Here is a 57671-nt window from a genome sequence, read left to right on the forward strand (position 1 = left end):
TTCCTGGCTTGGAAAGAAGACGAGCTGGTTGGCTTTGTCACCTTCCACACCACGGGCCACGAATGGGCTCTGGACCTGATGCGCATCGCACCGGGTGCACCAGATGGCACAATGCATTTGATGGTGAATGAGGCGATACTAATGGCCCGCGAAGAAGAGGTTCCCAACGTCTCCCTCGCCGCGGCCCCTGTCCTGCCAAAGGACAACACCTCTATCGAAGGTCGTCTGCGCACGAAATACTTCGAGAAAGCCGGTGGCAAAGGTCTGCGTCAGTTCAAAGACTGCTTCAACCCAACATGGCAGCCGCTTTATATGGCAGCCCCGGGTCCAGCCCAGCTGGTGATCGCAGCGTTCGACCTGATCCGCTCGATCAAAAACGCAAAACCTGTGGCCAAACCTCGTGTTCAGGCCTTGCGTGTAGCTGCTTGATTTGACAGCGTTTCGATCCCCTTCCTTCGCCTAAAATCGAAACGCTTTCATAATCATATTGAAGAAAATGAAATTGCCGCTTCTGACGCCCTATGGCATCAGGAGCGGTACATCTTTTTCAAGGACTCATCTGATGACTAATGCCCTCTCTAAACTCCTAGAGACCCGCGACTGGCTTTTGACCGACGGCGCGACTGGCACGAACCTGTTTAACATGGGTTTGACCTCTGGCGACGCGCCAGAGATTTGGAACGATGAAAAGCCTGAAAACATTAAGAAACTCTATAAGCTGGCAGTGGACGCGGGGTCAGATATCTTTCTGACCAATTCCTTTGGCGGCAATGCGTCCCGCCTCAAGCTGCATGATTCAGCCCACCGCGTACGCGAGTTGAACCGCAAGGCAGCCGAAATCGGCCGCGAGGTAGCAGATAGCGCGGGCCGCCCAGTGATCGTTGCGGGATCTGTCGGGCCAACTGGCGACATCATGGAACCGGTCGGAGAGTTGACCCATGCCAATGCGGTCGAAATGTTCCACGAGCAAGCCGAGGGCCTAAAAGAAGGCGGCGCGGATATTTTGTGGGTCGAAACCATTTCTGCCCCCGAGGAATTCAAAGCCGCCGCCGAAGCTTTCGCACTGGCTGACATGCCATGGTGTGGCACCATGAGTTTTGACACCGCAGGTCGCACCATGATGGGCGTGACCTCTACCGACTTGGTAAACCTTGTCGAAGGCCTGCCAAATGCGCCGGTGGCCTTTGGGGCCAACTGCGGCACAGGCTCGCCTGACATGCTCCGCACGGTTCTCGGCTGTACAGCGCAGGGGTCCGATCGTCCAGTGATTGCCAAGGGCAACGCAGGAATTCCACGCTATAGCGACGGTGAGATCATCTATGACGGCACGCCCGAATTGATGGCGCGCTATGCCGAAATGGCGCTGGACGCAGGCGCGCGGATCATTGGCGGCTGCTGTGGCACAATGCCAGAACACCTGACGGCGATGCGCAACGCCTTGGAAAACTATGAAAAATCAGCGCGCCCGACGCTTGAGCTGATCGTCGACAAAATCGGTCCGTTCTCCTCCGAAAGCGATGGTACTGAGCAGAAAAGCTGCTGTGCAGACGGCACCTGCGGGGCTTCTGATAGCAGTGGCCGCCGGTCCCGCCGCCGTCGCCGCGCTTAAAACAAACTCAGCTGATCCCCCGCAACGATAGGCCGTTCAAACAGGTCGCATCGCAGCGGGGGCAAATCCTTGGGCAATCCCGTGCGCCGCATGGCAATCGCAACACGATGCGCGATCATTTGGGCGTAAGTGCCCTCGCCACGCATCCGCTTGCCCCACTCTGCGGAATAGTCTTGCCCGCCGTGCATCTCGCGGATCAAGGACATGACCTTGGCTTTGCGGTCCGGAAAATGCGTCGCAAGCCATTCCTGAAACAGCTCTGACACCTCAAGCGGCAGGCGCAGCATGGTCCAGCTGACCGCCTTCGCCCCAGCCGCAGCCCCCGCGCCGATGATCCGCTCCACCTCGTGATCCGTCAGCCCCGGCACCACTGGCGAGACCATCAACCGCACCGGAATGCCCTCAGACGCCAGCTTTTCAATCATCCGCAAACGCCGGTCCGGCGTCGGTGCGCGGGGTTCCATTAAACGGCTGACCTTCACATCCAAAGACGTCACAGAGATCCCAACCTTCACCAGCCCCTCGCTGGCCATACCTCTCAGAATATCCAGATCCCGCTCAATCAACGTGCCCTTGGTGACAATCCCAACCGGATGCTTGAAGTCCCGCAGAACCTCAAGGCAGTCCCGCATAATGCGCTGGCTTTTCTCAACGGGTTGATAAGGATCCGTGTTGGTCCCAATCGCAATCGGGGCCACCGCATAGCGGCGATTGCGCAGCTCTTTCTCCAGCAACTCCGCCGCGTTCGGTTTGGCGATCAAACGCGTCTCAAAATCGAGCCCCGGCGAATAGCCCGCATACGCATGCGTAGGGCGCGCGAAGCAATAGACACAGCCATGCTCACAGCCCCTATAAGGATTGATAGACCGATCAAATCCAAGATCCGGCGAGGCGTTGCGGGTGATGATCGTCTTGGCCGTCTCAAAGGACAAGTGCGTGCGGAAATCACCACGTTCTTCGTCAATGTCCCAACCGTCATGTATCTCTGATCGTTCAAGTTTTTCAAACCGCCCGGAGCTGTTGCTAACAGCACCGCGAGCGCGGCGTCGGGATGGGTCTATCAAGAGATCTGGATCATGGGGCATGCCTCAAATTAGAACACAACAAGAACACTTGCAATTCATAATCATGCTGCAAGAATTTCGATTGAAAACAGGCGTTTTCGGCGGCACAAGTCGCACTCAGCGCGGTCAGTGTCGCATATTTGACAGCCGATTCATGCGAAACACACGAAAGCTGACGGAAAGAAAACGGGCGCCAACGCCAAATCTTAAGGAAGAGCCAATGTCCGACGAAGAAGATATCATCCTCTCTGAACTCGACGACGAAGAACTTGTCGAACAGATGTTTGATGACCTCTACGATGGCCTGAAAGAGGAAATCGAAGAGGGAACCAACATTCTGCTGGAGCGCGGATGGGAACCCTATGACATCCTGACCAAAGCCTTGGTCGGTGGCATGACCATCGTTGGCGCGGACTTCCGCGATGGCATCCTGTTTGTGCCTGAGGTTCTTCTGGCCGCAAACGCGATGAAGGGCGGCATGGCGATCCTGAAGCCTTTGTTGGCTGAAACCGGCGCGCCGCGTGTTGGTAAAATGGTCATCGGCACCGTAAAAGGTGACATCCACGACATCGGCAAAAACCTTGTCGGCATGATGATGGAAGGCGCAGGCTTTGAGGTTGTTGATCTGGGCATCAACAACGCGGTTGAAAGCTATCTCGAAGCGCTTGAAGCTGAAAAACCAGACATCCTGGGCATGTCCGCCCTGCTGACAACTACCATGCCTTACATGAAAGTCGTGATCGACACGATGGTCGAGCAAGGCATCCGCGAGGACTATGTGGTTCTGGTCGGTGGCGCGCCGCTGAACGAAGAGTTCGGCAAAGCGATCGGTGCAGACGCCTATTGCCGTGACGCGGCGGTTGCGGTTGAGACCGCCAAAGAGATGATGGGTCGCAAGCACAACGCGCTGAACGCGTAAGCGAGCGATACATTCCAAATTGATCGGGCTCGCTTTTTCGTGAAAAAAGCGGGCCTGTTTTTTTGTAAAAACCAGGTGCGCCGGATGGACCTAAGTGACGAAGACCTGACCCGTGATGGCCTGAAAGCTGAGGCCGCCAAGGGCCGCATTCTGCTCATTGCTTGCGGGGCTTTGGCGCGCGAGATTCTTGATCTGCAAAAGGCCAATGGCTGGGACCACATGGTGCTGACCTGCCTGCCCGCGATCTATCACCTGCATCCCGAAAAAATCCCCACCGAGGTGCGCAAGATCGTCGAAGAAAAACGCGACGATTTCGCCCAGATCTTTGTCGTCTATGCGGATTGTGGCACCGGCGGGATCCTCAAAAACACCTGCGACGAATTGGGGGTCGAAATGGTGCAAGGCCCTCATTGTTATAGCTTTTATGAGGGCAACGACCGTTTTGCAGAACTTTCAGAAAACGAGTTCACCTCCTTTTACCTCACCGATTTCCTTGTCCGTCAGTTTGACGCTTTTATCATGAAACCCATGGGGCTGGATAAACACCCAGAGCTGCGGGACATGATCTTTGGCAACTACGAAAAGCTGGTCTATCAGGCGCAGATCGAAGACCCTGCGCTAAAGGCCAAGGCCGCCGAATGTGCGGAGCGTCTGGGGCTAGAATTTGAATACCGGTTTACCGGCTATGGCGATCTGAAATCGGCGCTGAAAGCACTAAACTAGCGATGTCACCCAAAGGATTTCCGCATCCTCTTGGCTGACCGACACCACATTATGCCCCATGGTCGCGTCATAATAGGCGCTGTCCCCGCGACGCATTTCAATCGGTTCGTAGAACTCTGTGTAAAGCTTCACGACTCCGGTCAGCACATAGAGAAATTCTTCGCCATCATGGCGCACCCAGCCGTCAAATTCCTCGACCGACCGCGCCCGAACCCGCGCCTTATAGGGCAGCATCTGCTTCTTTGAGAGCTGCTCGGCCAGCAATTCATGCTCATAGGTGGTCGTGGCACGTTTCGCACCCTGCCCGTTCTTATTCACAGACATGCGCCCATTGATCTGATCACGCTCTGGAGGTGTGAACAACTGCGGCACCGAGATCTGCAGACCTTCAGCCAGCTTGCGCAACGCGTCATAGGTCGGCGACATCTGACCGTTTTCGATCTTGGACAAGGTAGATCGCGCCAAACCGGCCTGATTTGCCGCCCGCTCGAGCGTCCAATCCCGCGCCTTGCGCAGCTCGCGCACGCGCGCGCCCAGATCTAATGGCTCTGGTTCGTCTTGAACGCCATTTTCGCGGGCCACTTGGATCAGGCTTTTGGGGTCTTTGTCACTCATGACGGTGCTTCTAGGCCTCACTTCGCGAAACTGCAAGGCTGAGAACCTTGTGTCGCTGGGGTGCCATGGCCTAGCAGAGCATATGACCTCTGTTTTCCATCAAGGCGATCCCGCGCCCTGCCCTGTGCCGTTCAACTACGCAGCACATGTCCTACAGCACGTAAACGAACTAAATTCAAAAACCGCGCTTATTATCGCGAATAGGACTAGGTATGAAAATTGGACCTATGGAGAATTATCCAACCTAATTCAGTCTATCCTAGTAGAGTTTAAAACAGCGTTCATCGCACCCGGAGACATCCTGCTCATGCGAATGGGCAATACTTTGGAGTTTCCAGCCACTTATTTGGCCGCCTTGGCCATGGGCGCGGTGCCTGTGCCGACATCTCCGATGCTGACAGAAGCCGAAATCGCGAAAATCATCGCAGAATTGCGTCCCAAGGCGATCGTCAGAGACCCAAAGCTCGATTTGCCTAACGTGGAAACGCCCGTCATCACTTTGCCGGAAACATTGACAGCACAAGATCCGATCCAGTTTCACATGGGCGATCCAAACCGGCTTGGCTATATCGTCTACACCTCTGGAACCTCTGGAAAACCCATGGCTGTCGCACATGCCCATCGCGCAATTTGGGCGCGGCAGATGATGATTTCCGACTGGTATGATCTGCGCCCAAGCGACCGGGTGTTTCACGCAGGCGCCTTCAATTGGACCTTCACCATGGGCACCGGATTGATGGATCCCTGGTCTGTCGGCGCGACAAGCCTGATCCCCGCGCCAGAGACCAAAATCGACGATATTCCAGATTTATTGCGAAACCACAAGGCGACTATATTCGCAGCAGCTCCAGGCGTTTACAGAAAGCTTTTAAAGCAAAAGACGAACCTATCTGACCTTGCCCTGCGCCATGGCCTCTGCGCCGGAGAAAAGCTGTCTGAAGACCTTCGCAAAGCATGGCAGGACGCCACGGGGTGCGATGTGCATGAGGCTTTTGGCATGTCGGAATGCTCGACCTTTATTTCCGGATCTCCCGCAAACCCTTGTAAACCCGGCACGCTCGGACGTCCCCAAAAAGGCCGCCACATCGCAATTCTAAACGGCAACACACCAGCCCAAATCAACTCCCCCGGCGAAATCGCCGTGCATCGCGGCGATCCGGGCCTCATGCTGGGCTATCACAATGCCTCTGACGCCACCGCCGCCAAATTCCGCGGCGATTGGTTTGTGACCGGCGACCTTGGATCAATGGACCAGGACGGCAATGTTACTTACTTAGGCCGCGCGGATGACATGATGAACGCAGGCGGCTATCGCGTCTCACCGCTCGAGGTAGAGGACGCTCTGCGCCAGCATCCGGACATCGAACAAATCGCAGTCACAGACGTCGAAGTCGCCGAAGACGCCCGCGTCATCGCCGCCTTTTACACATCTGCGTCAGAGATCGCAGAAGAAGATTTAAAGCGTTTTGCCAATTCCTTTTTAGCCAGCTACAAACAGCCCCGCATCTATCAACGCGTTGACGTACTGCCGACCAATCCAAACGGCAAATTGTCTCGCAAACTGATGCGCCAAACCTTTGAGGCCCAAAATGACCGCACCGATAAAACTTGATGTCCTGTCTGATCCGATCTGCCCCTGGTGCTATATCGGGAAAACCCATTTGGATCGGGCACTTGCGGCCGAAGAAGACCATCCTTTCGTGATCGAATGGCACCCGTTTCAGCTGAATCCTGACATGCCAGAGGATGGCATGGATCGTCGCGAGTATCTCGAACGTAAATTTGGTGGTAAGGATGGCGCGATCCGTGTTTACGGCCAGATCGCGCAACATGCCGAGGACGCGGGGATCGAGATCGACTTTGCTGCAATCCAGAAAACGCCAAACACAGTCAATGCGCATCGTTTGATCCATTGGGCGGGCATTGAAGGCAAACAAAACGAGATCGTGGACGCTCTGTTTTCTGCATATTTCAAAGAAGGCCGCGATATCGGGGATATCGAAACTCTCGCAGACATCGCAGACAATGCCGGAATGGACGCAGCTGTCGTAACACGGCTTCTGAAAAGCGACGAAGACAAGCAAAGCATCCGCGATCGAGACGTTCACAGTCGCGAAATGGGTGTGAATTCCGTGCCTACCTTCATTGTTGGCAGCCGCCATGCGGTCCCGGGTGCTCAGCCACCGGAACTGTGGCAGAAGGTGATCAAAGAACTGCGCGAGCAGGCCGAGGGTGCTGAATAAACAGATCGCACGAGTGGGTTGCATCGACGCATCTTTAGGGTAGTCTAGCCCTATCGACGCGTCGAGTTGCACGATTTTGCAAGGGCGCGGTCGTCAACCAAAGGATCGCCCCGTGACTGACCAACGCCGCTTGTCGGAATTGGAATTCATTGCGTTGACCGCAATGCTTTTCGCCACCATCGCCTTTTCCATCGACGCCATGCTGCCCGCATTGACCGTCATGGGAGAGGAACTCAGCCCTGCTGACCCAGAGCGCGCCACTTTGGTGGTCGGCATCTTTGTTTTGGGCATGGGCATCGGCACGTTCTTTGCAGGTCCATTGTCGGATGCCTTTGGCAGAAAGCCTGTGATCTTAGGGGGTTACGTCCTTTATACCATTGGCGCAGTGATGGCGGCGACGGCGAGCAGCCTTGAGTCCGTTCTTGCGGGACGTCTGATCCAGGGTCTCGCGGTCGCAGGCCCGCGCATTGCCGCCTTGGCCATGGTCCGAGACCTCTATAGCGGGGAACGCATGGCCTCGATTAGCTCTTACTCGATGATGATCTTTGTACTCGTCCCCGCCGTCGCGCCTTTGATCGGCCAACAGATCATGATTGCTTTCGGCTGGCGCGCGATTTTCGTTTCTTTCGTTCTGTTTGCCATTGTCATCGGCACATGGCTGGCCACGCGGCAACCCGAAACCTTGCAGCGCGAAAATCGAGTCCCCATTTCCGCGCGCGCCATGGGCAACGCGGTTGTCGAATGCCTCTCAAACCGCGTCTTTCGATTTTCGGTCACCGTTCTAACGCTGACCTTCGCGGGACTTTTTGCGCTGATTTCATCCGTGCAACCGATCTACGCCGAGAGCTTTGGCGCCGCAGAGACCTTCCCCTATTGGTTCGCAGGTTCCGCCCTTTTGGCCATTCCCGGCAATTTCCTGAACGGAAGGCTAGTGCTGCGCTACGGAATGCGATTGCTGGTGAAATCCGCAGTTTTAGGCCATCTGGTCATGACAATCCTGATGCTCGGCTTACTGCTGAGCGGGAACATGACAATCTTGACGTTCTTTATCTACTCCACATCTTTCATGTTCTCGATGAGCTTCGTTTTCCCAAATCTCACGGCCCTGTCGATGGAACCCATGGGCCATATCGCAGGCCTCGCGGCCTCGGTGAACGGGGCCATTTCCACGATCCTCGCAGCGGCCCTCGCGATCCCAATTGGGCTGGCCTTTGACGGCACACCGCGCGCGGTTCTGATCGGGACTTTCATTGGCTTGGCAATCAGTTACGCCTTGATGCTTAAGTTAGGTCCTAGGCCTGCGAATGAGGCCTAGGCCTTTTTCTTAGGCTTCGCCTTCACTGCCAAATCCCGCGCAATTTCAAAGGCACCACGGATCTTGTCGCGGTTGTTTTTCCAGTCACGCCGCACGACGATCTTATTGTCCTTGATCTTTGCCAAGCCGCGCTGATCCTGAATAAAGGCCACCAGACCTTCAGGCGAGGCGAACTTGTCATTGTGGAACTGAATGGTCGCGCCCTTCGGCCCGCCGTCCAGTTTCGCGATCCCTGCCCGTTTACACATCGCTTTGATGCGCACGACCAGCAAGAGCGTGTTCACCTCATTCGGCAGCTTGCCAAAGCGGTCGATGAGTTCGGCCGCAAAGCCTTCTAGCTCGACTTTGTTGGTGAGGCTCGACAGACGACGATAGAGCCCCAGACGCACGTCCAGATCCGGCACGTAATCTTCAGGAATCAGAACCGGCACGCCCAGATTGATCTGCGGGGCCCATTGATCGTCGACCTCAGACAGGCCTTCCATCTCGCCCGCACGGATCTTGGCGATCGCCTCTTCGAGCATGCTTTGGTAAAGCTCATAGCCCACATCACGCATCTGACCAGATTGCTCTTCGCCCAAAAGGTTCCCTGCCCCACGGATATCAAGGTCTTGAGAAGCCAGCGTAAATCCGGCCCCAAGTGTATCGAGCGAGCCAAGAACGCGCAGACGCTTTTCGGCCGCTGGCGTCAAAGGTTTGCGCGGTTTCGTCGTCAGATAGGCATAGGCGCGGGTCTTGGAGCGCCCCACGCGGCCACGGATCTGATACAACTGGCTCAGGCCAAACATATCGGCGCGATGGACGACCATTGTATTGGCCGTCGGGATATCGAGGCCCGATTCCACAATCGTTGTCGCCAAAAGCACATCGTATTTGCCATCATAGAAAGCGTTCATCCGGTCATCCAGCTCTCCTGCGGCCATTTGGCCATGGGCGACCACATAGGTCAGCTCAGGGAGCTGTTCCTTCAGGAACTCTTCGATTTCAGGCAGATCAGAGATGCGTGGGACCACGTAGAAGGACTGGCCGCCGCGATAATGTTCGCGCAAGAGCGCCTCACGGATGGTCACTCCGTCAAACTCGCTGACGTAAGTGCGGATCGCCAGGCGATCCACAGGCGGCGTGCCGATGATCGACAGATCTCGCACGCCAGAGAGGCTGAGTTGCAGCGTCCGAGGGATCGGCGTCGCGGTCAGGGTCAAAACATGGACGTCGGACCGCAGTTGTTTCAGGCGTTCTTTATGGGCCACCCCAAAGTGCTGTTCTTCATCAACAATCAGCAGGCCAAGATTCTGGAATTTAATGTTTTTAGCCAGCAACGCATGGGTGCCAACCACGATATCAACCGTTCCACGCGACATGCCATCGCGGGTTTTCTCTGCCTCTTTCGCGGACACAAAACGAGACAGCCCGCGCACTTCCAATGGGAAACCCCGGAAGCGTTCTGAGAAGCTCTTGAGGTGCTGTCGGGCCAGCAATGTCGTCGGCGCAATCACCGCGACCTGCACGCCTGACATCGCCGCCGCAAAGGCCGCGCGCATGGCGACTTCGGTTTTGCCAAAGCCCACATCGCCACAGACCAAACGATCCATCGGCAGACCCGACGCCAGATCCTCCATCACATCACCAATGGCGCTGAGCTGATCTTCGGTTTCGCTATAGGGGAAACGCGCGGAAAAAGCCTCCCAGGCGTGATGCGGTGCCTCGAGCATAGGCGCTTTGCGCAAGGCACGCTCGGCGGCCACGCGAATGAGCTTATCCGCCATTTCGCGGATGCGCTCTTTCAGTTTGGCCTTCTTCGCTTGCCAGGCCCCGCCACCAAGACGGTCCAGCAGCCCTTCGTCATGGCCGTATTTCGACAAGAGCTCGATGTTTTCGACCGGTAGATACAGCTTGGCCTTCTCGGCATATTCAAGGCTGATGCATTCATGCGCCGCGCCCGCCGCCGTGATGACCTCTAGCCCGTGATAGCGGCCGATCCCGTGATCCACATGCACGACCAAATCACCGGGACTAAGCGATTGCGTTTCGGTCAGGAAATTCTCGGCCTTGCGCCGTTTTTTCGGCGCGCGGATCAGGCGGTCGCCCAGCACGTCCTGCTCGGAAATCACCGTCAGACCGGGAGCCTCAAAGCCGCTTTCCAGCGCCCAAACGGCCAGATAGAGCCCGGATTTACCGATGGCTTTGGCGTCTTTGATGGCGATGGTCTCGGCAAGGCCTTCATCTTCGATAAGGCCACTCAGACGTTCCCGCGCACCTTCGGAATAGGACGCAACGACCACCGGCCCATTGTAAAGTTTCGCATTAATATGATCTGCAAGAGCACTGAAAAGGCTCACGTTTTCCAACTGTCGCTCTGGCGAGAAATTCCGGCCAATCCGCGCCATCTTGTCAATCGCGCCAGGCCCTGACGCCTGTGGGAGCGGCTTGAAATTCAGCACTCGACGCGAGCCAACGGCCTCACTCCATGCCGCATCGTCCATATACAGCAACTCTGCAGGCACAGGTTTATAGACCGTGTCCAACCGGTTCTTTTGAGTCAACGCATGGGCGCGGGTTTCGTATTGATCCTTGACCGAGTCCCAGCGGGCCAAACGCGACGGCTCGCACTGATCATCCACGCTGATCGACGCCTCTGGCAGATAGTCGAACAGTGTCTCCAGCCGCTCATGAAAGAACGGCAACCAATGCTCAATCCCCTGATGTTTGCGCCCTGCTGACACCGCCTCATACAAAGGGTCATCCGTGCCAGCCGCCCCAAACTCGATGCGATAATTCTGCCGGAACCGCGTGATCGCCGCCTCATCCAGAATGACCTCCGACACAGGGGCAAGTTCCACCAAGTCCAGCGTTTCCGTCGTGCGCTGCGACACAGGATCAAAGCGGCGCGCGCCGTCCAGAACGTCTCCGAACAAATCAAGCCGAACAGGCCCGCCCTCTCCGGGCGGGTAGATGTCGATGATACCGCCGCGGATCGCGTAGTCTCCGGGCTCCATCACCGTGGGCGCTTGGGTAAAGCCCATCCGTACCAGAAATTCGCGAAGTTCCTTTTCGTTGACCTGATAGTTCACCTGCGCGCGAAACGCCGCGTCTTTCAGAACCTCGCGCGCGGGAACCCGTTGCGTTGCCGCATTCAGCGTCGTCAACAGGACGAACTGCTTTGGCATCCCATGCACCAGCCCCGCCAAGGTCGCCATCCGTGCCGCTGCAATATCCGCATTCGGCGAGACGCGGTCATATGGCAAGCAATCCCAGCCAGGGAATACCACCACAGGCACATCCGGCCCAAAGAAGGCCAGCGCCGCCTGCATTGCCGCCAGTCGCTTGTCGTCCCGTGCTATATGCAGAACCGGACCGCCCGAACGCTCCATTTCCTCGAGGATCAGCTTGGCGTCGAACCCTTCGGGCGCGCCACCTACGGTGACGTGATGTTGTGTCGTCATGTCAGCCCCGTCAGTTCAGCGGCGAGAGTTGGAAGTTCTGATACATCCCCCAGAGGGATGTTACGAAAATCGACAGCATTCCAATGAGTTGGACGTAGATACGATGCCGTGCCAAACGTTTGTACAGCGTCTCGCGGGTCAGATCCTCGACCTCAAGCGCACGTGCCGTCGATAGGGACAAAAGCCCGATAATCGACATCGGGAAAAGGATTAGAAACACCGCCTGCGCGAATTCGTAGCGATAGTAGAATCCGACGACTGCCAGAGAGCTCAGGATGAAACATCCAAAAGACAGCATCGCGAGGCCCGAGACACGGCTGATATACAAAAGCCGCCCGACGTTGATGCGTACCATATCCGCCAGATCGACCTCATGTTGCCCTCCGCGACGCCGCGCGCGCAACACAAGATCATAGGGAATGCCCAGAACCCAATGGCTGGCCGACGACCACAAAAGCGCAAGCATAATCCAGAACCAGAGGTTGGAAAAACTGCGCAGGTCGATAAGCTCGATGATAGAAGTATGCAGGTCCACGCAGCGCGTCCTTAAGTGGTTTTGTTGATCCATATCCTCGGTGCGCGGCAATTCCTACCCTTGTCGCGCAGCAAATTCCATGGCACCCCGTTTTCTACAAAGAATGAGGCTTATATGAAACCGACAATCGCCCCTTTTCCCGCTGCGCGTCCGCGTCGTCTTAGGAATACGCCCGCGCTGCGGTCCTTGGTGCAGGAAACCACGTTGAGTGTTGGCGATCTGATCTGGCCGGTCTTTGTGCGAGAAGGCGAGAATATCGAAGAACCCGTGCCCTCAATGCCCGGCGTGGTGCGTCGCTCAGTTGACCGGATTGTCGAGGCTGCCAAAGAGGCTGCAGATCTGGGTATCCCTGTGATCTGCCTCTTTCCCTACACCGAGGGCGACAAGCGCACGTCGGATTGTGCTGAGGCCTGGAACCCCGACAACCTCTCTAACCGCGCGACACGAGCCATCAAAGAGGCCGTGCCAGAGATCGCGATCATGACCGACGTGGCGCTCGACCCATACAGTGACACCGGTCAGGATGGGTTTGTGATCGACGGCTATGTGGCCAATGATGAAACCATCGAAGCCCTCGTGAAACAGGCGCTTAGCCAAGCTGAGGCGGGTGTCGATATCATCGGGCCTTCGGACATGATGGACGGTCGCATCGGCGCATTGCGCAGCGCTTTGGAAGGCGCGGGCCATAAAGATGTGGCGCTCATGTCTTATTCTGCGAAGTATGCGAGCGCTTTTTACGGCCCCTTCCGCGATGCGGTTGGCGCGGCCGGCGCTTTGAAAGGTGACAAGAAAACCTATCAAATGGATCCCGCCAACTCTGATGAGGCGTTGCGGATGGTCGAACGTGATCTCATGGAAGGTGCGGATATGGTGATGGTCAAACCCGGCATGCCTTATTTGGACATTTGCCGCCGTGTGAAAGACAGCTTTGGCGTGCCGACCTTCGCCTATCAGGTCTCTGGCGAATACGCGATGATCCAGGCCGCGGCGCAAAACGGTTGGATCGATGGGGACAAGGCCATGGTCGAAAGCCTGATGGCCTTTAAACGCGCTGGGTGCGACGGAATTCTCACCTATTTCGCGCCGCTGATCGCCAAAGGACTCCTTGGGCGCTAAAGCGCCGAAATCGCTCTATCTTGGGTGACAATGCGGGCCGATGGGTCTATATTGTGGCGCAAATCGACAGTGATAAGAACAGGCAAACAGATGAAAACGATCAAAAGACGTGCCCTCATCCTTGCGGCCATGGCCAGCGTGACCATGGCGACGGCGTGCGGAAATGGCGTCAACAGCCGCGGGTCTGACACGATCAATGCGCGCGTTGAGGCGACGCTGAACTATATGTACGACGAGTACCCAAACACGATCGACCTCGCTGATAAGGCGGCCGGTATGCTGGTCATGCCGCTGATCACCGAAGCAGGTCTTGGCTTTGGTGGCGGCTACGGACGCGGCGCTCTGAAGGTAAATGACGAGGTCGTGGATTACTATTCCACAACACGCGCGAACTTTGGCTTTCAGATCGGTGCCCAGCAATTCGCGCATGTTCTTTTCTTCATGACCGAAGGCGCGCTGCAGGAATTCCAGAGCTCTCGCGGATGGGCGGCCGGTGCTGACCTGGAGTATGTTGTCTCTGATCAAGGCGACTCTTTGGCGACCGACACAACGACCCTGCGCAGCCCGGTTCTGGCGGTCGTCTTTGGTCGTGCCGGTGCACGGATTGGCGCGACGCTTGAGGGGTCGAAATACACGCGGATCATCCCGTAAACTCCGCCGATGCGGATCATCGAAAATATCACCTACGTCGAGCGCCCTTCTGAAAATCTGGCGCTCGATTTGTATTTGCCCTATCGCACCCCGCAAGCGACCGTGGTCTTCGCCCATGGCGGAGGCTTTCAAAAAGGCACGCGTTCCTCGGCAGAGGTTTTGCCCCTCGCGCGGCGGTTTGCGCGTGACGGATATGCTTTTGCGTCGATCAGCTATCGCTTGAATACGCCGCTGTACGCCTTTGATATCACACACAGAAAAACCATTCGCGCCAACAGAAAACGCTCTATCGAAAGCGGGCTAACAACGTCCAAGCGGTTGATGGGGCCTGCTTTCGAAGCCGCGCGTTTAGACTTAGGTGCAGCGGTCGCCTTCATGAAATCGCAAAGCTCAGACTGGGATATCGCGACAAACAGCGTGTTTGTGGTTGGCATTTCGGCGGGCGGGATAGCAGCGCTGTCTTTGTCCTACCCGCCCGAGAACCTGCCAACGACATGCCGGCCCGACGCAGTTCTTGGATTGGGCGCTGCCATGGTGCAACCTTGGTGCCTCTCGCCCAACGGCGTCCCGAGCCTCATGCTGCACAGTACCATGGATCGCATCATCCGGCCTCAGAATACTGCACTAGTAGAGAAAGCCGCGCGTCAGGCCGAAGCTCCGTTGCGCACGATCATCTGCGCGCGGCGCGGACATGGCGCGCCTGTTGAGGCCTTGCTAAATGACAAAGACAAGACAGGCACGCCCTATTGGACGCATATGCGGATGTTATTTGATGCGTTTTCAGATCAGTCGAGTGCCCGTAAACGCTTGATAAGGCTGGATGTATCCCAACGCCCGCCGCCCAGTTTCTGAACGTCCTTGTAGAACTGATCGACCAAAGCCGTCACAGGCAGGCTTGCGCCAGTTTCATCCGCAGTGTCCAAACAAATCCCAAGATCCTTTCGCATCCAGTCTACCGCAAAACCGTGCTCAAAGTGATCTGCAATCATCGTCTCATAGCGGTTGGACATCTGCCAAGAGCCCGCCGCACCCTGCGAAATCACCTCAACAACCGCCGCGCCATCCAGACCGGCTTTCTCGGCAAAATGCAGAGCTTCAGAGAGGCCCTGAACCACGCCAGCAATGGCGATCTGGTTGCACATTTTGGTCATCTGGCCCGCGCCGCTCTCGCCAATACGACGACAGATGCGTGCGTAGGACTCCATGACCGGCTCGGCCTTGGTGTAAGTGTCTGCATCACCACCGCACATGATGGACAAAACCCCATTCTCGGCCCCCGCCTGACCACCAGAGATCGGTGCGTCGACAAAGCCAAGACCAGCGGCACCCGCCGCCTCATAAAGCTCGCGCGTGACTTTGGCAGACACCGTCGTGTGATCCACAAAGATCGCACCGTCTTTCATCGCTGCAAAGGCCCCGCCCTCGCAGACACAGACCTGACGCAAATCATCATCGTTACCAACGCAGGCCATGACAAAATCCGCACCCTCTGCTGCACCTGCGGGCGTAAGCGCCATTTCGCCACCGTGCTCCTTCACCCAGCCCTCGGCTTTTGCAGCAGTTCGGTTATAAACCACCACCTCAAACCCCTTAGATTTAAGGTGCCCCGCCATTGGATATCCCATGACGCCAAGTCCCAGAAATGCCACGCGTGTCATCGCTTTTCCCCCTCGCAAATTCGTCGTAATGTCTGTCTGCATGTGTGCCCGCGACAAAGGCCCAAGCGCAAGAGCAAATACCAAAGCAAGACCCAATAGAGACGCGCAATGACAAGAATATTTAAGTGGCTGTTCCGCCTGACAACCGCGACCTTCATTCTGATCTTCGCCTTTGGCGCTTTGGTCTATTATTTCGCGTCCCGCTCGCTGCCAGACTATGACAAGGAATTGCAGACGGGCTACGTCTCGGCCCCCGTGGAAATTGTGCGCAACAATGCCAATGTCCCGCATATCTTTGGCGAGACGGATCCGGATGTGTTCTTTGCACTGGGATACGCCCATGCGCAGGATCGTCTGTGGCAGATGACCACCATGCGGCGCACGGCGCAGGGGCGCTTGTCCGAAGTCTTTGGCGCTCAGACGCTGGATATCGACAAGCTGTTGCGACGGCTTGGGATCTATACGCTGGCGGTAAGCTCTGTGGAGTCTCTGTCAGAGCGCTCACGGGTCTTGATGACGGCTTACGCCAATGGCGTGAACGCCCGGATCTCCGAAGTGAATGAAGAGTCACTTGGTCGCGGCGCACCAGAGATGTTCATTTTCAACGCACCGATTGCGCCATGGCGCGTCGCAGATTCCATTTCAATTCAAAAGCTTATGTCTTTGCAACTGGCCGGGCATCTGGACGAAGAAGTCCTGCGCGCCCGCGTCTCTTTGGCGCTGAGCGATGAAACCCGCCTGAAAGACATCCTGCCCGATCATCCGGGAAAAGGCGTGGCGGACCTTCCTGAATTCGCGCAGCTCGTGCCGGGTGTTCCAAAATACGTGCAGACCGCAGACCTAAAATCGCACCCGCTGTCCCCGTTTCCAGAACGCGGCCTTGCTGGTGCCTCGAACGCTTGGGCCGCAGCGCCGGCACGATCTGCCTCGGGCGGCACGCTGATGGCCAATGATCCTCACCTTGGGCTGACGGCTCCGGCGATCTGGTATCTGGCGCGGCTCGAGCTGTCCTCTGGCGGCGTGATCGGGGGGACCATTCCGGGTATTCCAGCGATCCTGACCGGCCGCAGCGCGCAACTGGGCTGGGGGCTGACCTCGGCCTATGTGGATGATCAGGACGTCTTTATCGAAGAAATCAATCCAAACAATCCGGATCAATATCTGGGGCCGAATGGCTATCAGGACTTTGTGACACGCAAGACGATCATCAAAGTCTCCGAGCAGGAGCCCATCACCCTCACCCTACGCTGGACCGACAATGGGCCCGTCTTGCCCGCAAGCAATTTCGATCTGGGCACTGTGACTCCGAAAGGCCATGTCGCGGCCGTCAGTTGGACGGTGCTCAGCCCCGCAGACACCTCGATGAATGCGGCCATCGATCTGATGTTTGCCCAGGACGTGCGCGAAGCGATCCGCAATAGCGAAGCGTTTCTGGCACCCGCGCAGAACTTAACGCTCGTGGACAGCGACACCATCGCAATGAAAGTGATCGGAGCCCTGCCACGTCGGTCTGCTCGCCATCAAAGTCAGGGGCGCTTGCCGAGCCTTGGGTCCAAGGTCGAGAACCGCTGGCAAGGCCGGTTGCCCTATTCCAGCAATCCGGAATTCGTGGCGCCCGTCGGCGGCATCCTCGGCAATACCAACAACAAAACCGTGGATCGCGCCTTTCCATTGCACGTGTCATTCGTGTGGGGCGACAGTCAACGCGTGCAACGCTGGCAGCGTTTGATGCAGGGCCGCGCGGTTCATACGCGCGACAGTTTCATCGAGGCGCAATTGGATACGGTCAGCGTGACCGCGCGGTCTTTGCTGCCTTTGGTGGCGGCGGATCTGTGGTTTACCGCGGGCACCACGGCGCAAGGCACGCAAGAGCGCCAGCGCAAAGAGGCCTTGGATCTTTTGGCCAATTGGAACGGCGAGATGAATGAACATCTGCCGGAACCCTTGATCTATGCCGCCTGGATGCGCGCGCTTCAGGACCGTTTGGCCAAGGACGAGCTTGGACCTTTGATCAGCGAATTCAAACACGTAGAGCCTTTGTTCATCGAACGTGTCTTCCGCGATGTGGATGGCGCGAGCGCCTGGTGCGACGTGATCCAGAGCGCTCCGGTGGAGACTTGCACGGATGTCGCCCGCATGGCGCTGGATGACGCGATCATCTGGATCAACGAGCGCTATGGCGACAACTTTGAAAGCCTGCGCTGGGGCGATGCGCATCAGGCGACCCACGATCACCCGGTTCTGGGAGAGGTTCCTCTGCTGCGAACCTTCGTGAACATCCGCCAGTCCACCAGCGGCGGAGACAATACCTTGCAGCGCGGGCGCACCTCAGGCGAAGGGGATGATCCGTTCCACAATGTCCACGCAGCGGGCTATCGCGGTGTCTATGATTTCGCGGATCCGGATTCCTCTGTGTTCATCATTTCGACGGGCCAGTCAGGGCACCCGCTAAGCAGGTACTACGACGATCTGGCCCAGCTTTGGCGGCGTGGAGAGTATATCCCGATGTCGCTGGACGAAGGTCTCGCGCGCGCCGCGGCGGTTGGGGTCACGACACTTTTGCCGTGATGCTATCGGGGGGCTCTGCCCCCGTCGGAATTTTCACGAAATTCCGCCTCCCCCCGGGATATTTGGGGCAAGAGAAAAGCTTAGAGTTTCTTAAACTGCGCGGCCTGTTTGGTGGTCCATTTGACGGTGATGTCAAATCCTTCATCGGTTTGAGCCTCGCTCTCGATCACGCCTTCAGCAAAGAGCCAGGCGCGTTCTTTGCCTGCTGAAAACGGGAGGGACAGCTCTTCGATGCTATGCTCGCCCTGCAGGCGCACGGCGATCTCTGCGAGGAGTTGGTCGATGCCTTCGCCCGTGATGGCCGAGATCGCAAAGATGTCGTCACTGCGTTCCGAGCGTGCTTGCGAGGCGGCGATCTCGTCTGCTTCCATCTGGTCGATTTTGTTCCAGACTTCGAGCTGCGGGATGTTTTCATCCACACCAAGCGACGTGAGGATCTTGGCCACGTCATCGGCCTGATTGTCGGTTTCCGCGTGGCTGATATCGCGTACATGCAGGATCAGATCGGCGGCGAGGACTTCTTCGAGCGTGGCTCGGAATGCGGCAACAAGTTCGGTCGGCAGATCAGAGATGAAGCCCACCGTGTCAGACAGGATCACTTCGGGGCCGTCGGTCAGTTCAAGACGCCGCATTGTGGGGTCAAGCGTGGCGAAAAGCATGTCTTTCGCCATGACTTCAGCGCCGGTTACACGATTGAAAAGCGTAGATTTTCCAGCGTTTGTATAGCCGACAAGCGCGACAATCGGATATGGCACTTTGGCGCGCGCTCCGCGATGGAGTTCGCGGGTTTTGACGACCTTGGCGAGCTGCCGACGCAGGCGCACGAGTTGTTCGTCAATCGCACGTCGGTCGGCCTCGATCTGGGTTTCACCCGGACCACCCACAAAGCCAAGCCCACCCCTTTGACGTTCCAAGTGGGTCCAGGCACGGACCAGTCGTGTCCGCTGATAAGACAGCGCCGCCATCTCGACCTGCAGCACACCTTCGCGGGTGCGGGCGCGATCCGAGAAGATCTCAAGGATCAAACCCGTTCGATCAAGGATCTTAACCTCAAGCGCTTTTTCCAAGTTACGCTGCTGAACCGGCGTGACCGGCCCATCAATCAACAAGAGGTCGATCTTTTCGGCATGGAACCGATCATGCAGCTCTTCGATCTTGCCGGTGCCAAACAGAGTCCCTGGCTGGATCTTGGCCAGCCGCACGACGTCAGACCCCACCACCTCGATATTGGGAAGAGCCGCCGCAAGTGAAACCGCCTCTTCCAAAGCAGAAGAGGCGTCACGTTTTGCATCCGGGGATTTGACTTCGGGTCGCACCACCCAGGCTCGGGTGATGCGGGTGTCATGCTCCATCACTGGGCGTCTTCACCCTCATAAAGGCTGATTGGCTGTGCCGGCATGATCGTGGAAATCGCGTGTTTATACACCAGCTGGCTTTGACCATCGCGGCGCAGAAGCACGCAGAAATTGTCGAACCAGGTAATCACACCCTGCAGCTTCACACCATTAATCAGAAAAATTGTTACCGGAACCTTTGTTTTACGGACGTGGTTAAGAAATGCGTCCTGCAGGTTTTGCCGATCCGAAGCCATCGTAAGTCGCCTTTTTTGTTTTTGCTTGCTGCGCGTGCAACGCTTCCAAAAAAGAGTATGAAACGCTACGGCGCAAGTTTCCACCCCCTAAAACGGCCAGAAACACGATTGTTAGGGCTAAAATACTAGTTCCGCCACAGATCAGGCGTCAAAAGCGCGATGATCACGAGGGTCTCAAGGCGGCCCGTGACCATAGATGCACATAAAATAAGCTTTCCGGCCAGACTGAGCGACAGAAGCTCGACGGGGTTTTCAGCGGCGGCTTGCACCAATGGGCCTGTTGTCGAGAGGGTTGAGACCGCTAAAAGCACCGCCTCTTCAAAACTAGAACCCGCAAAAGTCAGCAGGAAAGTGACAACCGTCAGCGACAGCGCAAAGAGCATGAAAAACACCCAGGCAATGACCGCGCCTTTGCGGCGAATGCGTCTGTCGCGGCGGCCCGAGCCGCTGACAGAATTGGGATGCACCAGGCGCTCCATCTCGCGCAATCCTTGCAGGTAGAGCGCAAAGACGCGCAAGAGCTTGACGCCGCCTGCGGTGGTGGCGACGCCCCCGCCGATCACCGCGAGCCCCATCAACAGAACACCGGGTGTGCCAAGACCTGACCAGCTTTGTGAGGTCTGCCAGTCTACGCTTTGAAAACCGGTGGTGGTCATAAAGGAAAGAACCGTAAATATCGCGCCCCAGAGCGCACGAAGCGCCGCGAAGATGTTCTCTTCTTCGTTGACCTCAAAGGCCCCCAACCAGTGGCGCAGGAACAGCAAAAGCGGAATGGCAAAGACGAACATGACGCCGAAACGGAACTCTGGATCCTGCCAGATCTGATCGCGACTGGTGGCACCAATATCGGCGCTAAATGTCTGACGAGACAAGGCAAAAAGCAGGAAGAAAAAGATCACGATCTCTCCGCCAAGGCCCGATTGCGCGTTCTCGATGCCGCCGATCTGGGAAATGCCGCTGGTGGACATGACGGACATGGCGTGGATCAAGGCTGCAAGGGGCGCGTCACCCATCACGGCCAGCATGATCCACAGGGCAAAGGTCAGTCCGGCATAAATCGGCGTCAGCATGCGCGCTGCGCGCTTCCAGCGGCGTACCGGATCGATCTGGGCCGCTGCGGGCGTGCCGCGGGTGTGATCGGCAAAACCGCTGCGCGCGGTAACCTCAAAGCCACCGAGGCTGAGCGGCGCAAAAACCGCAACCGCCGCGATCCACATCATAAGGCCTCCGAACCAGGCGACCATGCCGCGCCATAAATGAAGCGCATCCGGCAGGCGTTTAGGATCCTCCCACAAATCAAGGCCCGTGGTAGTGAGAGCTGAGACCATCTCGAGGTAGGCGTTCACAAAGCTTGTTGTTTGCAGGGACTCCGCAAAAGGGATCGCGAGGATTGCAGGCAAGATCGTGAGGGCTGCAAACAGAGCGTAAAGCGATTGCTGCAGCGAGCCCATCCGCGCGCTGGGGGTGTCTTGTGTGGCAATTGTCACAAGCGTCGCGAAGAATAGCGTGAGGATGCCGCTATAAAGAAACGTCCGAGCGGTCAGAAAATCGTCCGTCACACCTGCATAGATCGCAGGTGCAAACATACACACGCCCGCAAGCCACAGAAACTGGAGCAACAGCGTTTGAGATGTCAGGCGCGACCACATGGTGTTCTAGAAATAGTCGATCGAGACCTGCAACAGGCTTTCAACCTGTCCGACGTCCTGACTAAGCGCGAAGAGCGCAATGATATCACCCTCGTTCACCCGCGTACCGCCGTTGGGCTTGATGATCTGGTCACCCTGCTTGATCCCGCCGATCAGCACGCCCTCGGGGAAATCAATGTCTCGGATCTGCTTGCCAGCGATGGGTGAGGTCGACAGAACCTCGGCCTCGATGATTTCCGCCTCAGCATCCCCCAGCGAATATACGTCGCGCACGCGACCATGACGGATGTGACGCAGGATCGACGAGACTGTCGTGGCGCGCGGGTTAATATAGGCGTCAATCCCCAGAGGGGCCATCAAAGGCACCAAGGTCGGGTCGTTGATCAAGGCCACCGCCAGTTTACAACCCATGGATTTCGCGCGCACGGCGCCAAGGATGTTGGTTTTGTCGTCATCCGTCACCGCCAAGACCGCGTCGGCGCGCGTTGCGCCGGCCTCTTGCAGAAGGCTCGCGTCCAGACCGTCTCCGTTCAGAACAATCGTGCGTTCCAGCGCTTCGGCCGAGCGTTCGGCGATCTTGCGATCCCGCTCGATCATCTTGGCACGGATTGCGCGGCCCGGTAGGTCTTCGAGCTTTTGCGCCACCATCCGGCCGACGTTTCCGCCCCCGATCAGGACAACACGTTCTTGCTTTTGTTGTTGTTTGCCAAAGATTTCCAAGGCGCGGCTAAAGTCCTCGGTGTTGACCATCACATAGCAATCATCACCTACGAAAAGCTGATCGCCCGGCTCTGGCGCAAAGAGCGTGCCTTCGCGGCGCACACCGACGACCACCGCACGCAGGGTGGAAAACAGGTCCGACAATTGGCGCAAGGGCGTGTTCACGACCGGGCAGTCTTCGTCCAGCGTGATACCAATCAACTGCAGCTTGCCGTCCAGAAAGAATTCCGTGTCAAAGGTTGCCGCCGCCGACAGACGCTTGAGCGCCGCATCCGCAACCTCGCGTTCCGGGCTGATCACCACCTCAATCGGCATGTGATCGCGGCGGTAAAGATCCGAATAAATCGCATCCAGATAGCTTTGCGAGCGCAGCCGCGCGATTTTACGAGGCACCTCAAAGACCGAATGAGCCACCTGACAGGTCACCATATTGACCTCGTCCGAGTGAGTGGCCGCGATGATCATATCCGCATCACGCGCCCCTGCCCGTTCCAGAATGTCCGGATAGCTCGCGAACCCAGCAACGCCCTGGACATCCAAAGCATCTGTGGCCCGGCGCACGAGGTCTGCGTTATTGTCGACCACCGTGACGTCATTGCGTTCATTGGCCAGATGGCGCGCAATCTGCCAGCCCACCTGCCCGGCACCGCAAATGATGACTTTCATCCAAGTCTCCGCTCTTGCTTGAACTTTGGTGTGTCAGAAGTCGCAGCAATCGTCAAACCCCAAGAGAGTTTGACGTCTAAACCGATTGAAAGCCGCCTAGCCTTCGAGCTCTTCGACCGAGGCCACGCGGGATCCGGATTTATTGCTGGTCACAACACCCAGAGACTTGAGCTTGCGGTGCAACGCAGAGCGTTCCATGCCCACAAATGACGCCGTCCGGCTGATATTGCCGCCAAAACGATTGATCTGGGTCAGCAGGTATTCGCGCTCAAAGGCCTCGCGTGCTTCTCGCAACGGCATGGTTGCCAAAGCACCAGAGAGCACCACACGGCCCTCTTCCTGCGCAGGTCCCTCATCGCCCGGGAGTTCCCGGGCCTCAATCGGTCCGGTTTCGTCGCCAAGGATCAGGACGCGTTCGATCAGGTTCTTAAGCTGTCGGATATTCCCCGGCCAGCTCATGGTCTGCATGAGCGCCACTGCATCGTCAGACAGTTCGCGCTGCGGCAGGCCTTGGGATTCATTGAACCCTTCGATGAAATACTCGGCCAAGACCGGAATATCTTCGCGGCGTTCCGACAAGGACGGCACGGCAATTGGCACCACATTCAGACGGTGATAGAGCTCCTCGCGGAAGCGCTCGGCCTCGATTTCTTCGGCCAGATCCTTGCTGGTCGAGGAAATCACACGCAGATCCACCTTGATCTTGTCGCTGCCGCCGACGCGGGTGAAACTTTGATCGACCAGAACCCGCAGGATCTTGGTCTGGGTGCCCAAGGGCATATCCGCGACCTCGTCGAAATAGACGGACCCGCCGTTGGCCTGCTCCAAGAGACCCGCTTCCACGCCACGCTCCAGGCTTTCACGGCCAAAGAGCACCTCTTCGACGCGGTCAGGCTCCACGCCCGCACAATTCACAGTCACAAAAGGTGCAGACGCACGCAGCGAGTTCTGATGAATGAACCGCGCCGCCAATTCTTTGCCCGACCCCGACGGACCCGACAGCATCACACGGCCGTTGGACTTGGTCACCTTATCCAAATTGCCAACCATCGTACGGAAGGCCGCAGAATCCCCGATCATCTCGGTCGGCTTACCGTCTTGTTGCTTGAGCTCGGAATTCTCACGACGCAACCGGCTGGTTTCCATCGCACGGCGCACAACCACCATGAGCTGGTCGATGTTGAAGGGCTTTTCGATGAAATCGTAGGCCCCCTGTTTGATCGCAGCCACCGCGATCTCGATATTGCCATGGCCGGAGATGATCACGATTGGCACATCGGGGTAGTCACGTTTGACAGTCTTGAGGATATCAATCCCGTCCATATTGCTGTCCTTGAGCCAGATATCCAGGATCATCAAGGCAGGCTGATCAGAGGTGACCTCTTCCATCGCCTCGTCGGAATTTGACGCAAGCCGTGTGCTGTATCCCTCGTCCTTCAGAATATCCGAGATCAATTCCCGGATGTCCCGTTCATCATCGACGATCAGAATGTCTCCCATAGGGTTCACCCTTTTAGTTCCGTTGGTTCTGTGTGCTCTGCCTGCAAAACAGGCAATGTGATTTCCGCCATCGCACCGAAATGTTCGTTCCCCGCGAACACAGGCGCATCGAGCAAAGCCAGCGTACCCCCATGTTCTTCGATGATTTTCTTCACGATGGGAAGGCCCAGGCCAGTGCCTTTGTCGCGCGTGGTGACATATGGCTCAAAGAGACGCGCGCGATCTGCAGGTAGGCCGATGCCATTGTCCATAATGCGGATGATGCAGGTTTCGTCCTGGGCCTCTAGCTGAATACGCACTTCGGGCACGAGCCCCTCTGGCGCACACTTTTGTTGAAAGGTTTCAATGGCTTCTCCCGCATTTTTGATCAAATTTGTCAGAGCCTGCGAGATCATTGTCGCGTCAATATTCGCCGGTAAAACGCCCTCTGGAATGTCCAGATCAAATCGTACATCGGGCTGCCCCGCGTCCTGCAACAACGCCGCATCGCGCAAGATTTGCGCGACGTCATGCACGCGAAGCTCCGGTTCCGGCATCCGCGCAAACTTGCTAAATTCATCGACAATCCGCCGAAGATCCTCAGTTTGTCGCACGATCACATCGGTCATCGACATGAGGCTATCTGAGTCTTCGCCGACTTTTGGCGCGAATTTGCGCTTGATCCGTTCCGCCGAGAGCTGGATCGGCGTGAGTGGATTTTTGATCTCATGGGCGATCCGACGGGCCACATCACCCCAAGCCGCCATACGCTGAGCCGTGACCAGATCGGTGACGTCATCAAAGGCCACAACATAGCCCTCAAGCCCACCTTGATCCGACCTCCGCGTGGCAAAACGCACCAAAAGGTTTTCCTGCTGCCCGCCTCGGATCACCTTGATTTCCTGCTGGGCGACCTCCTGGCCACCGTCTCGCATTTCCTCAAAGAGACCGGTGAATTCTGGGATCGAAACGGCCAAAGGCGTCGCGCGATGGGAGCCGTCCCAATGCAACAACCGCTGTGCCGAACGGTTGGCGAAGGTGATCTGACCATCGTTGTCCAAACCCACAACGCCCGAGGTCACCGAGCTCAGCACAGAATCAAACAACCGCTGACGTCGCTCGATCTGAGTTGTGTTGTCCAGCAGCGTCTGACGCTGGCCTTTCAATTGCCGCGTCATCTGGTTGAAGTAGCGCCCGAGCATGGCGATCTCGTCGTCGCCATCCTCTTCAACGACCTGAACGTCCAGATCACCTGCCCCAACCCTTTGCGCGGCACTGGCCAGACGGCCCACGGGACGCGAGAGACGCTCGGCAAACCACAGCCCCATCCAGATCGCGGCGAGGATCAGAATGACCGCAAAACCGATGTAGATCAGGCCATATTCAAACAGCACGCGGCCACGGTCCTCTTCCAATTGGGTATAAAGGTTCGCGGTTTCTCGGGTTTCATCCAGCAGCGCAAAAATTTCGCCATCGACTTCGCGACTGACATAGAGATATCGATCCACGAACGCATCCAGATGCACCAAGGCGCGCAGCTCGTTTTGTTCCAGATCGCGAATGATCACGATGCCATCGTCACGCGCAGCCGAGATTTGTACCTCAGAAGGCTGCTCAAAATCAAAGAGGTAGGATCGGTCGCCCCGCGCCAAAAGCTCTCCGGTTCCATCAACCACAAAGGCTTCGCGCAAGCCGCGCTGGATGCTCGTCTGCGCTTCAGACAGCATTTGGCGCAGATCGCCGCGCGTGAACAGAGTTCCAGACGAGCGTTTCACCGTGTTCAGAAAATCCGCCACGATAAACACGTCTGTTTCCAGATCGCGGATATGCTCTGCTTCATAAGCATGGGCAGCGGACACCGAATTGCCGACCACGCGACTTACACGGTCCGAAAACCACCCCTCAAGGCCGATATTGATCGTCAGCCCCGCAAAAATCGCGACTGTGACCGCTGGCACTAAGGCCATAGAGGCAAAAGCCCCAGTCAGCCGCATGTGCAATCTTGACCCCGCCGACCGAGACCGGCGCGAGGCGACGATCCGCACCAAGCGCTGCAGAACAAGTGCCGCCACCGCCAGCACATATACGAGATCCGTCAACAGAATGACGCGCAGCGAGGTGGTGGAGGATCCTTGATCAAAGGGGCCGAAAATCAGAAAGGTCGCGACGGCCAGAATTGGCCCCATAAAAACCACACCAAAGGTGGCGAGATTTTGCGCACGCCGCTGTCTGCGCAGGCGTAGGAAGCGCAACCAATGTGTTGCGTTTACACCAGTCGCCACGCGGCGCACTCACTAAATCCTGTGATCGACAAGCGCATCACTCCCACATTCAGTGGCAAACCGAGCCATTGCGCCCGATTTGCCACGCGTTGTGGCAGTTTTACATCAACTTTCTGCGCCGTGTCACGTGAATATCGAGATCGGTGATTTTCTTACGCAGGGTATTCCGGTTGATTCCCAACAGATCCGCGCATTTCGCCTGATTTCCACCGGTCGCATCCAGTGCGATTTCAATCAGCGGCAGCTCGATTTCCTTAAGGATCCGACCATAGAGCCCTGGCGGCGGCAGCATATTGCCGTGCAGGTCAAAATACCGTTTCAAATGGCGCGCCACAGAGCCTGACAGCTTTTCGCTCTCACCACCGCTGAGCAAAGGCACGGCCTCGGGCTGGGTGCCGAGCACGGTTTCCGCCTCGGATTGCGAAATCTCTTCGCCCCGTGCGGTCAGAACCAGCCGCTTCACCGCATTCTCTAGCTGGCGCACGTTGCCGGGCCAGCTATAGGCCCGGAACAACTCGCGCGCGTCCTCAGAGAACACCCGCATCGACGCGCCATCACGTTCTAGACGAGCGAGGAAGTAGTCGACCAAGAGCGGGATATCATCCACCCGCTCGCGCAGCGAAGGCACAACCAGATTGGCCCCATTCAGGCGATAGAAGAGATCCTTACGCATGGTGCCCTTTTCGACCGCATTCATCAGATCAACCTGGCTGGTCGCCATGAACCGAGGATTGTGATCACCGGGATTGTCCATCATGCGCACAACGCGGGCCTGGGTTTCACTGTCGAGGTTCGAGACCTCGTCGAATACGACAGTACCGCCTTTTGCACGCGCGAGAACCCGTGCCGGGCCTTCCAGATCTGTAAGATCGGAGGCTGTGACTGTGATAAACGGCAATGTGCGGCGATCCGAGAAGTCGTGTATTTCCTTAGCAATCAGAGACTTACCCGTGCCTGACTCACCTGAAATCAAGACTGGTAGATCCGTGTTCATCACCCGCGCCACCAAGCGATAGAGTGACTGCATGACTGGCGTGCGCCCGACCAAAGGCAGTTCATCCGGACGATCATTCTCATCTGCCGCGGGCGCTGCCGCCACGCGGCGCTTTTCGCTCAGGGCCTTCGCTGTACGCTTCATCAGGTCGGGCAAATCAAACGGTTTGGGCAGATAGTCGTAGGCCTCGGCCTCGGCTGCTTGAATAGCCGTCATGATCGTGTTTTGCGCTGAAATCACGATGACCGGCAATTGCGGGCGGTCCTCGGAAATCTTGGGCAGCATCTCGAGCCCATTGCCATCGGGCATCATCACATCGGTGATCACTACATCACCTTTGCCCTCACCTACCCAACGCATCAGCGTGGTCAGTGAGCTTGTGGCATGCACCTTACACCCCGCGCGCGTCAGCGCCTGGGTTAACACGGTGCGAATCGTACGGTCGTCATCAGCAACAAGGACGGTTCCATCCATGGCTTAAGTCTCCTTCGCAGGAATGAGGTTTTTAGGGGCGCGGGGTAGAGAGATGCGGAACACCGTCTTGCCTGGCACAGAATCCACCGAGATCCAGCCCCCGTGATCAGAGATAATTTTACTCACCAACGCGAGGCCAAGCCCCGTACCGTTTTCACGCCCCGAGACAAAGGGATCAAAGATGTCGCCTTTGATGTCCTGAGGCAATCCAGGGCCATCATCGATGACCTCGATTTGGAGCGGCAGCGACTGGCCCGAGCCGTCATTGCGCCGCAATCTAAAGCTATGTTCAAAGTAAGACCGCAAGCGAATTGTGCCTGACTTTCCAGCGGCTTCTGAGGCGTTTTTCAACAGGTTCAAAATGACCTGAAGCAATTGATCGCTGTCGCCCAAAGCAAAAGGAAGCGAGGGGTCGTACTCTTCCTTGATGGTCATATGCGCGCCAAACCCCAAGAGCGCAGACCGGCGCGCGCGGTCCAGAACGTCGTGGATATTCACCGCCGTATGGGCGGGTGGTTGTAGGTTGCCGAACTGCTCGACCTGCTCCAGCAGCTTCACAATCCGGCGGCTTTCCTCGACGATCAGATCGGTCAGTTCCAGATCCTCTGGCTTGAGGTTCATCGACAAAAGTTGAGCCGCTCCGGTGATCCCCGCCAGCGGGTTTTTGATCTCATGCGCCAGCATTTCCGCCATGCCGATGGCGGATTTGGCAGCGTTCTTCACGCTTTCGGAGATCGAGACACGGCTTGCCAGTTCCTGAGGCTCAAACAGGAACAACATGTCTCCGTCAGAGCCCTGAACTGGGGCGATTTGCAGGTTGCATTGCATGGGAGGCGCGTTGCCGGTGCCTACGTCCGCGTCATTCACAAACAGCGAGGAATTCTGCTTGCGGGCCCGTGCAAAGGCCTGCTCTAGCGGCGCGTCAATTGCGATGCGATCCCAGACCGGGGTGCCTTTAATCGACTTCGCAGAGGCATTCAGGAACACTTCGGCCACCCCATTGATATCCTGAATACAATCCTCCTTGTCGACCATAATCGCGGGGATCGGAAGCGAGGCCCAGAGCGCTGAATCTGACATCATGCCGCGCTCCTTTCAGGACCCGCGCCCAAGGCGTCGGGCAAAAGCCGCAGCACCTCGGCCGGTGTTTTCGCCGTCAAAACGGCTGTGCGCAACGGCTTGTCGCAGCCTGCTTCGTCCATGTACCATCCCAAATGTTTGCGCGCGACTTTGACGCCCAAAGGCGTGCCGTAGAAACTGAGAATCGCGTCGTAATGCTCTGATACCATTTGAATAAATTCATCAGCGCTGGGGATTTCCGGCATCGCCGTGCCATAGATTTCTGACGCAACCACCGCAGGCAGCCAAGGTCTCCCCTGCACGCCGCGCCCCAACATCACACCATCCGCGCCGGACTGACGCAAGGCTTCTTTGGCCGTCACTGTGTCCACAATATCGCCATTCGCAATGACTGGAATGTCGACGGCCTCTTTGACCTTAGAAATCGCGCCCCAATCCGCCGCGCCCTTATAGAACTGGCAGCGCGTGCGCCCGTGGATCGTCACCATCTGGATGCCAACCGCCTCGGCCCGCGCCACCAGCTCGGGCGCATTCAGCATGTCATCATCCCAGCCCAAACGGGTTTTGAGCGTCACCGGCACATCCACGGCCTCAACCACCGCCTCGATCAAGGAAATCGCCAGGTCCGGTTCGCGCATCAGCGCCGAGCCCGAGGCGCCTGCCCCACTGGTGCTTGTCACCTTCTTGGCGGGACAGCCCATATTGATGTCAATGATCCGCGCGCCATTGGCTTCGGCCATTTTAGCAGCCTCAGCCATCCAATAGGCCTCACAGCCCGCGATCTGCACAGAGGTGCCCGCAACGCCAAACCCAAGCTCGGCCTTTTCCCGCACGCCTGGTTTCGCGTTAATCAAATCCTGAGACGCGATCATTTCAGACACAACCAACCCCGCGCCAAAGCGCGCAACCAACTCCCGAAACGGCAGATCGGTGATTCCAGCCAACGGCGCCAAAAAGACCGGCGGATCCAGAATTATGTCGTTGAGTCGAATGCTCACATGCGTATTCCTTGTGCAGCGCCTTGAAATTATTCGGAAACACCGCGCTCGACAATGAATCGCACCGGAATTTCGGCTCCAATTTAAGCATGTGCCTATTTTTCAAGCAACACACCTAGGTCGATTGCGCAAAGCCTGTTCTGGACATAGACAGGCCCTATGAGTGAGCAGCACCAGAAAACAATTGCCCTTATCGTCGCCGCAGGCCGCGGCACACGCGCCGGAGGGGCTTTACCCAAACAATGGCAGCCTCTGGCGGGTCGCCGCGTGGCGGACTGGGCACTCAAGGCTTTCCGAAACCACCCAAAGGTGGACGAGAGTCTGCTGGTCGTACACCCTGATGATGCACAGTTTTATGACAGTCTGGACGTGAAAACCGTGCATGGCGGCGCGACACGGGATGCATCGGTGCGCGCGGGGCTTGAGGCCTTGGTCGGGACGGGCGCAACCCATGTCCTGATTCACGATGTGGCGCGCGCAACGGTGCCGGAGCATGTGATTGCAGGCGTGATCGACGCCCTGAAAACTAGCAAAGCCGCGGCCCCTGCTTTAGCGGTCTCGGATGCGCTTTGGCGGGGCGAAGACGCTCAGGTCACAGGGACGCAGGATCGCGCGGATCTTTACCGCGCGCAAACCCCGCAAGGGTTTGATTTTGAAACCATTCTGGCCGCGCATCGTTCTTTTGACGGCCAAGCGGCTGATGATGTTGAAGTCGCACGCGCGGCAGGCGTAAACGTCACGATCACCGAAGGCGACGAGGCCAATCTGAAAATCACAACGCCCGGGGATTTCGCCCGCGCGGAACGCATTTTGCGAGGGACTATGGATATTCGACTGGGCAACGGCTTTGACGTGCATGCCTTTGAAGAAGGCGATCATGTCGTGCTCTGCGGGGTCACGATCCCGCATGACAAAGCGCTCAAGGGGCATTCGGATGCGGACGTGGGCATGCATGCAGTCACCGACGCGATTTATGGCGCGCTGGCGGAAGGTGACATCGGGCGGCATTTCCCCCCAAGCGAGATGGAATGGAAGGACGCCGACAGCGCGATTTTCCTGAAACATGCGGTGGATCTGGCAGCGTCCAAAGGGTTCACTATCAGCAATATTGATTGCACCCTGATCTGCGAGCGCCCCAAGATCGGGCCGAATGCCGCTAAGATGATCTCGCGTATGGCAGAGCTGATGGGTATGGACGAAGACCGGGTCAGCATCAAAGCCACCACAAGCGAGCGCTTGGGCTTTACAGGCCGCGAAGAAGGTATCGCAGCCCTCGCCACCGCAACTTTGGTGAAATCATGAGCAAATTCATCGCGACTGTCTTTTACGTCGGCTACCTGCGCCCTGCCCCCGGCACTTGGGGCTCTTTAGCGGGGGTCTTATTCGCTCTTTTCATCCAGATCTTTGGCGGCTTTCCGACTTTGGTCGCTGCCACTGTCATTGTATTCCTCATCGGCTGGTGGGCCACCGCGGCCATGACGCGCGGCAGTGACAACCATGACCCCAGCGAAGTCGTTGTCGACGAAGTCGTCGGCCAATGGATCGCGCTATTTGTCGTAAGCTACGGTACTTGGAAAATGGGCCTACCTGCCCTCGCGATGTATCCCGGCTGGATCGCGGGCTTTTTCTTCTTCCGCCTCTTTGACATCTGGAAGCCCTCTATTGTCGGCTGGGCCGACCGTCGCGGCGACGCCTTGGGCGTGATGTTGGATGACGTCTTTGCGGGTGTTTTCGCGGCCATCGCGGTCACCATATTGGGTGGGTTCTATCACATGGTGATCCTGTGACACTCGCCGAAGACCTCTTAGAGATCGCCAAAGCCAAAGGCGTGGTCATCGCGACAGCCGAAAGCTGCACTGGCGGGATGGTCTCGGCAGCGATCACTGACGTCGCGGGATCTTCGGCGATCCTTGATCGGGGATTTGTCACCTACACCAATGACGCGAAAATCCAGATGCTGGGCGTATCCCCCGCAACCCTTGACGCCCACGGCGCAGTATCTGAGCCGGTCGCGCGCGAAATGGCCGAGGGCGCGGTTGCGCGTAGCAATGCCACCATCGCCGTCTCGATCACCGGGATCGCAGGCCCCGGTGGATCCGAGTTTAAACCCGAAGGTCGCGTCTGTTTTGGCATCACTTCGAAAACCGAAACCATCACAGAAACGGTGGAATTTGGGGCAATCGGGCGAAAAAATGTGCGAGATTCGGCCAGAAATCACGCCTTGCGCCTGCTAATCACCGCCTCATCTCAATTTTGATTATTTTTTAGCCGTTAGCGGTATTTTTTAGCATATTTTTTAATCATGCCGCAAAACGCATATAAAATAGACACCGCAAACAAAACTGCCGCTTTGTTTTGCACCCCTCATCCGCTTTGACCCCCTGCAACGGTTCTTAAGAAGATAAGGGGAAGATCATGAACGGAGCGGATACCGCCTGGATCATCGTCGCCACGGCGCTCGTGCTGATGATGACACTGCCGGGGCTGGCACTTTTTTACGGAGGCCTCGTGCGCGCGCGCAACGTCCTCAGCGTCTTTATGCATTGCTATGCGATTGCCTGCTTGATGAGCGTTCTGTGGCTCGTCTTTGGCTATTCCATCGCCTTTGGCGGCGGCACGTCGGGATACTGGGGCGGTCTGGACAAGATGTTCCTGTCGGGTGTCACCACAGATAGCCTGTCAGGCACGCTACCCGAGGTTCTTTTCTTTGCCTTCCAGATGACCTTTGCAATCATCACACCGGCCTTGATCGTCGGTGCTTATGTGGAACGCATCGGCTTTGGCTTTGTGCTGCTGTTTTCTGCGCTGTGGATGCTGATTTGCTACGCGCCTGTAGTGCACTGGGTCTGGGGCGGCGGCTTCCTCGCGGATGGCGGCATCTTTGGCGACAGCGGCGTGCGTGATTTCGCAGGCGGCATCGTAGTGCACGAGACCGCGGGTATCGCGGCGCTGGTCATTGCAGTCCTGCTGGGCGCACGCAAGAACAGCACCACGCCTCCGCATGCCCCTTGGATGGTCATGGTCGGCGCAGCACTTCTGTGGGTCGGCTGGTTCGGTTTCAACGGCGGCTCTCAGCTGGCGGCAGATGGCGGCGCGGCGATGGCTCTGACCGTCACCCATATCTCTGCAGCCACCGCGTCCCTGACCTGGGCCCTGTGGGAAAAGTTCAAATACGGCAAGGCCTCTTTGGTGGGTCTGGTCACCGGTACCATCGCAGGTCTGGCGTCGATCACACCTGCCTCAGGCTTCGTCGGCCCGGTTGAAGCGCTGATCATCGGTGCGGTTGCAGGCGTTCTCTGCCAAGAGGCCGTGAACGTGATCCGCAACATGCTGAAGATCGACGACACGCTCGATGTCTTCGCGGTTCACGGCGTGGGCGGCATCTTTGGCACCATCATGATCGCGGTCTTCGGCCAAGCGTCTTTCGCAGCACAGCTCGGCTCCCTGGCAATCGTCGGTGTGTTCACTCTGGTCGTGACCTTCGTGCTGGTGAAAGTCGTCGGCATGATCACACCGCTGCGCGTGGATGAGGACACCGAGACCACCGGTCTGGACCTGACTGTGCACGGCGAACGCGCTTACGACGTCAGCTCGTAAGGTTACCAGAAAACTAAAATCGGGCGCTCTCCCGAGCGCCCTTTTTTATGCGTAAAGCTCGGCCGCGCGATTTTCAAAGGCGCGCACGATACGGTTCATGGCCTCATTGAACACGACGCCGATAACGCCCTGCAGGATCGCGTTTTTGAACTCGAAATCGACAAAGAAATCGACTTCACATCCACCCTCTACGTCTTTGAATTTCCACGTAGACTTGAGGTATTTGAACGGCCCATCCAGATATTCCGTATCGATGGATTTCTCGCCCTCAAAGAGCTTCACCCGAGACCCGAATTTCTCTCGAAACACTTTGAACGAGATCACCAGATCCGCGAGCATCACCTCTGCAGCACCCTCAGGTACACGCGAGCGAATGCGCGCAGCCGCGCACCAGGGCAGAAACTGCGGATAGGACGCCACATCTGCCACCAGTGCATACATCTGCGTCGCCGTATAGGGCAGCACTCGAGTTTCGGAATGGCGTGGCATTTTCGTTCTTTGACCGCTCGGTTGTCCTTGATCCTTCGCGCCCATTTCGTATGGTTGGCGCGGAAATTCAAGGGGGCAGCATGACACAGCCAGCTTATGTGATCGACAAAATGATCTCGGCCAAAAGCATCGACGCGCGGATTGAAGAGCTTTGCAGCGAAATCCGGCGGGAGTTTGCGGACACAGACAAGCTGGTTGTTGTGGGGCTGTTACGCGGCTCATTCGTCTTTATCGCCGATCTTGTGCGCGAACTGGACTTGCCGGTCGAAGTCGACTTCCTTGAGGCGTCTTCCTACGGCGACGCGATGGAGAGCAGCCGCGAGGTGCGGATCCTCAAAGATCTGCGTGGCGAAATCGAAGGCCGGGATGTGTTGGTGGTCGAGGATATCGTCGACACGGGGCACACATTGCACCATGTGTCTCGCTTCCTGCAAAACAGATCCCCGCGCAAAATGAAGACCATTGCGCTGTTGGACAAACCCAGCCGTCGCGAAGCCGATGTGCGCGCCGATTGGGTGGGCTTTGAGATCCCTGACGAGTTCGTCGTCGGCTATGGCATTGATTACGCTCAAAGAAACCGAAACCTGCCTTTTATCGGCAAAGTGCGTTTCGTCGAGGAATAGGCGGAGTTCACGACATCGTGAAGCCAATTTCGGGTCGTCCTTCCCAAAACGCGCTCAGCGTTGCTACACTCATGGAAAGTAGATTTACCAGCAGGAGTGTTACACCATGGCCAAGAAACTACTCACCACCCTTACATTGATGGCCTCAATGACAGCCGGCGCAGCCTTTGCCGGCGGGCATATCGAGGGCGCAATAAAGGCCCGGCAAGGTCAGATGCAGCTATATGCGCATTACCTTGGCATCCTTGGCGGCATGGCACGCGGCAATGCGGATTATGACGCGGCTGCAGCGCAGGCCGCAGCGGACAACTTGCTGGCGGTGGCCTCTCTGAACGCGGGTTCTCTCTGGCCACAGGGCTCCGATATGGACAGTGCGGAAGGTACCCGCGCGAAGGCGGCGATCTGGGAGAACTTCCCTGATGTGGGCGCGAAATCCATGGCGTTGACCAGTGCCGCAGCCAATATGGCGACGGCAGCAGGCACCGACCTTGACGCCCTGCGCGCCGCGATGGGCGATCTGGGCGGCACTTGTGGTGCATGTCACAAGGCCTATCGGGGTCGCTAATCCCCTATGGGACGTTTTATCCGTTTGATCTTTGTGCTGGCCCTTCTTGGGCTGGCCGTTTTCTTTTTCGTGACGCGACCCGGACAGGTCGATAGCGCGAGCTTTGACGGTCTAACGCCGGATCCGGTACATGGCAAAGACGTGTTTCACGCCGCAGGCTGTGCATCCTGTCACGTCGCTCCAAAGGCCGAGATCGGCGACGCTCCGGTCTTGGCAGGCGGTCAGGCCTTTCTTTCGGATTTCGGGACCTTCTATGCGCCCAATATCTCTCCCGATCCAGTGGCGGGGATTGGCGGCTGGAGCACGGTTGAATTTCCAATGCGGTTCAGAAAGGCGTAAGCCCTGCGGGGAAACACTATTATCCCGCGTTTCCCTATGTGTCCTACGCCAAGATCACGCCGCAGGATTTGGTGGATCTGAAGGCCTTTATGGACACCCTACCCGCCTCTAGCGAAGCGAACCTGCCGCATGATGTGGGGTTCCCTTTCAGCTATCGGCGCGCGTTGGGCGGATGGAAACTGCTCTTTGGCGGCAGCGACTGGGTTGTGACGGATGTTTCGACATCAGAGCTTGATCGCGGACGCTATCTGGTCGAAGTCCTGGGACATTGCGGCGAATGCCATACACCGCGCAACGCATTGGGTGGCCTGGATCGCGCGGCATGGCTGACCGGGTCAGTGTTGCCGGGCGAAGGTAAAGTACCGGGTATTACACCGTCTGAGCTTGATTGGAGCCCGGAGGACATCGCCTATTATCTGGAAAGCGGCTTTACGCCCAGTTTTGACAGCGCCGGCGGCGCAATGGCGCATGTGGTTGAAAACATGTCGAAACTACCGGCAGAGGACCGCAATGCGATTGCGGCTTATGTGGCGTCTTTGCCTTAAATGAACTCGCCGGAGGCTCGGGGTGGAGCCTCCGGCGGGGAAATTTCAGCAAGAGAAAAACTTAGGCGCGCGCGAGTTTCGCGAGGCGGTTGTCGCGCAGGCGGACAAAGTCATCGCCTGCGTGATAAGAGCTTCGGGTCAGAGGTGTGGCAGAGACCATGAGGAAGCCTTTGCCATAGGCGGCTTTCTCGTATTGCTCAAATTCTTCCGGCGTTACGAAACGATCCACCGCGTGGTGTTTCGGCGTTGGTTGCAGATACTGGCCAATGGTCAAGAAATCGATGTCGGCAGCGCGCATGTCTTCCATGACTTGCATCACGGCCTGACGGTCTTCGCCAAGGCCAACCATGATGCCCGATTTGGTGAAAATCTCTGGATCCAGTTCTTTGACGCGCTGCAACAGACGTAGGGAATGGAAATAGCGCGCGCCTGGGCGAACCTCTGGGTAGAGACCCGGAACGGTTTCAAGATTGTGGTTGAATACGTCAGGTTTCGCGTCGGTCACGATTTTCAGCACCGAGGGATCACAGCGGATGAAGTCCGGTGTCAGGATTTCAATCGTGGTGCCCGGGCTGCGGTGACGGATCGCACGGATGGTTTGGGCGAAATGCTCGGCCCCGCCGTCTTCGATGTCGTCGCGATCCACCGAGGTGATGACCACGTGGTTGAGGCCCAGTTTCTGGACCGCATCGGCCACTCGGCCCGGTTCAAAAGGGTCCAGATCCTCTGGTGGCTTGCCGGTCGCGATATTGCAGAAGGTGCAGGCGCGGGTGCAGACCTCGCCCATGATCATCATGGTCGCGTGACCCTGAGACCAGCATTCGCCCGCGTTTGGACAGGCGGCCTCTTCGCAGACCGTCGCGAGGTTGTGCTCGCGCATGATCTTTTTGGTCGCGTTATAGCCCTCGCCTGTTGGCGCTTTGACGCGGATCCATTTGGGTTTCTTCGGCTGGGCATTGTCCGGCCGATGGGCTTTTTCAGGATGGCGCTGCTCTGGGATCTTCAGGTCTCTCACGCGGCTCTCCTCTGCACTCGTTCAAGCTTTGGAACTGCTAACATAGCTCTAGATTTACGCAAGGGCCAGTCATGCAGGGCAGCTATGCGTTTTGCGCCCACCTGCCTAAGCAGAAGGCAAAGGCGTTTTGCGGCCCCGTCGCCGACACGCAAGCTGTTGAAGCCCTTCGGGAATCGCCTTATGCCGCAGCGCAGAACTATCCTATCCCACAGAGGCTCCTTATGTTTGCAGGACAAAAACTCCCCAATGTCACCTTCCGCACGCGCGTTCGCGACGACAGCATCGAAGGTCCAAACCCCTTCCGCTGGCAGGACATGACCACCGCAGATTACTTTGAAGGCAAGCGCGTTGTGCTGTTTTCCCTGCCGGGTGCGTTCACCCCGACATGCTCGACCTATCAGTTGCCAGGCTTTGAGAACGGCTTTGGTGATTTCGCGGCCGAAGGCATCGATGCAATCTATTGCATGTCTGTGAACGACTCTTTCGTGATGAACAAATGGGCCGAAGCGCAGGGCATCAAGAACGTTGGCGTGATCCCTGATGGCTCTGGTGAATTCACCCGCAAGGTCGGCATGCTGGTGGACAAAGACAACCTCGGGTTCGGCATGCGCTCCTGGCGCTATGCGGCTGTCATCGACAATGGCGTTGTTGAGGCCTTCTTTGAAGAGCCAGGTCGCGACGACAACCACCCAGAGGATCCTTATGGCGAAAGCGCGCCAGAGAATGTTCTGAGCTATCTTAAGAACAAGGTCGACACTGTCGCCGCTTAAGCCTCTGTGAAAATGACGAAAAACGGCCCGCGACTATCGCGGGCCGTTTTTCGTTACCAGATCAGGTCGCCGACTTCTGGATCGCAATTGCGGTAATGTTCGGCAAGCCTTGTCAAGGCGATCCGCAGAACCACTTTGCCCGACCGCGCAGGCCATCCGAGGTGTTTCTCTGTCGCCTCCATACCGTCCATATGACAGCAGCACCTGAGGACCACATCCGACAACCCATCGCCCAAAGTCTCAAGCGCGGCGGTCACCCGGGCTCGCGCTGTCGCTGGCCCGCTTGCCGGAGACCTTGAGGACTTGACGGTTTGCGTTGGTGCTAGGAAATGGGACCAATCCTGCGCTAGCCCCGGCTCCAGATGCGCCAGTTCGAAGTCCTCGCGCAACCGCTCCCCTGCCCGCACCAGCTCACGCGACAGGTACGGTGTGCCATCCTTGTCACGGCGACGGGCCAGCACAGCCATCGGGCCCTCAGAGCTGTGAAAGCGGACACGGCCGACTTGGCGAGCCTGAGGTTGAGTTTCAAACTTGGCCTGTGCCTCTTGAAACCCCGTTGCAGAATTTTCGCGCCGCGCCACGAGCCTCTGCAAGGCTGCCCTTCCTTGCGGCGTGATCACATAGCGCGCCACCCGCCCGCCGGACTTGCAGGAAATCCAATCCTTGAGCGCCATGGCCTCGGCTACCGCGCGGTCCGTGACTGCTGTGCGCTCACTTTGCCCGTTCAATCCCTCGCGCATGACCACGGCCTTATCAAGATCCTGTGCAACCGCAAGAATAGCGCCTGAGTGACTGAGCCCCGTCAGGACCTCAAGGGCCGCTGCATCCAAGGTTTCGTCGCTGGCTGGGGGATCGACTGCATGACCATCCATCCCAATTGTCTCCGTCGCTGAGAGGGGCGGTTTGGTCGGAGACACGCGGGCGCTGAGTGCAGCCAAAGCGGCATCGATCAAGGGATCGTCACGACGGGATTCAACCCGCCTGATCTGACGCATGATGGTCGACGCATGGCATTTGGAATGTCGCGCAAGCTCTCGAATAGAAACACCTTTTTCCGTATGGGCCAAGTAGCGCACCGCATAGGGTGGCACCCAGGTGGGAATGCTGTTCAGGTTGTGGTCTCTGGTCCTCTCCGACATGTGAAATACCCCACGGAAGGTACACAATACTGCCCTTTTTATCCGCGTTATTGTCCCCGGATTTATCCACACGCTAGGCAGCATTGGTTACCGACGCGTTAAAATATGCGTGCGGATCCGATGATTGTTTCCATTTGGTAAACAGTGCCTGAGGTGCCCGCACGGTGCTTTACGTCCACGCAACACCCCATTGGGCTGTGGCACGCTTGGCTGCGATTCCAGAAAAAGGGGACAGAGTCATGGATATCTTGCAGCGCATGAACCGCCTTAAGCGCCCACCAATCCTGGTGCGCGCGGCCAAAGAAGGCGCTCTCAGCTATCGGCGCGACACACATCTAAAACGCTATTTCGGAGAGGTTCCTCCGATGCACAGCAAGGACCTTTTGGGACGTCTTTTGCATCTTGAGGATCAAAGCAACGATCAAAGACTGGCAGAAACGGCTGACTATTCCGTCTCGCGCCACGTGGACATTTTGATCGCAGTCATAGGCGAAGCGCAGATTTTCCGCGCCTCGCAGTCGTAAATTGCGCCCTTAGATAAAGGCGTCTGGCATGGACGCCTTTTTCTCGGCAACATAGGCGTTGAGCGCCTCTTCGATGGCCGGATCAATCGCCGGTTTCTGGTAGTTGTCCAGCAGGGTCTTAACGCGATTGGCCGCAAGGGTTTGCGTATCGCGCGCGCCCTCTTCTTCCCAGGTTTCAAACGGCTTGTAGTCCAGGAGTTCAGAGCGCCAGAAAGCCGATTTAAAGTTCGCTTGCGTATGGGCACAGCCCAGATAATGCCCGCCTGGTCCGACTTCGCGGATCGCGTCCATCCCCTGGCCGTTCGTGTCAATCGCAACGCCTTCGGCCATTTTCTGCAGGATGCCGAGCTGGTCTGCGTCCATCACAAACTTCTCGAAAGACGACACCAGTCCGCCCTCAAGCCAGCCACAGCTGTGCAGCATAAAGTTCACGCCACCAAGAAGCGCCGCATTGTGCGTGTGTGCGGTTTCATAGGCCGCCTGCGCATCTGGCAGTTTGGAGCCACAGAGACCGCCACCCGAGCGGAACGGCAGCCCCATGCGACGGGCCAGTTGACCTGCGCCATAGAGGATCTGGCTCGCTTCGGGCGTGCCGAAGGTCGGTGCACCAGAGCCCATGTCGATCGAAGTCACGAAGGCGCCAAAGATGACCGGCGCACCTTTGCGGATGAGCTGGCTATAGGCGATGCCCGCGAGGACTTCGGCCATGACCTGCGTCAGGGTTCCTGCGACGGACACAGGCGCCATTGCACCGCCCACGATGAAGGGCGACACGATGCAGGCTTGGTTGTTCTTGGCATAAACCTCAAGCGCGCCCATCATCACATCGTCAAATGTCATCGGCGAGTTGATGTTGATGAGCGAGGTCATCACGGTGTTGTCTTGGACGAAATCCTTGCCAAAGAGGATGCCCGCCATGTCGACAGAATCTTGTGCGCGGCTTGGTTCGGTCACAGAGCCCATGAACGGCTTGTCGCTCAGCGTCATATGCGCAAGCAGCATGTCCAGGTGACGTTTATTCACCGGAATATCGGTTGGTTCGCAGACCGTACCGCCCGAGTGGTGCAGGTATTTGGACATATAGCCCAGCTTCACGAATTTCTGGAAATCATCCATGGTCGCATAGCGGCGCCCACCATCCACATCACGCACGAACGGAGGGCCATAGACCGGCGCACAGACCAGAGAGTTGCCGCCAATAACAACGGATTTTTCCGGGTTGCGGGCGTGTTGGGTGATTGTGGACGGTGCGGTCTTGCAAAGCTCACGTGCCAGACCGCGCGGAATGCGAACGCGCTCGCCTTCTACGGTGGCGCCCGCCTCTTTCCAGCGCTCAAGGGCGGCTGGGTTGTCTACAAAGTTAACACCGACCTCTTCGAGGATGGTTTCGGCATTGGTCTCGATGATCTCGAGCGCCTCTTCGGTGAGGATCTCAAACAGCGGGATATTGCGTTCGATATACTTCGCGGTTTCGATCTTGATCGACCCACGTTCTGCACGGCGGGCTGCGCCCCCGCCTCCACGGCTACGACGACGAGATGTTGCTTCGGCCATATTGTTCCTCACCCTCAGGCGTTAAAAGTTGATCTTATCTAGCCCGCCCCCATTTGTCGCCACCGAGGGATTGCGGCTATTTGCCGAAAAAAGCGACATTTGACGCGCGGATTTGTCGCCTTTAGGGGCTTTGCCCCTCGCGCCCTAGAGCGCTCACCCCAGAGTATTTGCGGCAAGATGAAAGCGGCTTGCGATTTTTGGGGTTTTGGCATATCCGCCCCCCCATGACAGAGACATCCCACGACCGCCTGCTTATTATCGACTTTGGTAGCCAAGTGACGCAGCTCATTGCCCGTCGCTTGCGCGAGCTGAATGTTTATTGTGAAATCCACCCTTACCAGAATGTGACCATGGAAATGGTGCGCGAGATGGCACCCAAAGCTGTGATCTTTTCCGGTGGGCCTGATAGTGTGACGCGAGAGGGATCTCCACGGGCGCCGCAGGAGATTTTCGATCTGGGCGTTCCGATTTTGGGCATCTGTTATGGCCAGCAGGTGATGATGCATCAACTCGGTGGCAAGGTTGAATCGGGCCATGGCACGGCAGAGTTCGGTCGCGCCTTTGTGACGCCTCAAAACGAGCTGTCGATTTTGGAAGGTTGGTTCACCGAAGGTGACGAGCAAGCCTGGATGAGCCACGGCGACCATGTCTCTGAGATCGCTGAGGGTTTTGAGGTTTACGGCACATCCCCGAATGCGCCTTATGCGATCACGGCGGATGTCTCTCGAAACTTCTACGCGGTGCAGTTTCACCCCGAGGTGCATCACACGCCGCGTGGTGCGAAGCTGTATGAGAACTTCGTCAAACTGGCGGGTTTCTCCGGCGATTGGACCATGGGTGCCTATCGCGAAATCATGGTCGAGAAGATCCGTGAGCAAGTTGGTGATAAAAAGGTCATCTGTGCGTTGTCCGGTGGTGTCGACAGTTCGGTTGCTGCGGCCTTGATCCATGAGGCGATCGGAGATCAGTTGACCTGTGTCTTTGTGGACCACGGGTTGCTGCGCAAGAACGAAGCAGATGAAGTCGTCGGCATGTTCCGCGACAATATGAACCTGCAGGTGATCCACGCGGATGAAACGGAACTGTTCCTTGGCGAATTGGAAGGCCAGTCGGATCCGGAAACCAAACGCAAGATCATCGGGAAACTCTTTATCGACGTGTTCCAGAAATACGCGGATCAGATCGAAGGCGCTGAATTCCTTGCGCAAGGCACGCTCTACCCCGATGTGATTGAATCCGTGAGCTTTTCCGGCGGACCTTCGGTGACCATTAAATCTCACCACAACGTTGGCGGCTTGCCTGAGAAGATGGGCCTGAAGCTGGTTGAGCCTCTGCGTGAGCTCTTCAAAGACGAGGTCCGCGCCTTGGGTCGAGAGCTGGGTCTGCCTGCGTCTTTCATTGGCCGTCACCCCTTCCCCGGGCCGGGTTTGGCGATCCGTTGTCCCGGCGAAATCACCCGCGAGAAACTCGAGATCCTGCGCGAGGCGGATGCGATCTATATCGATCAGATCCGCAAACATGGTCTGTATGATGAGATCTGGCAGGCCTTCGTGGCGATCCTGCCCGTGCGCACAGTGGGTGTTATGGGTGATGGCCGCACATATGACTACGCCTGCGCGCTGCGTGCCGTGACCTCGGTGGATGGTATGACTGCGGATTACTACCCGTTCAGCCATGAATTCCTTGGCGAAACCGCGACGCGGATCATCAACGAAGTCAAAGGCATCAACCGCTGCACCTATGACATCACCTCCAAGCCTCCGGGCACGATTGAATGGGAATAAAGCGCGCGTTTTTCAAGCTGTTGCGCCTTGGGGTGGTTGTCTATGCAGCCACCCTTTTTGCAGTCATTGGGTGGAGTTTTTTGTGGCCACGCAGTGAATTAGCGCAGGTGTCTCATGTTGAAGCCATCGTCTGCTTGGGTGCGGGCCATTATGATGACGGGCGGATCGGGCGAAAATCTGAACAACGTGCCAAGACCTGCGCGGATCTTCATCTTTTGCAGCCGGAAACACCGATTGTCTTCACCGGCATCAGTGCGGTGAACAAAACAGTTGCCGAGATGATGGCAGAAGTCGCGCGAGAAAGTGGCGTGCCCAATCAATACATCGTCGAAGAAAATAAAGCGCGCTCGACGCTACAAAACGCTCTCTTTTCGCTCCCTTACCTTGACGCAACAGCTCCAGTCGCCCTTGTCACCGACAGCTTCCATCTGCCACGCAGCTATGTGAGTTTTCGCTGGGCCGGATATGAAGATCTTAGGTTGATCGCGGCCCAATCGCGCCAAGGCGAACGCTGGATATGGCCAGGGCCGAAATCTTTGTTGTCTGAACCACTAAAGATCTATTTCAACCTGCTCCGCGGCGGCCTCTGGACCCTCGCCAATCGTTTTGGCGTAGAAAACACCGCCTGGCTTATGTAGCCTGAAGCCAAAAGCGCAGGACATCTCATGAGCAGCCCAACCCAGCCCCATATCGTGGTTACCGGTGCCAATGGATTTATCGGCACGCATGTCATGCACGCTTTGGCCCATGCCGGAGAATATCCGGTGGGCCTGTGCCGTAGGCCAACAAAGGGCCTCGTTCATGGGTTCGATCTGGAAAACCCGGGCGATTATGCGCAAGTTTTGAAAGGCGCCAAAGCCGTCGTGCATTGCGCCGCGCGTGTGCATGGGCGCGAGGACAAAGCCACCGAGCTTGCCGACCACATGAAAGCCAATCGCGATGGCACAGCCGATCTTGTTGCGCAAGCTGAGGCCGCTGGGGTTGAGACGTTTATCTTTCTTTCGACCGTCGCGGTCTATGGGGTGAACGCAAGCAGCACAGTGCTGGATCTGGACCACCCAACAGCGCCAAACACAGCCTATGGCAAAGCCAAGCTAGAGGCCGAAGATTCTGTTCTCAAAAGCAAAATGCGCGTGGTGATCCTGCGTGTGCCGCAGGTCTATGGCCCACATGGACCCGGCCTTTGGGGGCGCATGTTGCGCATGGCCAATTCTCCATATCCACTGCCCATGGGATTTGTCCGCAACCAGCGCAGCATGATTGCCGTCCAAAATCTGGCCGATTTGATCCGTCATTGTGTTCAGTCCGCCGATGTGCCGTCTTTGATCCTTGCGACAGATCACGCCGATATCAGCACCACCGACATGATGCGTCACCTGCGAAAAGCCTTTGGACGCGCGCCGCGTCTCTTCCCTGCTCCGCTGCCTATTCTGTGGCTGGGGGCCAAGGCCATGCGGCGCTCTTATCTTTATGACACCTACTACCGATCCCTAAGGTTCACCCCGACAGACTGCGGCTGGACCCCGCCCCTAAGCCCGGCTGACGCTTTGGCAGCCTGCGCACCAAAACGGTAATTTTACTTTCCAATTGCCACGGAACCAGACACAGTCTGCCCCAGACCGGAGGACATTATGGTTCGCACCACTCTCGCAGCGCTTTTAATGGCCAGCCCCTTGGCGGCAGAGGATTTCATTTGTTCAGGCACAGCGCCAGATTGGTCTTTGACGATCACTGGGTCAGAGGCGATCTTTGACTATCAGCGCAAGAACAGCTTTCAGATCCCCGATACGGCCCGTGCCGAAGGCCAAGACTGGCCCCGCGCCAAACCCTTGATCGGGGATTTTGACACGGCGGTTGTGATCCTGGATCGGGACACCTGTGAAACCGGGCCGATTTCGGTGGACATCCTCACGCAACGAGGTCAAACACCCATCCTCTTAACCGGTTGCTGCGAGATCAAAGAATGAGTGATAGCCTTAAAGGCGTTTTGTGGATGCTGGGTTCTGTGCTGTCCTTCACAGCCATGGCCATCGCAGGCCGCGCCGTGAGCACCGAACTTGATACATTCGAGATCATGCTGTTCAGAAGCCTCTTAGGCGTGACAATCATCAGCCTGATCCTGACCAAAACCAAATCCTGGGACCAGATCACGGGCCGTGACTTTCACCTGCACTTGGGTCGCAACATCGCGCATTTCACGGGTCAGAACCTGTGGTTCTTTGCCCTTGCCTCAATCCCCCTCGCACAAGTCTTTGCACTTGAATTCACAACACCGATTTGGGTGATCCTTTTGGCACCGATTTTCTTGAAAGAACGGTGGAGCCTTTCGACCCTACTTTGTGCGGCACTTGGATTTCTGGGCATCCTCGCCATTGCCCGCCCCGGCGTGATCCCCATGGGGGTCGGCTTTATCACTGCAGCCTGCTCGGCCATTGGCTTTGCGATCACAATGCTCTTCACCAAGCATCTGACGAAGCGCAATTCAACCATCACAATCCTGTTTTATCTGACCTCTATGCAGGCTGTCTTTGGCCTGATCTGCGCAGGATATGACGGAGACATCACCCTCCCGTCGCTGTCATCTCTGCCCTATGTCATCCTGATCGGCCTCACTGGATTGACCGCGCATTGGAGCATAACCAGCGCGTTGCAACTCGCTCCGCCCTCTTTGGTTGCGCCTGTCGATTTCATTCGGCTGCCTTTGATAGCTGTCGTAGGGGCAGTTTTTTATGGGGAATCCGTCGACAATTGGTTAATTTTGGGGGCTTCGTTGATTTTGGCAGGCAATTACGCGAACATACTGTTGCAATTGCGCGCCACTCGGACTTCGGCGTCATAAATTCGACACAACTTGACGTAGTGTCAGCCGTTGACCGAAAAATAATGTTTTCCGTACCTTAGGCGCAGGGAAATTAAAATGCGCTTAGGGAGGCGTACAATGATCAAAAAACTTACAGGCGCATTGTCGCTGACGTTGATGGCGACGACAGCCATGGCGGGTGGTGTTGAACGGTCCAATCAATCTGTTTCCGCCATTTTTGCCGATGGCAACAATATCACATTTTCATTTGGTGTGGTTCAACCGACTGTGACTGGCTCTGTTGGTGGCGGTGCAGTAAGCAGTGGCGATATGGCCCCGGACTATTCGCAGTTTAGCATGTCCGCGAAAATGGACCTTAGCGAAAACGTTAGTTTCACCCTTAATCAATGATCAGCCTTACGGTGCAAATGTGGACTACAGCGGGTCAGGTGCTGCCTATCCACTGCGTAACGCAGGCGCGAGCACTGTAACAAATGCTACCGTGGACTCCAATTCGATCACTGGTATTCTCCGCTACTCTCTTGATAGTGGCGTAAGTGTATACGGTGGTTTGCGCTATACATCGATCGATACGCAAGCGACGGTTGCGAATGGCCTGTTCTCTTACGTGCTAAACAGTGCGGAAGGCAATGGGACTGGGTATCTAGCTGGTGTTGCTTACGAGATACCAGAAATCGCCCTGCGAGTTGCTCTTACTTACAACTCATCTATCGACATGACTATGACGACTCTGGAAGCAGGTGTTGTCAACGGCTCAACCAATATCTCGACACCTCAGTCGCTTCACCTTGAAGCGCAAAGCGGTATCGCGGAAGATACACTGTTGTTTGGTAGTGTGCGCTGGGTGGATTGGTCCTCGTTTTCGTTCTCGCCACCAAACTATCCTGTTAATCCACTTCTTTCCTATTCGAGAGATTCTTACACATACACACTCGGCGTAGGGCGTCGGATTAACGACGAATGGTCGGCATCAGCGACAGTGAGCCATGAATCTGCAAGCGGCCAGCCAGCGACGGACCTTGCACCTACAGATGGCCGCACTGGTTTGACGCTTGGCGTTCGCTATGAACAAGACGGTTACACAATTTCCGGCGGTGTAAACTACACTTGGTTGGGCGACACGACGACTGCAGCACCAATTGGAGCAAGCTTCGCTGACAACCATGTCTTGGGTGCGGGAATTAGCGTTGGTGTGAACTTCTAAACTCGCTTCAAAAAACAAAACACAAACCCCGCCCATCTCGGCGGGGTTTTTTCATTTCACCATTTGACGCCCTGCCCGCACACAGCTACCTAATTCCAAACAGCAATTCGAGCCGGGCCATGATCTATCAATCCGCTTCCGACTGGCGCAATGCGCCGCATAAACGCGTCACGCTTTTCGCGATGTCAGGCCTGGGCAAGACCTATGTCTCAAACCTCATGCGCGCGACAGGTGACTGGTTTCACTATTCCGTCGATTACCGCATCGGCACGCGCTACATGGGCGAAGCCATTGTGGATCACGCGAAATCCGAAGCCATGAAGGTCCCGTATCTGCGCGAGCTTTTGCTGAGCGACAGCATCTATATCGGCAACAACATCACCTTTGAGAACCTCGCGCCGCTTTCGGCCTATCTGGGCAAACCCGGAGACCCCGCGAAAGGCGGCGTGCCCTTTGATGAATATATGCGCCGCCAAGAGCTGCACCGCGGCTCCGAGGTGGCCGCGACGCTCGATACCGCGCATTTCATCAAGCGCGCGCAGGAGCTATATGGCTATGGCAATTTCATCTGCGACACGTCCGGCTCGATCTGTGAGGTCGTAGAGCCAGAGAACCCTGACGACCCGGTTCTTAAGGCTCTGTCAGAGCAGACGCTGCTGGTTTGGATCAAGGGCTCTGATGCCCATACCCAAGAGCTGGTCAAACGCTTTGATCGCGCGCCTAAGCCTATGTATTACCAGCCGAAGTTCCTGCAATCGGCATGGTCGGAATACCTTGCTGAACAGGGTTGCGATGAGGATGCTGTGGACCCGAACGCCTTCGTGCGCTGGACCTACGCTCGCGCCCTCGCCGCACGCCAGCCGCGCTATGAGGCCATGTCGAAATGGGGCATCACGCTGGCTGGCGAAGATGTCGCAAAGGTCAAATCTGCTGCCGACTTCGAAGCGCTCATCGAAGAGACCCTTGAGCAAGCCTAATCTCTGCCTTACATAGGGTCATCCAAGATATAGGAATTTTGTCCAATGCCCATCAAACTGCCCTCTCACCTGCCTGCCTTTGACGTGCTCTCGCGCGAAGGCGTGATGGTGATGTCCGAGCGGCAGGCGGCACGACAAGACATCCGCCCTCTGCGCATCGGCCTCTTGAACCTGATGCCGAAAAAGATCCAGACCGAGAACCAATTCGCCCGTCTGATCGGCGCGACTCCGTTGCAGATTGAGTTTTCCTTGATCCGCATGAGCGAGCATCAGACCAAAAACACCGCCGCCGCCCATATGGAAGAATTCTATCGCCCGTTTTCCGAGGTGAAGGCGACTGGTGAGAAATTTGACGGTTTGATCATCACAGGCGCGCCGATTGAACATCTGCCGTTTGAGGAGGTCACCTATTGGGACGAGCTCTGCGAGGTCTTTGACTGGACACAGACCCATGTGCATTCGACCTTGGGCGTCTGCTGGGGCGGCATGGCAATGATTTACTATTTCCACGGTGTGCAAAAACACATCCTGGACGCCAAGGCCTTTGGCTGTTTCCGGCAAAAGAACCTGGCCCCTACCAGCCATTATTTACGCGGTTTTTCAGATGATTGCGTCATTCCGGTCAGCCGCTGGACCGAGATGAAGCAGGATGAGATCGACACGGTCGACGGGCTACAGACGCTCTTGGGCAACGAGGACACGGGGCCATGTCTGGTTGAGGACAAGGCCAAGCGTGGCCTCTATATCTTCAACCATTTCGAGTATGACTCAGGCACGCTGAAGCAGGAATACGACCGAGACATCGAGTCCGGTACGCCGATCAACGTACCAATCAATTACTACCCTGACGATGACCCCAGTCAGGATCCAATGAATCGTTGGCGCAGCCATGCACATTTGCTCTATGGAAATTGGGTTTCTGAACTATATGAAACCACACCATTTGACATTTCCAAGATCGGAGAGAAGAGCACCGATCTAAGGGGGTAATATGCGCATCCTTTTGATCCTCGCGATCCTGATTTTGGGGCTGGCCGCCCTGACCGTCTGGCGCGCCGCGCGCAATGAGGCACAGGCCCGTATTGATACCCCGCCATTGGGTGAGATCATCGAGGTCGAAGGTCACGACGTGCACGCTCTGGTCAAAGGCAGCGGGCCTGATCTGGTGCTGATCCACGGCTCCTCAGGCAATATCCGCGACTTCACCCATTCGCTGGTCGATCAGTTGACGGATCGCTACCGTGTGATCGTGCTGGATCGTCCCGGTCTTGGGTATAGCGAGGCTGTGAACCCAAAGGGCGACACGATCTTTGAACAGGCCGCGATCCTGCAGAAAGCCGCCGCACAGTTGGGGGCCGACAAACCCATCGTCGTGGGTCAAAGTTATGGTGGTACAGTGGCTTTGGCCTGGTCTGCGGACCATCCGGACGCGCTCTCTGCCCTTGTGACCCTTGCCGCCCCTGCCGAGCCTTGGGACACGCCGCTTGCAGGGCTTTATGAAATCAATTCAAACCCTTGGCTCAGCTGGGCGGTCTTGCCCGTGATCTCGGCTTGGGTGCCCAACAGCCATGTCCAGAACGTGCTAACCGAGGTTTTCGCCCCTCAGCCAGTGCCTGAGGGATACCTTAGCCATTTTGGCAGAATGACCCTGAGCCGCGGTTCGCAAAAGGCCACCGCCCTGCAGCGCAAACGGTTCCTGGACGAGGTGCGCGCCTTGAAACCCCGCTATGGTCAAATCACTGTGCCGACAGAAGTCCTTCACGGCGATGCGGATGATACGGTCAATATCGACCTGCACACGCCGTCTTTGCTGAACGCAATCGACGGGGCGCAACTCACCACTCTGCCCGGCATCGGCCATATGCCCCAGCACGTCGCGCAAGAGGCTGTTTTGGACGCAATCGACCGCGCCGCGACACGCGCCGCATTGCGCTAAGCGCTTGGGATCGCCATATTAATCAAAATGGAGAGATCTCATGCAGCTGCCCTTTGACGGTGCCATCAGCGCCTATCACACCGACCTCGCACCTCAAGAGCTGCGCGATGCCATTGCGCAGGCGGGCAAGAAAGACATCGTGGACACAGGCTATCCCCACGCCGAACGTATGGGCCGCAAGGCCTATGAGGCCCAGTATGACGCGCTTCAGATCGAGCTGGTGAAATTGCAAGCCTGGGCCAAGGAAAGCGGCGCACGGATTGCGATTGTCTTTGAGGGCCGTGATGCAGCGGGCAAAGGCGGCACCATCAAACGGTTTCGCGAAAACCTCAACGCACGGGGCGCGCGCGTGGTGGCGCTCTCCAAACCGACCGAACGCGAACAGGGTCAATGGTATTTCCAGCGTTATATCAAACACTTGCCCACCTCTGGCGAAATCGTATTTTTTGATCGCAGCTGGTACAATCGCGGCGTTGTGGAAAAGGTATTTGGCTTTTGCACGGATGAGCAACGCGAACATTTCTTCACGCAAGTGAACGACTTTGAAAAGATGCTCGAAGACGAAGGCATTATCCTTGTTAAGTTCTGGCTCAACGTGGGCCGTGCCGAACAACTGCGCCGGTTCCTGTCACGCGAGAGCGATCCGCTGAAACAATGGAAACTCAGCTGGATCGACGTCGAAGGCCTTAAGAAATGGGACGACTATACGGCCGCGATTGGAGAGACCCTGACCCGCTCTGACAGCGCCCCTGCCCCCTGGACCGTCATCCGGTCAGACGACAAGCGTCGCGCGCGGCTGGCCGCGATCAGGCATGTGCTAAGCCAGATCGATTATGATCGCAAAGACACCGCCGCAATTGGCGCGCAGGACGATAAAATCTGCGGAGGCATCGACATCTGGAATGCCTAAACGCGGCTATCATCACGGCAACCTGCGCCAAGCGCTGGTTGAGGCGGCCTTGCAGCTGATCGAGGCCAAGGGTCCGACCGGTTTCACCCTGTCTGAGGCTGCGAAAACCGCAGGCGTGACCCCGGCCGCGGTCTATCGGCACTTCGAAGGCCGCGACGATCTGATCGCGGAAGCCGCCCGCCAAGGCTATGAAATCTTTGCAGATTTGATGCAATACGCCTACGACAAGGGCCAGCCCTCGGCGCTTTCGTCTTTTGAGGCAACAGGCCGCGCTTATCTTGCCTTTGCCCGTCGCTATCCCGGCCACTACATCGCGATGTTTGAAAGCGGAATTTCGGTCAACCGGACGCCGGAACTCGCGGCAGTGGCACAGCGCGCACGCGGAGTGATGGAAAAAGCCGCCGCCGATCTCTCCGAGCACATCCCTCCGGAAAAACGCCCGCCGCCCAGCATGTTTTCCGCCCATATCTGGGCCATGAGCCACGGGGTTGTGGAACTCTTCGCCCGAAACTCCCCCGGCACCCAAAGCCCCTTTGCGCCTGAGGACCTGCTGGAAAGCGGCATTGGCGTCTATTTGCGTGGACTTGGATTGATTAAGCCCGACACCTAGATTTTCTCTTGCTGAAAATATCCTGGGGGTCTGGGGGCAAGCCCCCAGCCAAAACATCCATCACCCAAAACAAAAAGGGCCGCCCGAAGGCAGCCCTTTCCGCAAATATCGACCCAGGCGATTAACGCTTGGAGAACTGGAAGGAACGACGCGCTTTGCGCTTACCGAACTTCTTACGTTCAACAACACGAGAGTCACGTGTCAGGAAGCCAGCGGCTTTCAGAGCACCACGCAGGGACGGTTCATAAAGCTGCAGAGCTTTGGAAATACCGTGCTTCACCGCACCCGCTTGGCCGGACAGACCGCCGCCCTTAACAGTTGCGTAAACGTCAAACTCGCCTTCAACGCCAGCAACAGTGAACGGCTGAGCCAGGATCATCTGCAGCACAGGGCGTGCGAAGTATTCGTTCATTGGCTTGCCGTTGACTTCGACCTTGCCGGAACCTGGCTTGATCCAAACGCGGGCAACCGCATCTTTGCGTTTGCCGGTCGCATAAGAACGGCCCAGCTCGTCACGAACAGGCTCACGTGGGGCCAGCTCGACCACAGCAGCCTCTTCGCCGGCTACGGCGTTCAGCTCTTCGAGGGAATTCACTTGATCAGTCATGATTAGCTCCGGGTGTTCTTGGAGTTCATGGATTTCACATCCAGCACTTCTGGCGCTTGCGCCTCATGTGGGTGCTCGGAGCCAGCATAGACACGCAGGTTGGTCATGATCTGGCGGGACAGACGGTTGCCCGGCAGCATGCGCTTGACCGCTGCGGTCACAACGCGCTCTGGGTACTTGCCTTCCAGCAGCTCGCCCGCAGTACGGGACTTGATGCCGCCTGGGTGGCCAGTGTGCCAGTAATAGTTCTTGTCCGTGCGTTTCTTGCCGGTCATCTGAACTTTTTCAGCGTTGATGATGATGACGTTGTCGCCGCAATCCATATGCGGAGTGAAAGACGCCTTGTGCTTGCCGCGCAGGCGCATAGCAACGATCGACGCCAAACGGCCCAGCACCACGCCCTCGGCGTCGATGATGATCCACTTCTTGTCGATGTCTGCTGGAGTAGCAGAGAAGGTTTTCATGTGGTTCTACCTGATATTTGGTAGCAGCGCCGAACGGGTCCGACGCGCTTGTTAAGCGATGGGCGGGTTATAAAGGGTGGAAATACACAGTCAAGCGCACAAGTCGCGAAATAAATAAGCGATTTCAATGTCTTATAAAATAGGTATTATTTTACCCCATCAGACATCGACCGAATTGGGCGGATTTTCCAGCATTTCGGACATACGACGCAGCGCGCGTTCAAATTCCGCCTGTGGAATCTGTGGGTTTATCCCAATGCGCACGGCATTTGGCGCCTGCCCGTCTTGTAAGGCAAACTCATCCGCAGACTTGATCCCGATCTTTTCAGCGGCGCAGGCAGCCGTAAATGTCGACCCCCTCCAGCCCTGCGGCAAACGCAACCAGATAAACGGCACCTCCTTGCGCCAACGAATGTCCCATTTGCCCAGAATATTAACGGCGATCTTCACCAGTTCTTCCGTTTTGGCCGAGGTCAGGCGTCGCAACCGCTCGGCCTCGCCTGACGTGAGCAGTTCGGTGCACAGATCCAAAATCGGCGTCGGAAGACCATAAAAAGTGCTCTGCGCCACTTGCCGCGCGACCGAGGCCTTGCCCGTCGCGCAGGCCACATAGCCAAAGCGCACTGCTGCCGAGACCGATTTGGTCAGCGACGACACATACCAGGCCCGCTCTGGGACAATCGCGCGATAGGTCGGGCGGTCTGTGCGACAGACACAATAGCAATCGTCTTCGATGATTTGCAACTGATACCGCCGCGCGATCTCTGCGATCTCTTGGCGGCGGGTTTCGGACGCGCGGATGGTGGTGGGGCTATGAGTTTCTGCGACGGTCACGAGCGCCTGACCACCGTGCTGACGCAACGCCTCTTCCAGCAGATCAGGGCGCATCCCGTCTTGATCCATCTTTACGCCCACAGCCTGCGCCCGCAATAGTCGCGCCGCATGGCGGATACCTGGGTAGCCCAGATCTTCGGTCAGGATCACAGGGTTCGGGCCATAAAGACAGGCCTGCAACGTCATAATGACAGAATGCTGCGCACCAAGCCCCAAGACGATGTCGTCCGCTGACAAACGCCCGACCCGATCCGGGCCAATCCAATCAACCACCGCCTGTCGCGCAGCCAAATCGCTATCCGGTGTCGGGCAATCCACATAGTTCTGCCCGATCTCTCCGCCCAACTGCCGCATGATCTGTCGGATTGACGCATCTTGTCCGACCTCAGGCACTTTGACGCCGCGCATATTGAGGTCGGTGTCTTGGTAGACCGACACCAAGGACTCCTCGACCACAGGCTCCGCGCGTTCGCCTTCGGACACAAACGTACCCCGCCCGACGGTGGTTTCCACGAGCCCCTCTTCGACAGCCATCTTATAGGCACGCGCCACGGTGCCCGGCGTAATCCCAAGTTGCCAGGCCAATTCGCGCACCGGTGGCAGCTTGAACCCAACCGACAATTCCCCGGATCGTACCGCTGCGCGCAGGGATTGTATTAGTACAATGTACTTAGATTCCGAAATATTCGCGAAATCTGGCGGCCAAATTGTATCAGTCACAATAATCTCCTCGGGTTATTGTCACCGTAATTGTACAAATACAGCAATACAATCACCCAATTGTACCAACACAATTTCTGGACCACCGACACAATAAAGGAGATCCCCATGTCACGGACGTCCACACTGCAACTGACGCAACTTACTCAAACCGCAGCGACCCAGCCTCTTCCGGTCTTTGCGCAATGGGCGATTGCCTTTGCAGCGACCGTGACGGTTTGGGATCGGCGTGTGCGTACCCGAAAGGCTCTGGCGCGGCTTGAGAATGCCGAGTTGCATGACATCGGCATCACCCCCGAGCAAGCCCGCGAAGAAGTCAGAAAACGCTATTGGGAGGCGTAAAGCGCAAAGGGCCGGCACAGACCGGCCCTTTTCTTTAGGATTTCACCGGTGGCACGGAATAGGTCAACGAGGCCCGAGCCACCAACTCCTCAGACCCTTCGGATCGCAGACGCACATCGGTCACCGTCAACGCCTTGCCGTGTTTCAACAGTTCGGCATGCGCAATCAGATCCTTGCCCGCCTCTGGCTTACGCATGAAGTCGATGGAACAATTGGTTGTCACCGCCAAAGCCTTACGTCCGACAACCGCCAAAGTCGCCACGTAGGCCGATACATCCGCCAACCCGAACATCGCAGGCCCAGACACGGTCCCACCGGGGCGAATGTGGCGATCATTCACCTTCAGCTTCATAACCGTATGACGCCCATCCATTTCCATAATCTCAAACTGAGACCAAACCTGAGGAAACACCTCAGCCAAATACTCTGACAGCTCTTCTTTGGAAATCACCGGGGTCATGTTGTGCCTCATAAGTGTTTCGCAATTCTTTTCGCCCCAAGTCCCGAGACTCAAGCGTCCAAATCCGTGACGTCACGGCAGAATTAAGGCGTGATCGGCGTCATCGTGCCTTTTAGATAGGCGGAATTTCAAAGAATTGTTCGTTCTGGGACAATAAATTAGGTGCATCGCCGAGATTGGTCACAATTCGGCACAAGTCGGCATATTCCTGCCCTATTTTCTGCAATTTCTCTGGAATCGACCCGCGATTTCTGGCATAAGATTTTCAGACGCTTCATTGGGTCGCTGAACGGTGGAAGGTCCCTCCAAGGTCAACTCTCTCTGACCTCGACATTCCTGCCTCAGCGACCCAAATGTGTTTTTAGCCCCCTGAAATCGCTTCCAAAACCGCATTGCGCTAGCGCATGCCCTTCCCTTTGCACCGCTTCTGGCCTATCTGCGCCTCATGACTGAGACATTGCATATCATCGGCGGCGGTATGGCCGGATCGGAAGCGGCCTGGCAGGCGGCGAATATGGGCGTCAACGTGGTGATCCACGAGATGCGCCCCAAGGTCGAGACCTTTGCCCATCGCACTGGACATCTGGCCGAGATGGTGTGCTCAAACTCTTTCCGCTCCGATGACGACGAACAGAACGCGGTCGGCCTTTTGCATTGGGAAATGCGCGCGGCGAACGGGCTGATCATGGCTATGGCCGACAAACATCGCCTGCCTGCGGGGGGCGCTTTGGCGGTGGATCGGGATCCATTTGCGGAAAGTGTCACCGAAGCCTTGACCGCGCATCCAAATATTTCCGTGGAATACGATGAAATCACTGAGCTGCCCGAGGATGGCCAGTGGATCATCGCAACCGGCCCATTAACCTCAGCCGGTCTTGGCGCGGCCATTCAGGCTGAAACCGGCGCAGATGCCTTGGCCTTCTTTGATGCCATCGCCCCAATTGTCTATGCTGAGAGCATCAATATGGACGTCGCCTGGCTACAGTCTCGCTATGACAAAGGCGACACCGAAGAAGAACGCAAGGCCTACCTCAACTGCCCGATGACATATGAGCAGTACGAAGCCTTCATCGACGCGCTGGAGACGGCGGACAAAACCGAATTCCACGAAGGCGAAACGGCTGGATACTTCGACGGCTGCCTACCGATCGAAGTCATGGCGGAGCGTGGCCGCGACACCCTGCGCTTTGGCCCGATGAAACCTGTGGGCCTCACGAATGCGCATGATCCCGACAACAAACCCTACGCCGTGGTTCAACTTCGCCGTGATAACGCTTTGGGAACGCTCTATAATATCGTGGGTTTCCAAACCAAAATGAAATACGGAGCGCAGACCGAAGTACTGCGCATGATCCCCGGTCTTGAAGACGCGAGCTTTGCGCGGCTGGGCGGCATTCACCGCAATACCTTCATCAATTCGCCGACGCTTTTGGACAATCAGATGCGGCTGAAAAGCAAACCGCATATCCGCTTTGCAGGCCAAATCACCGGCGTCGAAGGCTATGTGGAAAGCGCCGCAATGGGGCTTTTGGCGGGCCGTTTGGCGGCTGCAGAGATCCTTGGCACGCCGATGGAAACTGCGCCTGCGAACTCCGCCATGGGTGCTCTGGTCCATCACATCACCGGCGGGGCCGAGGCGAAGACCTTCCAGCCGATGAATGTGAACTTTGGTCTGTTCCATCCGGTCGAAGGCTTCAAAGGCGGGCGTCGCGGGCGCAAAGACCGCTATAAGGCCTATACAGATCGCGCTAAAATCGATTGGCAAGACTGGCTGAACGCGCAGTCCTGATGCGCTCTTTCGCGTAGCTGGCCAAGAAATCATAGACGTAAGCGCTTTCACGCGCTTTACTCGCGCTATGACAAAGAAGTTTTTGGACTCCGTTTACAATCTGGACACCGCCAGCGACGTCGAAGAATTCTATGACGACTGGGCCTCCACCTATGACGCCGAAGTCACCGACAACGGCTATCTCACCCCGTCACGATGCGCTGATGCGCTTTGGCAGTTCTTGCCCAACCCAGAGACCAAGATTCTGGACGTAGGCTGTGGTACCGGTCTCTCTGGCGAGGCTTTGGCCAAGGTAGGCTACACCAACATTGACGGCATTGACCCGTCAGCCGAAATGCTAGCCATCGCCAAACGCAAGGGGGTCTACAAGACCGCCATCCAATTGCAAGGCGAAGAGATGGACATCGAGCCCGGCAGCTATGAGGTCATCGCCTGCATCGGCGTGATCGGCGTCGGCGCGGCGCCCGTGTCCTTGCTGGATACGGTGATGGATCTATTGCCCTCAGGCGGCAAACTCGTGCTGTCCTATAATGACAAAGCCATCAAAGAACGTATTTACGAAGCCCGTCTGAACGATTATCTCGACGGCGGTAGTGCGCGGCTTTTGTTCCGAGAGTTGGGCGATCACCTGCCCGGCAAGGGCATGACCTCTTATGTCTAT

At 57.0% G+C, this 57671-nt stretch carries 56 protein-coding genes and 1 pseudogene (2 of these 57 only partly in view); 35 read left to right on the forward strand and 22 right to left on the reverse strand.

Annotated features, from left to right (window positions below; all coding sequences use genetic code 11):
* Window positions 1-429, forward strand: partial view of a bifunctional lysylphosphatidylglycerol flippase/synthetase MprF gene (locus tag WG622_RS03190; protein WP_339402254.1) — the 3' end only. 1434 nt of this gene lie to the left of the window's left edge; only the last 429 of its 1863 coding nucleotides appear in the window; its start codon lies beyond the left edge, outside the window; it ends in the stop codon at window positions 427-429.
* A gap of 133 nt (window positions 430-562) precedes the next feature.
* Window positions 563-1609 (forward strand): betaine--homocysteine S-methyltransferase, encoded by a 1047-nt coding sequence (bmt, locus tag WG622_RS03195; protein WP_339402255.1) that lies wholly within the window; start codon window positions 563-565, stop codon window positions 1607-1609.
* On the opposite strand, the gene WG622_RS03200 is transcribed toward bmt, so the two are convergent.
* Window positions 1606-2694: a PA0069 family radical SAM protein gene (locus tag WG622_RS03200; protein WP_339402256.1), complete on the reverse strand. Its 1089-nt coding sequence runs from the start codon at window positions 2692-2694 to the stop codon at window positions 1606-1608. The genes bmt and WG622_RS03200 overlap by 4 nt on opposite strands.
* 199 nt (window positions 2695-2893) lie before the next feature.
* Between WG622_RS03200 and WG622_RS03205 the strand changes: the two genes are divergently transcribed.
* Together WG622_RS03205 and WG622_RS03210 are read left to right on the forward strand one after the other, a co-directional pair.
* Window positions 2894-3592: a corrinoid protein gene (locus WG622_RS03205; protein WP_209356447.1), complete on the forward strand. Its 699-nt coding sequence runs from the start codon at window positions 2894-2896 to the stop codon at window positions 3590-3592.
* Window positions 3593-3676: 84 nt separating this feature from the next.
* Window positions 3677-4315 carry a DUF1638 domain-containing protein gene (locus WG622_RS03210; RefSeq protein ID WP_339402257.1) on the forward strand — a complete coding sequence of 213 codons (639 nt, stop codon included), beginning with the start codon at window positions 3677-3679 and terminating at the stop codon, window positions 4313-4315.
* Here the strand turns inward: WG622_RS03210 and WG622_RS03215 are convergent.
* Window positions 4307-4930 (reverse strand): helix-turn-helix domain-containing protein, encoded by a 624-nt coding sequence (locus tag WG622_RS03215; RefSeq protein WP_339402258.1) that lies wholly within the window; start codon window positions 4928-4930, stop codon window positions 4307-4309. The two genes, WG622_RS03210 and WG622_RS03215, sit on opposite strands and share 9 nt — an antisense overlap.
* Window positions 4931-5012: 82 nt before the next feature.
* Between WG622_RS03215 and WG622_RS03220 the strand changes: the two genes are divergently transcribed.
* The 3 genes from WG622_RS03220 to WG622_RS03230 all read left to right on the forward strand — a co-directional run bounded on the left by WG622_RS03220 (window position 5013) and on the right by WG622_RS03230 (window position 8488).
* Window positions 5013-6542: a class I adenylate-forming enzyme family protein gene (locus tag WG622_RS03220; protein WP_339402259.1), complete on the forward strand. Its 1530-nt coding sequence runs from the start codon at window positions 5013-5015 to the stop codon at window positions 6540-6542.
* Window positions 6520-7173, forward strand: coding sequence for a DsbA family oxidoreductase (locus WG622_RS03225; RefSeq protein ID WP_339402260.1), 654 nt, complete (start codon window positions 6520-6522; stop codon window positions 7171-7173). The genes WG622_RS03220 and WG622_RS03225 overlap by 23 nt, the downstream gene beginning before the upstream one ends.
* Before the next feature lie 112 nt (window positions 7174-7285).
* Window positions 7286-8488 carry a multidrug effflux MFS transporter gene (locus WG622_RS03230; RefSeq protein ID WP_339402261.1) on the forward strand — a complete coding sequence of 401 codons (1203 nt, stop codon included), beginning with the start codon at window positions 7286-7288 and terminating at the stop codon, window positions 8486-8488.
* Here the strand turns inward: WG622_RS03230 and mfd are convergent.
* Window positions 8485-11931 carry a transcription-repair coupling factor gene (gene mfd, locus WG622_RS03235; protein WP_339402262.1) on the reverse strand — a complete coding sequence of 1149 codons (3447 nt, stop codon included), beginning with the start codon at window positions 11929-11931 and terminating at the stop codon, window positions 8485-8487. The two genes, WG622_RS03230 and mfd, sit on opposite strands and share 4 nt — an antisense overlap.
* 10 nt (window positions 11932-11941) lie before the next feature.
* The gene (locus WG622_RS03240) at window positions 11942-12466 is read right to left on the reverse strand and encodes a component of SufBCD complex (protein ID WP_339402263.1); all 525 of its coding nucleotides are present in this window, start codon (window positions 12464-12466) and stop codon (window positions 11942-11944) included.
* A gap of 114 nt (window positions 12467-12580) precedes the next feature.
* Here WG622_RS03240 and hemB point away from each other — a divergent pair, with 114 nt between their 5' ends.
* The 3 genes from hemB (at window position 12581) to WG622_RS03255 (ending at window position 15085) form a co-directional block, all read left to right on the forward strand.
* Entirely contained in the window at window positions 12581-13582 is a 1002-nt protein-coding gene (hemB, locus tag WG622_RS03245; RefSeq protein WP_339402264.1) for a porphobilinogen synthase, read from the forward strand.
* 90 nt (window positions 13583-13672) lie between these two features.
* Entirely contained in the window at window positions 13673-14233 is a 561-nt protein-coding gene (locus WG622_RS03250) for a lipid-binding SYLF domain-containing protein (protein ID WP_339402265.1), read from the forward strand.
* A 9-nt stretch (window positions 14234-14242) separates the two neighbouring features.
* The gene (locus WG622_RS03255; RefSeq protein WP_339402266.1) at window positions 14243-15085 is read left to right on the forward strand and encodes an alpha/beta hydrolase; all 843 of its coding nucleotides are present in this window, start codon (window positions 14243-14245) and stop codon (window positions 15083-15085) included.
* Here WG622_RS03255 and WG622_RS03260 read toward each other — a convergent pair.
* Entirely contained in the window at window positions 15019-15891 is an 873-nt protein-coding gene (locus WG622_RS03260; protein ID WP_339402267.1) for an NAD(P)-dependent oxidoreductase, read from the reverse strand. The two genes, WG622_RS03255 and WG622_RS03260, sit on opposite strands and share 67 nt — an antisense overlap.
* A gap of 108 nt (window positions 15892-15999) precedes the next feature.
* Here WG622_RS03260 and WG622_RS03265 point away from each other — a divergent pair, with 108 nt between their 5' ends.
* The gene (locus WG622_RS03265; RefSeq protein WP_339402268.1) at window positions 16000-18459 is read left to right on the forward strand and encodes a penicillin acylase family protein; all 2460 of its coding nucleotides are present in this window, start codon (window positions 16000-16002) and stop codon (window positions 18457-18459) included.
* Window positions 18460-18539: 80 nt separating this feature from the next.
* On the opposite strand, the gene hflX is transcribed toward WG622_RS03265, so the two are convergent.
* From hflX to dusB, 9 genes are all read right to left on the reverse strand, one after another.
* Entirely contained in the window at window positions 18540-19811 is a 1272-nt protein-coding gene (gene hflX / locus WG622_RS03270; protein WP_339402269.1) for a GTPase HflX, read from the reverse strand.
* Window positions 19811-20050, reverse strand: a complete 240-nt coding sequence (hfq, locus tag WG622_RS03275) for an RNA chaperone Hfq (protein ID WP_058314310.1) — start codon at window positions 20048-20050, stop codon at window positions 19811-19813. Before hfq ends, hflX begins: the two co-directional genes overlap by 1 nt.
* 125 nt (window positions 20051-20175) lie before the next feature.
* Window positions 20176-21636: a TrkH family potassium uptake protein gene (locus WG622_RS03280; protein ID WP_339402270.1), complete on the reverse strand. Its 1461-nt coding sequence runs from the start codon at window positions 21634-21636 to the stop codon at window positions 20176-20178.
* 69 nt (window positions 21637-21705) lie between these two features.
* Window positions 21706-23085, reverse strand: coding sequence for a Trk system potassium transporter TrkA (gene trkA / locus WG622_RS03285; protein ID WP_339402271.1), 1380 nt, complete (start codon window positions 23083-23085; stop codon window positions 21706-21708).
* A 96-nt stretch (window positions 23086-23181) separates the two neighbouring features.
* Entirely contained in the window at window positions 23182-24585 is a 1404-nt protein-coding gene (gene ntrX / locus WG622_RS03290) for a nitrogen assimilation response regulator NtrX (protein WP_339402272.1), read from the reverse strand.
* 5 nt (window positions 24586-24590) lie between these two features.
* Entirely contained in the window at window positions 24591-26750 is a 2160-nt protein-coding gene (locus tag WG622_RS03295) for a sensor histidine kinase NtrY-like (protein WP_339402273.1), read from the reverse strand.
* A 196-nt stretch (window positions 26751-26946) separates the two neighbouring features.
* Window positions 26947-28314, reverse strand: coding sequence for a response regulator (locus WG622_RS03300; protein ID WP_339402274.1), 1368 nt, complete (start codon window positions 28312-28314; stop codon window positions 26947-26949).
* 3 nt (window positions 28315-28317) lie between these two features.
* Complete coding sequence (locus tag WG622_RS03305) at window positions 28318-29397, reverse strand: two-component system sensor histidine kinase NtrB (protein ID WP_339402275.1); 1080 nt, start codon at window positions 29395-29397, stop codon at window positions 28318-28320.
* Window positions 29394-30392, reverse strand: coding sequence for a tRNA dihydrouridine synthase DusB (dusB, locus tag WG622_RS03310; RefSeq protein WP_438838871.1), 999 nt, complete (start codon window positions 30390-30392; stop codon window positions 29394-29396). The genes WG622_RS03305 and dusB overlap by 4 nt, the downstream gene beginning before the upstream one ends.
* Before the next feature lie 159 nt (window positions 30393-30551).
* Here dusB and WG622_RS03315 point away from each other — a divergent pair, with 159 nt between their 5' ends.
* From WG622_RS03315 to WG622_RS03330, 4 genes are all read left to right on the forward strand, one after another.
* Window positions 30552-31694 (forward strand): bifunctional 2-C-methyl-D-erythritol 4-phosphate cytidylyltransferase/2-C-methyl-D-erythritol 2,4-cyclodiphosphate synthase, encoded by a 1143-nt coding sequence (locus tag WG622_RS03315; RefSeq protein ID WP_339402276.1) that lies wholly within the window; start codon window positions 30552-30554, stop codon window positions 31692-31694.
* Window positions 31691-32179, forward strand: coding sequence for a phosphatidylglycerophosphatase A family protein (locus WG622_RS03320; RefSeq protein ID WP_339402277.1), 489 nt, complete (start codon window positions 31691-31693; stop codon window positions 32177-32179). Before WG622_RS03315 ends, WG622_RS03320 begins: the two co-directional genes overlap by 4 nt.
* A complete protein-coding gene (locus WG622_RS03325; RefSeq protein ID WP_339402278.1) occupies window positions 32176-32649 on the forward strand; it encodes a CinA family protein in 474 nt (157 codons plus the stop codon). Before WG622_RS03320 ends, WG622_RS03325 begins: the two co-directional genes overlap by 4 nt.
* Window positions 32650-32807: 158 nt before the next feature.
* Entirely contained in the window at window positions 32808-33989 is a 1182-nt protein-coding gene (locus WG622_RS03330) for an ammonium transporter (protein WP_339402279.1), read from the forward strand.
* Between the two features lie 45 nt (window positions 33990-34034).
* Here WG622_RS03330 and WG622_RS03335 read toward each other — a convergent pair whose 3' ends face one another.
* Entirely contained in the window at window positions 34035-34478 is a 444-nt protein-coding gene (locus tag WG622_RS03335) for a type II toxin-antitoxin system RatA family toxin (RefSeq protein ID WP_339402280.1), read from the reverse strand.
* Window positions 34479-34558: 80 nt separating this feature from the next.
* Here WG622_RS03335 and hpt point away from each other — a divergent pair, with 80 nt between their 5' ends.
* The 3 genes and pseudogenes from hpt (at window position 34559) to WG622_RS03350 (ending at window position 36550) form a co-directional block, all read left to right on the forward strand.
* Complete coding sequence (gene hpt, locus WG622_RS03340; RefSeq protein ID WP_209356470.1) at window positions 34559-35101, forward strand: hypoxanthine phosphoribosyltransferase; 543 nt, start codon at window positions 34559-34561, stop codon at window positions 35099-35101.
* Window positions 35102-35207: 106 nt separating this feature from the next.
* Window positions 35208-35666 carry a c-type cytochrome gene (locus tag WG622_RS03345; RefSeq protein WP_339402281.1) on the forward strand — a complete coding sequence of 153 codons (459 nt, stop codon included), beginning with the start codon at window positions 35208-35210 and terminating at the stop codon, window positions 35664-35666.
* 6 nt (window positions 35667-35672) lie between these two features.
* A pseudogene (locus WG622_RS03350) lies at window positions 35673-36550 on the forward strand (c-type cytochrome).
* Between the two features lie 61 nt (window positions 36551-36611).
* Here WG622_RS03350 and lipA read toward each other — a convergent pair.
* The gene (gene lipA, locus WG622_RS03355; protein ID WP_339402282.1) at window positions 36612-37565 is read right to left on the reverse strand and encodes a lipoyl synthase; all 954 of its coding nucleotides are present in this window, start codon (window positions 37563-37565) and stop codon (window positions 36612-36614) included.
* A 221-nt stretch (window positions 37566-37786) separates the two neighbouring features.
* Here lipA and WG622_RS03360 point away from each other — a divergent pair, with 221 nt between their 5' ends.
* On the forward strand, window positions 37787-38335 hold the full coding sequence (locus tag WG622_RS03360) for a peroxiredoxin (protein ID WP_339402686.1): 549 nt from the start codon (window positions 37787-37789) through the stop codon (window positions 38333-38335).
* 53 nt (window positions 38336-38388) lie between these two features.
* Here the strand turns inward: WG622_RS03360 and WG622_RS03365 are convergent, their stop codons facing one another.
* Complete coding sequence (locus tag WG622_RS03365) at window positions 38389-39474, reverse strand: DUF6456 domain-containing protein (RefSeq protein WP_339402283.1); 1086 nt, start codon at window positions 39472-39474, stop codon at window positions 38389-38391.
* 239 nt (window positions 39475-39713) lie between these two features.
* On the opposite strand from WG622_RS03365, the gene WG622_RS03370 reads away from it, so the two are divergent.
* Window positions 39714-39998, forward strand: a complete 285-nt coding sequence (locus WG622_RS03370; protein WP_339402284.1) for a DUF6477 family protein — start codon at window positions 39714-39716, stop codon at window positions 39996-39998.
* Between the two features lie 9 nt (window positions 39999-40007).
* On the opposite strand, the gene WG622_RS03375 is transcribed toward WG622_RS03370, so the two are convergent.
* Window positions 40008-41552 (reverse strand): trimethylamine methyltransferase family protein, encoded by a 1545-nt coding sequence (locus tag WG622_RS03375; RefSeq protein WP_339402285.1) that lies wholly within the window; start codon window positions 41550-41552, stop codon window positions 40008-40010.
* Window positions 41553-41776: 224 nt separating this feature from the next.
* Between WG622_RS03375 and guaA the strand changes: the two genes are divergently transcribed.
* From guaA to WG622_RS03435, 12 genes are all read left to right on the forward strand, one after another.
* Window positions 41777-43336, forward strand: coding sequence for a glutamine-hydrolyzing GMP synthase (gene guaA / locus WG622_RS03380; RefSeq protein ID WP_339402286.1), 1560 nt, complete (start codon window positions 41777-41779; stop codon window positions 43334-43336).
* A complete protein-coding gene (locus WG622_RS03385; RefSeq protein WP_339402287.1) occupies window positions 43327-43974 on the forward strand; it encodes a YdcF family protein in 648 nt (215 codons plus the stop codon). The genes guaA and WG622_RS03385 overlap by 10 nt, the downstream gene beginning before the upstream one ends.
* 27 nt (window positions 43975-44001) lie before the next feature.
* Window positions 44002-44910 (forward strand): NAD-dependent epimerase/dehydratase family protein, encoded by a 909-nt coding sequence (locus WG622_RS03390; RefSeq protein WP_339402288.1) that lies wholly within the window; start codon window positions 44002-44004, stop codon window positions 44908-44910.
* 57 nt (window positions 44911-44967) lie between these two features.
* Window positions 44968-45303 (forward strand): hypothetical protein, encoded by a 336-nt coding sequence (locus tag WG622_RS03395; RefSeq protein ID WP_339402289.1) that lies wholly within the window; start codon window positions 44968-44970, stop codon window positions 45301-45303.
* The gene (locus WG622_RS03400; RefSeq protein WP_339402290.1) at window positions 45300-46175 is read left to right on the forward strand and encodes a DMT family transporter; all 876 of its coding nucleotides are present in this window, start codon (window positions 45300-45302) and stop codon (window positions 46173-46175) included. Before WG622_RS03395 ends, WG622_RS03400 begins: the two co-directional genes overlap by 4 nt.
* A gap of 99 nt (window positions 46176-46274) precedes the next feature.
* On the forward strand, window positions 46275-46547 hold the full coding sequence (locus WG622_RS03405; RefSeq protein ID WP_339402292.1) for a hypothetical protein: 273 nt from the start codon (window positions 46275-46277) through the stop codon (window positions 46545-46547).
* A gap of 91 nt (window positions 46548-46638) precedes the next feature.
* Window positions 46639-47361, forward strand: coding sequence for an outer membrane protein transport protein (locus WG622_RS03410; RefSeq protein WP_339402293.1), 723 nt, complete (start codon window positions 46639-46641; stop codon window positions 47359-47361).
* 119 nt (window positions 47362-47480) lie between these two features.
* Complete coding sequence (locus WG622_RS03415; RefSeq protein ID WP_339402294.1) at window positions 47481-48338, forward strand: ATPase; 858 nt, start codon at window positions 47481-47483, stop codon at window positions 48336-48338.
* Window positions 48339-48383: 45 nt separating this feature from the next.
* Window positions 48384-49328 (forward strand): homoserine O-acetyltransferase MetA, encoded by a 945-nt coding sequence (metA, locus tag WG622_RS03420; RefSeq protein WP_339402295.1) that lies wholly within the window; start codon window positions 48384-48386, stop codon window positions 49326-49328.
* A 1-nt stretch (window position 49329) separates the two neighbouring features.
* On the forward strand, window positions 49330-50274 hold the full coding sequence (locus WG622_RS03425; RefSeq protein ID WP_339402296.1) for an alpha/beta fold hydrolase: 945 nt from the start codon (window positions 49330-49332) through the stop codon (window positions 50272-50274).
* Between the two features lie 40 nt (window positions 50275-50314).
* Window positions 50315-51184, forward strand: coding sequence for a polyphosphate kinase 2 (gene ppk2, locus WG622_RS03430; RefSeq protein ID WP_339402297.1), 870 nt, complete (start codon window positions 50315-50317; stop codon window positions 51182-51184).
* The gene (locus WG622_RS03435; RefSeq protein ID WP_339402298.1) at window positions 51177-51794 is read left to right on the forward strand and encodes a TetR/AcrR family transcriptional regulator; all 618 of its coding nucleotides are present in this window, start codon (window positions 51177-51179) and stop codon (window positions 51792-51794) included. Before ppk2 ends, WG622_RS03435 begins: the two co-directional genes overlap by 8 nt.
* Window positions 51795-51915: 121 nt before the next feature.
* Here WG622_RS03435 and rpsI read toward each other — a convergent pair whose 3' ends face one another.
* The 3 genes from rpsI to WG622_RS03450 form a co-directional block, all read right to left on the reverse strand.
* Window positions 51916-52401: a 30S ribosomal protein S9 gene (rpsI, locus tag WG622_RS03440; RefSeq protein ID WP_209356489.1), complete on the reverse strand. Its 486-nt coding sequence runs from the start codon at window positions 52399-52401 to the stop codon at window positions 51916-51918.
* 2 nt (window positions 52402-52403) lie between these two features.
* On the reverse strand, window positions 52404-52865 hold the full coding sequence (gene rplM / locus WG622_RS03445) for a 50S ribosomal protein L13 (RefSeq protein WP_339402299.1): 462 nt from the start codon (window positions 52863-52865) through the stop codon (window positions 52404-52406).
* 159 nt (window positions 52866-53024) lie between these two features.
* Complete coding sequence (locus WG622_RS03450) at window positions 53025-54419, reverse strand: aminotransferase-like domain-containing protein (protein ID WP_245168687.1); 1395 nt, start codon at window positions 54417-54419, stop codon at window positions 53025-53027.
* 108 nt (window positions 54420-54527) lie between these two features.
* On the opposite strand from WG622_RS03450, the gene WG622_RS03455 reads away from it, so the two are divergent.
* The gene (locus WG622_RS03455) at window positions 54528-54761 is read left to right on the forward strand and encodes a DUF1127 domain-containing protein (RefSeq protein WP_339402300.1); all 234 of its coding nucleotides are present in this window, start codon (window positions 54528-54530) and stop codon (window positions 54759-54761) included.
* Window positions 54762-54795: 34 nt separating this feature from the next.
* Here the strand turns inward: WG622_RS03455 and WG622_RS03460 are convergent, their stop codons facing one another.
* On the reverse strand, window positions 54796-55221 hold the full coding sequence (locus WG622_RS03460; protein ID WP_339402301.1) for a PaaI family thioesterase: 426 nt from the start codon (window positions 55219-55221) through the stop codon (window positions 54796-54798).
* 445 nt (window positions 55222-55666) lie between these two features.
* On the opposite strand from WG622_RS03460, the gene trmFO reads away from it, so the two are divergent.
* Together trmFO and WG622_RS03470 are read left to right on the forward strand one after the other, a co-directional pair.
* A complete protein-coding gene (gene trmFO / locus WG622_RS03465) occupies window positions 55667-57010 on the forward strand; it encodes a methylenetetrahydrofolate--tRNA-(uracil(54)-C(5))-methyltransferase (FADH(2)-oxidizing) TrmFO (protein ID WP_339402302.1) in 1344 nt (447 codons plus the stop codon).
* Window positions 57011-57077: 67 nt separating this feature from the next.
* Window positions 57078-57671 carry the 5' portion of a class I SAM-dependent DNA methyltransferase gene (locus WG622_RS03470; RefSeq protein WP_339402303.1) on the forward strand. Its footprint extends 18 nt past the window's final position, so the window shows 594 of its 612 coding nt (coding positions 1-594); it begins with the start codon at window positions 57078-57080; the stop codon falls past the right edge of the window.

The sequence above is a fragment of the Cognatishimia coralii genome (assembly GCF_037478305.1).
GTDB lineage: Bacteria > Pseudomonadota > Alphaproteobacteria > Rhodobacterales > Rhodobacteraceae > Cognatishimia > Cognatishimia coralii.

Coding starts and splice junctions, on each gene's coding strand:
- bmt (WP_339402255.1), top strand. CDS start 563: ATGACTAATGCCCTCTCTAAACTCCTAGAGACCCGCGACTGGCTTTTG.
- WG622_RS03200 (WP_339402256.1), bottom strand. CDS start 2,694: ATGCCCCATGATCCAGATCTCTTGATAGACCCATCCCGACGCCGCGCT.
- WG622_RS03205 (WP_209356447.1), top strand. CDS start 2,894: ATGTCCGACGAAGAAGATATCATCCTCTCTGAACTCGACGACGAAGAA.
- WG622_RS03210 (WP_339402257.1), top strand. CDS start 3,677: ATGGACCTAAGTGACGAAGACCTGACCCGTGATGGCCTGAAAGCTGAG.
- WG622_RS03215 (WP_339402258.1), bottom strand. CDS start 4,930: ATGAGTGACAAAGACCCCAAAAGCCTGATCCAAGTGGCCCGCGAAAAT.
- WG622_RS03220 (WP_339402259.1), top strand. CDS start 5,013: ATGACCTCTGTTTTCCATCAAGGCGATCCCGCGCCCTGCCCTGTGCCG.
- WG622_RS03225 (WP_339402260.1), top strand. CDS start 6,520: ATGACCGCACCGATAAAACTTGATGTCCTGTCTGATCCGATCTGCCCC.
- mfd (WP_339402262.1), bottom strand. CDS start 11,931: ATGACGACACAACATCACGTCACCGTAGGTGGCGCGCCCGAAGGGTTC.
- hemB (WP_339402264.1), top strand. CDS start 12,581: ATGAAACCGACAATCGCCCCTTTTCCCGCTGCGCGTCCGCGTCGTCTT.
- WG622_RS03250 (WP_339402265.1), top strand. CDS start 13,673: ATGAAAACGATCAAAAGACGTGCCCTCATCCTTGCGGCCATGGCCAGC.
- WG622_RS03255 (WP_339402266.1), top strand. CDS start 14,243: ATGCGGATCATCGAAAATATCACCTACGTCGAGCGCCCTTCTGAAAAT.
- WG622_RS03260 (WP_339402267.1), bottom strand. CDS start 15,891: ATGACACGCGTGGCATTTCTGGGACTTGGCGTCATGGGATATCCAATG.
- WG622_RS03265 (WP_339402268.1), top strand. CDS start 16,000: ATGACAAGAATATTTAAGTGGCTGTTCCGCCTGACAACCGCGACCTTC.
- hflX (WP_339402269.1), bottom strand. CDS start 19,811: ATGGAGCATGACACCCGCATCACCCGAGCCTGGGTGGTGCGACCCGAA.
- hfq (WP_058314310.1), bottom strand. CDS start 20,050: ATGGCTTCGGATCGGCAAAACCTGCAGGACGCATTTCTTAACCACGTC.
- WG622_RS03280 (WP_339402270.1), bottom strand. CDS start 21,636: ATGTTTGCACCTGCGATCTATGCAGGTGTGACGGACGATTTTCTGACC.
- trkA (WP_339402271.1), bottom strand. CDS start 23,085: ATGAAAGTCATCATTTGCGGTGCCGGGCAGGTGGGCTGGCAGATTGCG.
- ntrX (WP_339402272.1), bottom strand. CDS start 24,585: ATGGGAGACATTCTGATCGTCGATGATGAACGGGACATCCGGGAATTG.
- WG622_RS03295 (WP_339402273.1), bottom strand. CDS start 26,750: ATGGGGCCAATTCTGGCCGTCGCGACCTTTCTGATTTTCGGCCCCTTT.
- WG622_RS03300 (WP_339402274.1), bottom strand. CDS start 28,314: ATGGATGGAACCGTCCTTGTTGCTGATGACGACCGTACGATTCGCACC.
- WG622_RS03305 (WP_339402275.1), bottom strand. CDS start 29,397: ATGATGTCAGATTCAGCGCTCTGGGCCTCGCTTCCGATCCCCGCGATT.
- WG622_RS03315 (WP_339402276.1), top strand. CDS start 30,552: ATGAGTGAGCAGCACCAGAAAACAATTGCCCTTATCGTCGCCGCAGGC.
- WG622_RS03320 (WP_339402277.1), top strand. CDS start 31,691: ATGAGCAAATTCATCGCGACTGTCTTTTACGTCGGCTACCTGCGCCCT.
- WG622_RS03330 (WP_339402279.1), top strand. CDS start 32,808: ATGAACGGAGCGGATACCGCCTGGATCATCGTCGCCACGGCGCTCGTG.
- WG622_RS03335 (WP_339402280.1), bottom strand. CDS start 34,478: ATGCCACGCCATTCCGAAACTCGAGTGCTGCCCTATACGGCGACGCAG.
- hpt (WP_209356470.1), top strand. CDS start 34,559: ATGACACAGCCAGCTTATGTGATCGACAAAATGATCTCGGCCAAAAGC.
- WG622_RS03345 (WP_339402281.1), top strand. CDS start 35,208: ATGGCCAAGAAACTACTCACCACCCTTACATTGATGGCCTCAATGACA.
- WG622_RS03360 (WP_339402686.1), top strand. CDS start 37,787: ATGTTTGCAGGACAAAAACTCCCCAATGTCACCTTCCGCACGCGCGTT.
- WG622_RS03365 (WP_339402283.1), bottom strand. CDS start 39,474: ATGTCGGAGAGGACCAGAGACCACAACCTGAACAGCATTCCCACCTGG.
- WG622_RS03370 (WP_339402284.1), top strand. CDS start 39,714: ATGGATATCTTGCAGCGCATGAACCGCCTTAAGCGCCCACCAATCCTG.
- WG622_RS03375 (WP_339402285.1), bottom strand. CDS start 41,552: ATGGCCGAAGCAACATCTCGTCGTCGTAGCCGTGGAGGCGGGGGCGCA.
- guaA (WP_339402286.1), top strand. CDS start 41,777: ATGACAGAGACATCCCACGACCGCCTGCTTATTATCGACTTTGGTAGC.
- WG622_RS03385 (WP_339402287.1), top strand. CDS start 43,327: ATGGGAATAAAGCGCGCGTTTTTCAAGCTGTTGCGCCTTGGGGTGGTT.
- WG622_RS03390 (WP_339402288.1), top strand. CDS start 44,002: ATGAGCAGCCCAACCCAGCCCCATATCGTGGTTACCGGTGCCAATGGA.
- WG622_RS03395 (WP_339402289.1), top strand. CDS start 44,968: ATGGTTCGCACCACTCTCGCAGCGCTTTTAATGGCCAGCCCCTTGGCG.
- WG622_RS03400 (WP_339402290.1), top strand. CDS start 45,300: ATGAGTGATAGCCTTAAAGGCGTTTTGTGGATGCTGGGTTCTGTGCTG.
- WG622_RS03405 (WP_339402292.1), top strand. CDS start 46,275: ATGATCAAAAAACTTACAGGCGCATTGTCGCTGACGTTGATGGCGACG.
- WG622_RS03415 (WP_339402294.1), top strand. CDS start 47,481: ATGATCTATCAATCCGCTTCCGACTGGCGCAATGCGCCGCATAAACGC.
- metA (WP_339402295.1), top strand. CDS start 48,384: ATGCCCATCAAACTGCCCTCTCACCTGCCTGCCTTTGACGTGCTCTCG.
- WG622_RS03425 (WP_339402296.1), top strand. CDS start 49,330: ATGCGCATCCTTTTGATCCTCGCGATCCTGATTTTGGGGCTGGCCGCC.
- ppk2 (WP_339402297.1), top strand. CDS start 50,315: ATGCAGCTGCCCTTTGACGGTGCCATCAGCGCCTATCACACCGACCTC.
- WG622_RS03435 (WP_339402298.1), top strand. CDS start 51,177: ATGCCTAAACGCGGCTATCATCACGGCAACCTGCGCCAAGCGCTGGTT.
- rpsI (WP_209356489.1), bottom strand. CDS start 52,401: ATGACTGATCAAGTGAATTCCCTCGAAGAGCTGAACGCCGTAGCCGGC.
- rplM (WP_339402299.1), bottom strand. CDS start 52,865: ATGAAAACCTTCTCTGCTACTCCAGCAGACATCGACAAGAAGTGGATC.
- WG622_RS03455 (WP_339402300.1), top strand. CDS start 54,528: ATGTCACGGACGTCCACACTGCAACTGACGCAACTTACTCAAACCGCA.
- WG622_RS03460 (WP_339402301.1), bottom strand. CDS start 55,221: ATGACCCCGGTGATTTCCAAAGAAGAGCTGTCAGAGTATTTGGCTGAG.
- trmFO (WP_339402302.1), top strand. CDS start 55,667: ATGACTGAGACATTGCATATCATCGGCGGCGGTATGGCCGGATCGGAA.